This window comes from Flavobacterium chungangense LMG 26729 (assembly GCF_000735715.2).
Taxonomy (GTDB): Bacteria; Bacteroidota; Bacteroidia; order Flavobacteriales; family Flavobacteriaceae; genus Flavobacterium; species Flavobacterium chungangense.
In genome coordinates, this window is the sequence record NZ_JASY01000013.1 from 57672 (window position 1) to 112939 (window position 55268).

The window sequence follows — 55268 nt, forward strand, 5'->3', positions numbered from 1 at the left end:
AAGTTGTGCAGCAGAACAAGTTAGAAACGGAGCAAATTTTTTGTTTAATTTCAGTAATGACGGCTGGTTTAAAGATAATTACATATCAGATTTGCATTTTTATTACGCCAGACTTCAGGCGGTAGAAAATCGTAAAGACATTAGTGTTGCCAATAATTGTGGTATTAATGCTATTATTGACAGTAAAGGATTAATTATTTCAGAAAAAAAGGACACCATCGGAACATTGGTTTCAGGAAATATTCAGCCAAATAATAATTTATCATTGTTTACAAAATATCCATTGCTTTTTCCTGTATTGCTTATCACATTCATACTATTATATTTATTAACCTTAAAACTCAAAACTATAAGAAACAGACAATTGTCACACATTTAAATCAATCTTTAACTAATTTTTTAAAACAATTTATAATATGAAAAAAACATTACTTTTTACTTTAATGCTCGCCAATTACTTTCTTTCGAATGCAAATACGAGAATGTCAGCTTACCGATGGAGAAATGATGATGGGAGTGAAATTACTGCGACATGGAAAGCAGCACAAAACACTGCGATACAAATTAATAATTTAGATCCAATCAGAATAAGAGTAGTTCTTGAAGATTATTCTACCGGTTGGGGACCAGGATATTACGGAAGTTTTTATAAACAGATTCAGTTTTCAGATAATTCAGGTGGTACATGGAAGTATTTAACAGATTCAGGTTCTCCATTTAGCTTAATAAGCTCATCAGAGGTGTCTAATGCGACACCAACTACGCAACAGATAGCTACAGGTAATGCTGCTTCTTTTATAGCAGGAGAATTTGTAAGTACAGAATCTAATGGATATATAAATTATCCTGCAAGTACAGGTAAATTTACTGAAATGGAATTTAACATGAAAGCTAATAACTTAATTTCTAATTCCGTTACATATACTTTTAGAGTAATAAATACTTCAGGGGATCTTGTAACGCCCCAACTTACTTATTCCTGCGGAACTGCAAAACCTACAGCTACTTCTCCGCAAAATTTTAATGCAAATGCAAAAGTTTCAGATTTGGCAGCAACAGGAACCGATTTAAAATGGTATACATCTGCTACTGGTGGTACTGCATTGGATCCTGCAACAGTCCTGTCAACAGGTTTATATTACGTTTCCCAAACCATATCGTGCGAAAGTGAACGTTTTGAAGTGTCGGTAAATATAAAAGGTTCAACTTTGAATTTTGATGGTGGTTATGTAGAATTACCAATCAATATGCCTGCAACTTATACAAAAGAAGCCTGGATTAAAGTAAGGGATTTTTCAGCTGTAAATAATATTATTTCTGGTGGTAGTGATGGCGAGCATGCTATTTATATTCCTGGTGGTATATTGTCTGCAGGACATAATAGTGGCTGGAGTGCTGTAAAAGACAATGCACAATTAAGTTTAGACACTTGGTACCATGTTGCTGTAACTTATAATTCAGCAACAAATACAATGATATTATATAAAAATGGTATTGAGATTGATCAGAATACTAATGTGTTTCCTTTTATAGGAAGTGCCACAAGAATTGGGGCATTTGATGCAGGGCAAAACCTTTTTAATGGCGCAATTGAAGAGGCTCGTATTTGGAATAAAGTTTTGACTCAGGCAGAAATACAAAACAATATGAATTGTGAACTGGCAGGAGCTCAATCAGGATTAGTAGCGTATTATAAATTCAATCAGGGATTTGAAGGGGCAGATAATTCAGTAGTTAACACATTATCAGATTCAAGTGGAAATGGAAATAATGGGACCTTAATTGGCTTTGATTTATCAGCAGACTCTTCTAACTGGATTGGAGGTTCTATTATTCAAACCGGTAATACTTGTACAACACTGGCTGTTGGTAATCATGATTTGGATTTTAGTTCTAGTTTAAAAGTATATCCTAATCCGTCAAGTAGTGCATTTTTTATAGATAGTGATTCTAATGGTACAATAGTTATATTTGATTTATTAGGAAAAACAATCAAAACCCAAAAAATAATCTCAGGGACAAACTCCTTGGATTTAGCGAATGTTCCAAATGGAACTTATTTATTGAAGGTGACCAATGAAAAAAATCAATCTGAGACGGTTAAATTGATTAAAAATTAAGCTTAAAATTTTAAAACCCCTGTAGTTTAGGGGTTTTTATTGCTATGTGATATTGAAAAAAAGCATGTTTTTATGTATTTAATCCGATTTAATTCGTTTTGAACGACTATTTTTGAAGGACAGCAATCTTAATTATACTTTTGACTTAACATAACATAAAATAAAGAAAATTAATTTTTCCATATAAAAGTTAATTTAATTCTTAAAAAAAGCGCCAACTTTCAAAGTTGGCGCTTTTTAATTTTGTATAAAATGAAAAATGTCATTATTCAAATTCTGATGTGAAAAATAATTTTACATTTGGATATTTACTTTGAGTCATCTGAATCGTAAAATCAGAATCAGCTAAAAAGACTAATTGTCCATATTTATCATGAGCGAGGAATTTTTGTTTGATTCTTTTAAACTCTTTAAATTCTTCACTTTTAGGGTCGTTAGGTTTTACCCAGCACGCTTTGTGAACAGGAAAGTTTTCGTAAGTACATTTGGCTCCATATTCATGTTCCAGACGGTATTGGATTACTTCATATTGTAGTGCACCAACAGTACCGATGATCTTACGGTTATTCATTTCTAATGTAAATAACTGCGCTACACCTTCATCCATTAACTGATCAATTCCTTTATCCAATTGTTTTGCTTTCATTGGATCAGCATTATTAATGTATCTGAAGTGTTCAGGTGAAAAACTTGGAATTCCTTTGAAACTCATTAATTCACCTTCAGTTAATGTATCACCAATTTTAAAATTTCCGGTATCGTGAAGACCAACAATATCTCCCGGATATGAAATGTCGACAATCTCTTTTTTCTCAGCGAAAAATGCATTTGGACTCGAAAATTTTAAATTTTTCTTTTGACGAACATGATAATACGGCTTGTTTCTTTCAAAAGTTCCTGAAACAATTTTGATAAAGGCTAAACGGTCACGATGTTTTGGATCCATATTCGCATGGATTTTAAATACAAAACCAGACATTTTTTCTTCGGTAGGATCAACCAATCGGGTTTCAGAATCTTTTGGTCTTGGAGAAGGAGCGATGGCAACAAAACAATCTAATAATTCACGAACTCCAAAATTATTTAACGCTGAACCAAAAAATACAGGCTGAATTTTTCCGTCTAAATAATCCTGACGTTCAAATTTAGGATAAACCTCATCAATCAGTTCCAATTCTTCACGAAGTTTCTCAGCTGCTTTTTGACCAACAATTTTATCTAGTTCCGGATTATTTTGAACATCAGAAAAAGCAATAGTTTCTTCAATGTTTTTACGGCTGTCTCCGCTAAAAAGGTTGATATTTTCTTCCCAAAGATTATAAATTCCCTGAAAATCATAACCCATTCCTATAGGAAAACTTAACGGTGTAACTTTTAAACCTAATTTTTGTTCTACTTCGTCCATTAAGTCAAAAGCATCTTTTCCTTCACGGTCTAATTTGTTTATGAAGACAATCATTGGAATGTTACGCATTCTGCAAACGGCAACCAGTTTTTCAGTTTGTTCCTCAACCCCTTTTGCAACGTCAATAACAACTATAACGCTATCAACAGCTGTTAAAGTTCTAAAAGTGTCTTCAGCAAAATCCTTGTGTCCGGGTGTGTCAAGAATATTGATTTTTTTGTCATTATAATTAAAAGCAAGAACAGAGGTTGAAACCGAAATACCTCTTTGGCGTTCGATTTCCATGAAATCACTCGTTGCACCTTTTTTAATTTTATTGTTTTTTACGGCGCCTGCTTCCTGAATTGCACCTCCAAAAAGTAATAATTTTTCTGTCAATGTTGTTTTACCGGCATCGGGATGCGAGATAATTCCAAAAGTTCTTCTGCGTTGTATTTCTTTTAAAAAGCTCATATTTTTGTATAAATAGGTTGCAAAAGTACTATTAATTAATACGATTTGAAAATAAATGCGATTCTGTTTTGGTTTAGATGATTTGGTTTTTTTATTATTTAGACTAATAAAATCATTAATATGTTTTTTCTTGATTGCCAACTGTCTGCATTGTGTATAATTTTTTGTTAATAGTATAGCTGATAGTTGGATTATGTAATTGAATTGTTATTTTTGTCCGTTATAAGTTGTAAAAAACGAATGCAATTTTTTTGTATTTTCTAAGTTTTGAAAATATTGATTTAATTAATTTCAGTTTTAAAGAAAAGACTAAAACAAGGCCTTACATTCAAATTAAATTTAAAATAATGTTATTAAAAAAATTACAGCTAAAAACTATTGATTACAAATTAGTGTTAACAATGTGTTTTTTACTTTTTTTCAACTCAATTATTTCTGCTCAGGAGATTATTAAAGATGTTGTAGCTGAGAAACCTGTTGAAGCAACTTCAGTCAACAAACAAAAGATTGATGGAATTATTGCTACAGTTGGTGACTATATTGTTTTAGACTCAGATATTGACAAAGGATATCTTGAAATCACTGCCCAGGGAGGTTCTGTAAAAGATGTTACAAGATGTCAAATGTTAGGGAAACTTTTAGAAGATAAGTTATATGCACATCAGGCCATTCAGGATAGTATTATAGTAAGTGATGCTGAAGTGAAAAGTATGATGGATGAAAGGCTTAATTACATGATGAGACAAACAGGAGGGGATATAAATAAAATTGTAGAATTCTATAAGAAAAGCTCTGTTGAAGAATTCAAAACTTATTTTGCAGATATATTAAAAGAGCAAAAATTATCTTCGGAAATGCAGAAAAAGATTGTCGATGCTGTAGAAATAACACCAGAGGAAGTTCGTAATTTCTTTAAAAAAATACCAAAAGATGAATTACCAACTTTTGGAGCTGAAATGGAAGTTGCACAGATTGTTGTAGAGCCTAAAGTTTCAAAAGAAGATAAACAGAAAGTAATTGACAGATTAAACGCTATTAAAAAAGATGTTTTAGAGGGGTCAAGTTTTGCTACAAAAGCAGTCTTGTATTCTCAGGATCCTGGTTCTTCTCCTGCAGGAGGATATTATAAGATGACAAGAAAAACTCCTTTTGTAAAAGAGTTTAAGGATGTTGCTTTTAGTCTTGGAGAAGGTGAGATTTCAGATCCTTTTGAAACCACCTATGGCTATCATATTATAATGGTTGATAAAATTAAAGGACAAGAAGTAGAATTGCGTCATATATTAATATCACCAACAGTTTCTGAAACAGCTTTAAAAGAAGCTAAAGAAAGAATTACAAATATTAGAAATAAGATTGTAAATAAAGAAATTTCTTTTGCCGATGCTGCAAGAACTGAATCTGATCAAAAAGAAACAAGAGCAAACGGAGGTACTTTAGTTAATCCAAATACGCAGGATACCCGTTTTGAATTAACTAAAATGGATGCGACATTATACAGCCAGGTTTCAAATTTAAAAGATAATGAAATTTCTCAGCCACTTTTGGATACAGATGATAAAGGAAAAAAAACATACAAATTGATAACTGTAACTAATAGAATCGATAGCCACACAGCCGATTATGCAAAAGATTACACTAAAATTAAAGAATTAGCATTAAAAGAAAAACAAATCAATACAATTGCAAAATGGTTTGATACAAAAATTAAAGATACATACATTAAGATTATTGGAGAATACAGAGATTGTACTTTTACTAATAATTGGTTGAAAAAATAATTTTTATTAAATAAAGAAAAGAGTTAGTTTTATGAATTCATAGAGCTAACTCTTTTTAATTTAAAATATATTCATAAATGTCTGACGTAGCAGCAATTCATAATTTAGTTCAAAAAAGAAACGAATTAAAAACCGAGATAGCAAAAATCATTGTAGGGCAGGATGCCGTTGTAGATCAAATTTTACTTTGCATATTTTCAGGAGGCCATGCGCTTTTAATTGGTGTTCCAGGGTTAGCAAAAACCTTAATGATAAATACATTATCTCAGGCTTTAGGTTTAGATTTTAAAAGAATCCAGTTTACTCCGGATTTAATGCCATCAGATATTCTTGGGAGTGAAATTCTGGATGAAAACCGACAGTTTAAGTTTATCAAAGGGCCAATTTTTTCGAATATCATTTTGGCTGACGAGATTAACAGGACTCCTCCTAAAACTCAGGCAGCTTTGCTTGAAGCGATGCAGGAACGCTCCGTTACTATTGCTGGAGAAAATCATAAATTAGATTTGCCGTATTTTGTATTGGCAACACAAAACCCAATTGAACAGGAAGGAACTTATCCTTTGCCTGAAGCTCAGTTAGATCGTTTTATGTTTGCTGTAAAACTCGAATATCCAAGTTTTCAGGAAGAAGTACAGGTAGTAAAACAAACTACTTCTGATGTGAAAACCAAAATAAATCCTTTGTTTACGGCACAGGAAATCATAGATTTTCAACACTTGATCCGCAGAATTCCTGTAGCGGATAATGTTATTGAATATGCAGTGACTTTAGTGAGTAAGACACGTCCTGATAATCCTTTGTCAAATGATTTTGTTAAAAATTATCTGGATTGGGGAGCAGGACCAAGGGCTTCACAAAACTTAATTTTAGCAGCTAAAGCTCATGCAGCTTTCAATGGTAAGTTTTCTCCTGATATTGAAGATGTGAAAGCAGTTGCAACCGGAATCTTGCGTCACAGGATTATCAAAAACTACAAAGCAGATGCTGAGGGGATAACAGAGGAAATTATTATTCAGAAGTTGATGTAAAAAATATATAAACTATCAATTGCCTGAGAAATCTTAAAAATTTCTCAGGCTTTTTTATAAAGTCAATTTACTTGTTTCATTTATAAGTCGTACAGGTTTGTTGTAAAAAAGTTTTATTAGTAATACTTCTGTGATTGAAGTATATTTTTTCTGTTCACATTCATACCACCAATATGAAAGATATTGAATGTGATTTTTTTCTAATTTCACAAACCATATTTTAGACTTATTTTTTATTATTCTTTTTGATTCAGTAATTTTATAGCCATCTCCTGTCCAGCAAATTGTAGGGTTGTGCGCTATTGTTTTAATATAAATGAGTTTTTCAGGAGCTACGATTTTAAAAACTTCCTTATTTATCCATATCCCGTTCTTAATATGATATTCAGGATTTAGATTTTCCAATAGATTGTAATGTGTTTCTTTTTTAATTTCCAGACTAGTAATAAAAATAATCACTAAGCCTGTCAAAAAGGGTAGTAAAGCCGGTAAAGATTGTGTTTTATAAATAGTTTCTTTTTGTTCAGTTTTAAAAAAACGAATCAAAAATAGCATGGGGGCAATTTGATAAAATATAAAACAAAGCAATCCAATACTATGATGCAAAACATTCTCTTCGGTACAATCAAATAAAATCAACGATAGAATCCTGAAATAATTCGAAATAATATTCAAAGCAATTACAATGAAACAGAACACGAGAATTTGTCTTATACTGAAATATTTTTGTTGTTTCCGTTCTTCTAAAGTTAGTAATAAAGCTCCGAAGAGTAATCCTGTTTTAAACATAGATAATCCCATGCAGGCTGTATCAATGGTAATTTTCGCATTGTTAATATAAAAATTAACGCCTTCAATTTTGTCTATTAGGATGAAATTTTTCAGGGTTAAATAAACGGTATAACAAAGTGCCTGTTTTATTTCAGTTGTCAAATACTCGAAAAAAGTATTAAAAAGGGATGAAAACAATAGGATACAGATAAAAGCTATAAATGAAAATTTTCGGGTAAAGCAATAATACAGAAAGCAAATCAAAAATGACAATGCTAAAAAATGCAAAGATTTTGTGTGTAAACGAAAGCTTATGAATTCCAGTATAAAAATCATTCCTAAAAGAGGGTAGTTCATGTTGAGTGAAGTTTTTCTACCCCCGATAAGAAATAATAATATTGAAAAAACAATTCCGAAAAGGTTACTGTCAAGACCAGCAACAACAATGTTATAATTTATGATTAACAGAGTAAACAAAATCAAAATTAAAATTACCTTTTTGTTCTGTGATAAAAAGTCTTTCATTAGATAACCTGCTTTTTGTTTTTTCTGTAATAGAAGAAAAGTGTTGTAAAACCAATAATGATTAAAAGCCATTCATGAGGTTCCGGAACAGATCCGTCATTATTAATTGAAGCATTTCCTAAAGTATCAATATTTTTTTCTATTTCGTTATTTTTATAATCTTCATCGGTTTCCAGAACAATTAACGACGAAATGGGTGTAACAATATTAGCATCTTTAGCTAAATCAACATATTTGTTTTGTTTTAATGTGTCATTTTGAATTTCTACCTGATTATTTAAAACTTTTCCAAAGCAAAACATTCTGTATAGATGATCAGATCCTTTGCTGGTGGTTTTTTCAAGAACGGGATTCTCTTGAATTGCAATTCCGGCAGTTTCTATATTAATACTGTTTTCGAATGTTTTAAATTTTACAAAGTTGTTTGTGTTGATAAGGCTTGAGCAGTTTTTAATATCTGTTTGAAGATATTCAACATAACGCTGTTCTTTTACCGTCTGCCAAAAAGGATTTATTTCATCAGAAATATTAATGACTTTTAAATGTTTGTTTTTTGTGGATTTTTTAATCTTTTTTAAATAATCAGAAGATTCTAACTCCTCAAAATTAGAAGAAAATGTGCCGCATTTTGTTATGATCAAACTATTGTTCTCTAACTTAAATAGAGGCAAAAGAGAATAATTAAGCTCCTGAAACTGATCAAATATATATTCACAATTTGTGGTATTGATTTCTTGTTTGGTATTGTTGATGATGGCAAAGTATTTTTTGTTAGGAATTTGTAGGAGTGCTAAAACTTCCTCAATACTCCAATTGTTAGTCAGATCTAAGATTATTTCAGACGGAGAAAAACGAATTTTTTCTTTTTGGATTGGTTTTGCTTCATAACTCTTATTTTTCCAGACGAATACATTACTGACTGGTTCTTTACTTAAAGGAAGTTCTGCTTGCCATTCATCTAAGCCTTTAGAATTATTGATGTAATAATTATTTTCAAAATCAAAATCTTTTGATGCTTCAAATGCGGTATTTCCGCTTATCTGAATTCTTGAGATTGTAGCGGCATTGTTAATATTTGGACCTTTAATGTTCAGACTTTGATAAGTGATTTTGTTGCCTTTGGTTTTTAATGGAGTAGTAAAGCCGCATTTAAAAGTTCGTGGCATTTCGCTGGTAACAGGAAAAACTCTAACTGTAACTCTGTTTCCTTCTTTCCATTGCATCAAAGAAGGATCGCGTGCTTCGACGCCAACAATTTGTTTGTAGGCAGCTTTTGCTTTTTCTTTTGTGGTGAGAACCCCTTTTCTTTCTGTTCCATTGACCCATAATGATAATGATGTAGCTACAGAACCTTCGGGAAGCTGAAAAGAATAAATAGCTTCCTTTTGTCCCCAGCTTTTTTCATCGCAGACGATATCCATTGTAATTTCGGTGTATGCTAATCTTTCATTAGGGTAAATTTTTACATCTTCTTTAATGTTTTTTGTAATGAGGTCTCTGCCGCTCCAGAGCTGCTCTTCAGTTTCGAGTCTTTTGTTAAAATTAGATTTTAGGATATTTATTTGATCATCAGTACTTAGATTCAGATTTTCTGTAAAATGATAAGCAATATTTAAAAAAGGATTATGCGTTTTTCTTTCATTGTACTGTTGATTGCTTCCAATGCCATCAAGACCTCTTAAAATAAAGAATTCATCAGTTGCAGTGTACACGATGTTTTTCTTTAGTAATATTTCGTTGAAGAAATTTGGTTTTAGATTTTGAGAAATTCTAATATATGCCGGCAGATCATTATTTTCATCAAATGTTTTTGTAATGCTGTATCGGTTTATTTTTTGGCTTTCTATATTTAATAATAGGGTAAACAGAATGAAGCCAAATAAAACAGAACCCATTCCGGCACAAAAAGCATACATGTTTCTTTTATGATTCAAAATTACTTTTGAAAGTATAATGGTGTGAGTAATAATTACAATTCCAGGGACTAAACCATAAAATCCAATCCCTAATACAATAATTCCAATTAGGGAAATGAAGGACAAAGGAATAAGAAATAGGGCGTAATATAGAATTAACAAGCAGGAAAGCCCATTAATAAAATAGGAAAAAATGTTAATGTATTTGTCTTTAATGTCGCTGTAAATGACAAAGTTTGAAAAGCAAAACAAGAACGTTGTGCAATAAACCCAAATTGGAAGATTTTCGAAAATATTGATTAGAATATTTGCAGAGAAACATCCAATAAACCAATTCAAAAATAAAAAAGGAATTAAATGCTGGTACTTTTCCTTATTTCTTAAAACATTAAAACTAAGAATTACAGCATAAGGAAGTGCAATAATAAGATTGATAAGAGAAAGCATTTCAAAGCTTTCAAAATCATATTTACTGCCTATTAATAATAAAATTAAGAGTGCAGCACTAAAAGCTGTGACAAAAAGACTAATCGTAGCACCAATTCGATTCTTAAAAAGATAATTTATTTCGCTTGTTTTCATATAAAGTTATTTTTAAATAAAAGTACTTTGAATCGCAAAGTTATAAGAATATTTGAAATATGATGATTTAATTTTTATTTTTTTATGAATAAGTAGTTTTACGTATGAAAGGGCACTAAGAAGTAAAGCTACAACGATATAAATACTTATTTAGAAAGATTCTTCTTTAAAAATGGGGGTAAAATCTCACTTCCTTTATAACATTAAATTTCGACTTTGTTAAAGAAAAGATTTTAAATTATTGATAATTTATTATTTAAATGAAAAATTAAATTTTTGACAACAAAGAAGGTTGAAAATCATTATTTTGCAATAATAATTTTTGAAAAAGGGACATCTGTTATATTTTTTTTAATTCTCAGCTTTAATTCCTAAATTTGCGAACAAAAAATAAAAATACCTAGTTTATAAAGACTTCTATTATGAATATTTACAAGGATTACATTCAAGAGATTGAAGAAAGAAAAGCCCAGGGTCTTCATCCGAAGCCAATTGATGGTGCTGAATTACTAAGCGAAATCATTGCGCAAATTAAAGATTTAAATAATGAATACAGAGAGGACTCTCTTAAGTTTTTTATTTACAACACTTTGCCTGGAACCACTAGTGCTGCTGGTGAGAAAGCTAAGTTTTTAAAAGAAATCATTCTTGGTGAATCTGAAGTAAAAGAAATTACACCTGCTTTTGCCTTCGAATTATTATCACATATGAAAGGGGGACCTTCTATTGAAGTACTCCTTGATTTAGCTTTGGGTAATGAGGCTGCAATTGCGAAACAAGCGGCTGAAGTTTTAAAAACTCAAGTTTATTTATACGATGCTGATACAGCTCGTTTAGCAGAAGCTTACAGCGCTGGTAACACAGTTGCAAAAGAAATTTTAGAAAGCTACGCAAAAGCTGATTTTTTTACAAAATTACCAGAAGTTGCTGAAGAAATTAAAGTGGTTACTTACATCGCTGCAGAAGGTGATATCTCTACTGATTTATTATCTCCGGGTAACCAGGCACACTCTCGTTCTGACCGTGAATTACATGGAAAATGTATGATCACTCCTGAAGCTCAGGCAGAAATTAAAGCATTGCAAGCACAGCATCCAGATGCTTCTGTTATGTTAATCGCTGAAAAAGGAACAATGGGAGTTGGATCTTCTCGTATGTCAGGTGTAAACAACGTAGCTTTATGGACTGGTAAGCAAGCATCTCCATACATTCCTTTCGTGAACATTGCTCCAATTGTAGCAGGTACTAACGGAATCTCTCCTATCTTCTTAACTACTGTAGACGTCACGGGTGGTATCGGTATCGACTTACAAAACTGGGTAAAGAAAACAGATGCAGAAGGAAACGTAGTTCGTAACGAAGCTGGTGATCCTGTTTTAGAAGAAGTTTATTCTGTAGCTACAGGAACTGTATTAACAATCAATACAAAAACTAAAAAATTATACAACGGTGAGAAAGAATTAAAAGATATTTCTAAATCTTTCACTCCTCAAAAATTAGAGTTTATCAAAGCGGGTGGATCTTATGCTATCGTTTTTGGTAAAAAAATCCAAACATTTGCTGCACAAACTTTAGGAGTTACTGCTCCAACAGTATTTGCACCAGCTAAAGAAGTTTCTATAGAAGGTCAAGGATTAACTGCTGTTGAAAAAATCTTCAACAAAAATGCAGTTGGTGTAACTCCAGGTAAAACATTATATGCGGGATCAGATGTACGTGTGAAAGTTAACATCGTAGGTTCTCAAGATACTACAGGCTTGATGACTGCTCAAGAATTAGAGTCGATGGCTGCTACAGTTATTTCTCCAGTTGTTGATGGTGCTTACCAATCAGGATGTCACACAGCTTCAGTTTGGGACAAAAAAGCGCAAGCTAATATTCCTAAATTAATGAAGTTCATGAATGATTTCGGTGTTATTACAGCGAGAGATCCTAAAGGTGAATATCATTCAATGACGGATGTTATTCACAAAGTGTTAAATGATATTACAATTGATGAGTGGGCAATTATCATCGGTGGAGATTCACATACACGTATGTCTAAAGGGGTTGCTTTCGGTGCCGATTCAGGAACTGTAGCTTTAGCTTTAGCAACAGGTGAAGCTTCTATGCCAATTCCAGAATCTGTAAAAGTTACTTTTAAAGGTGAGATGAAACAACACATGGATTTCCGTGATGTAGTTCATGCGACGCAATCTCAAATGTTGAAGCAATTTGATGGTGAGAACGTTTTCCAAGGTCGTATTATTGAGGTTCATATCGGAACTTTATTAGCTGACCAGGCGTTTACATTTACAGACTGGACTGCAGAAATGAAAGCGAAAGCTTCTATCTGTATTTCTCAGGACGAAACATTAATTCAATCGTTAGAAATTGCTAAGTCTCGTATCCAAATCATGATTGATAAAGGTATGGACAACAAAAACCAAGTTTTACAAGGTTTAATTGATAAAGCAAACAAACGTATCGAGGAAATTAAAACAGGTGCTAAACCAGCTTTAACTCCAGATGATAATGCAAAATACTATGCTGAAGTTGTTATCGATTTAGGTTTAATAGAGGAACCAATGATTGCTGACCCGGACGTTAACAATGTTGATGTTTCTAAACGTTATACACACGATACTATTCGCGAATTATCTTTCTATGGAACAGATAAAAAAGTAGATTTAGGTTTCGTAGGTTCTTGCATGGTTCATAAAGACGATTTAAAAATTGTTTCTCAAATGTTACGTAATGTTGAAAAACAAAATGGGGAAGTTAAATTCAACGCACCTTTAGTAGTTGCAGCTCCTACGTATAACATCATCGACGAATTAAAAGCTGAAGGTGATTGGGAAATGTTACAAAAATATTCAGGTTTCGAATTCTCAGATGCCTTACCTAAATCAACAGCACGTACAGAATACGAAAACATTATGTATTTAGAGCGTCCTGGTTGTAACTTATGTATGGGTAACCAGGAAAAAGCTGAAAAAGGAGATACTGTATTAGCTACTTCAACTCGTTTGTTCCAAGGACGTGTAGTAGAGGATAGAGATGGTAAAAAAGGAGAATCTTTATTAGCATCAACGCCAGTAGTTGTACTTTCTGCAATTTTAGGAAGAATGCCATCTATCGAAGAGTATAAAGCTTCGGTTGAAGGTATCAACTTAACAAAATTCAAACCAATTTCTACTAAATTATAATAGTAAGAATTTCATAATTTCTAAGCGAGGCAATCTAGTAATAGGTTGCCTCTTTTTATTTATATTTTGAGCTGCTAAGCATTGTGCTATTCGAGTATAGTATTCATTCGTTCCTCGCTGCGGATTAAAGCTTCTATCTCTGCTGGATTACCGTTGCATGATTTGCTAAATCAAATTTCTAAGGTAGAAGGTGCAATTGCAATAGGTTATTATAAAGGCTAAATAATTATATTAGATTGATTTTCAATTTACTGCCTTTCAGGAAAAATAGAATAGTTTTAAATAATAGTATTAACAATTATTTTAGCATAAACCATAATAAAATCCTTAAATTTAAGCTGATTTACACTAACATAATTAATATATAAATATGGCTTTTGATATAGAAATGATTAAAAAAGTGTATGATAACATGCCCGGTCGTGTTGATGCAGCACGTCAGATTGTTGGTCGTCCACTTACTTTAACAGAGAAAATTTTGTACAACCACCTTTGGGATGGAAATCCAACCAAAGCGTTTGGAAGAGGAGTTGATTATGTTGACTTTGCCCCGGATCGTGTAGCCTGTCAGGACGCTACAGCACAAATGGCATTATTGCAATTTATGCACGCCGGAAAGAAAACAGTTGCTGTTCCAACAACAGTACACTGTGATCACCTGATTCAGGCAAAAGTAGATGCTGCAACCGATTTGGCAAGGGCAAAAACACAAAGTAATGAAGTTTTCGACTTCTTGTCGTCAGTTTCTAATAAATATGGCATCGGCTTTTGGAAACCCGGAGCCGGAATTATTCACCAGGTAGTACTGGAGAATTATGCATTTCCGGGCGGAATGATGATTGGTACGGATTCTCATACTGTAAATGCAGGAGGTTTAGGAATGGTAGCCATTGGTGTTGGTGGAGCTGATGCTGTAGATGTTATGTCTGGTATGGCGTGGGAATTGAAATTTCCTAAATTAATTGGAGTAAAATTAACCGGCAAATTATCAGGCTGGACAGCTCCTAAAGATGTTATTTTAAAAGTTGCCGGAATTTTAACTGTGAAAGGCGGTACCGGAGCGATTGTTGAATATTTTGGAGAAGGTGCAACGGCTATGTCCTGTACTGGTAAGGGTACTATTTGTAACATGGGAGCCGAAATTGGAGCTACAACTTCAACTTTCGGATATGACGATTCTATGAGCCGTTACCTGCGTTCTACAAACAGAGCTGATGTTGCAGATGCTGCAGATAAAATAGCTCCTTATCTAACTGGAGACCAGGAAGTTTATGCTGACCCTGAAAAATATTTTGATCAGGTTATCGAAATCAATTTATCTGAATTAGAACCGCATTTAAACGGACCTTTTACTCCGGACTTGGCTACTCCAATTTCTAAGATGAAAGAAGAGGCAATCAAAAACAACTGGCCATTACAAATTCAGGTTGGTTTAATTGGTTCTTGTACCAACTCATCTTACGAAGATATTTCTCGTGCAGCTTCTTTGGCAAAACAGGTTTCAGAGAAAAACTTAAAAACAAAAGCCGAATTTACAATCACTCCGGGATCTGAAGTCGTTCGTTCTACAATCGAAAGAGATGGATTTATCGATACTTTTAATAAAATTGGCGCAACAGTTTTTGCTAACGCCTGCGGACCTTGTATTGGTATGTGGGACAGGGAAGGAGCAGAGAAGGAAGAAAGAAACACAATCGTTCACTCTTTCAACCGTAATTTCTCAAAACGTGCAGATGGTAACCCGAATACTTTAGCTTTTGTAGGTTCTCCAGAGCTTGTAACAGCTTTAGCTATTGCCGGTGATTTAGGATTTAATCCGTTGACGGACAAATTAATTAACGAAGATGGCGAAGAAGTAATGCTTGATGAACCAACAGGAGATGAATTGCCTGAAAAAGGTTTTTATGCCGAAGATCCGGGATTTCAGGCTCCTGCCGAAGACGGTTCAGGAGTTCAGGTAGTTGTTAGCCCTACTTCAGAGCGTTTGCAGTTATTAGCTCCGTTTGATGCATGGGATGGTAAAAATATTACAGGTGCTAAATTACTAATCAAAGCATTCGGAAAATGTACAACCGACCATATTTCGATGGCAGGACCCTGGCTGCGTTTCCGTGGACACTTAGATAATATTTCGAACAACATGCTGATTGGTGCCGTAAATGCATTCAACCAAAAAACCAACTCGGTAAAAAATCAATTGACAGGACAATATGATGCTGTTCCTGCAGTAGCACGTGCCTACAAAGCGGCAGGAGTTCCGTCAATTGTTGTTGGAGATCATAATTATGGAGAAGGTTCTTCTCGTGAGCACGCTGCTATGGAACCACGTTTCTTGGGAGTCAAAGCAGTATTAGTAAAATCTTTCGCCCGTATCCACGAAACAAACCTTAAAAAGCAAGGTCTTTTAGGATTAACTTTTTCTAACGAAGCAGATTACGATAAAATTCAGGAAAATGACACAATCAACTTTACTGATTTAACTGAGTTTGCTCCGGGAAAACCGTTAACATTAGAATTTGTTCATGCAGATGGTTCAAAAGATATTATTTTGGCAAACCATACTTACAATGCAGGTCAGATTGGCTGGTTTGTTGCAGGTTCTGCATTAAACTTAATTGCTGCCGGTAAAGCTTAATCTTAAATTTTGATAATAGTAAAGAACGCTCTGTGAAAACAGGGCGTTTTTTATTAGAAGCTAATCCGGCTGTCCGCTATATCTTTTGTCCCGATAACTATCGGGACAAAAGGATGCCGCTTCCATCCGGGCTAAGACTCCGGTTTTCAACACAACTTTTATTTTAAATTTTATGATTTTCTAATAAATTTATAACTAACACAATAACTTTGAGTTAGGCATGGAAACCTTTTTGTGGAAGCAATTTGACATAAATTTGTTGTTAAAAAAAGTGTTTTTTTTACTTTAAAAAGTTAAATTCGCTTTTTTGGTAATAAAACTTTCTTTTTTGAGTTTAAAATTAAGAAAGGAATTAGTGTAGAAAATTAAAATTCCCCAAATAATGATTTTCAGATTTGTCTTTATATTTTTGCTTTTTAGTGTAAGTGCTTTTTCTCAGGATAATTATATCAAACATACTATTTCAAAAGGTGATAACCTTTACAATATTGCTAAGAAATATGGAGTTAAGCCAAAAGATATTGCAAATGCCAATCCTGATGTACCGAAAATTTTAAAATTAAATTCGGTTTTATTGATTCCCAATTCTAATCCATCTCAGGAAATAAAAACCAATCAATCCGTTACTCAGATAAATCCAACTTCACATGAAGTTTTGGCAAAAGAAACACTTTGGGGTATATCCAAAAAATATAAAGTTTCTGTTGAAGATCTGAAAAAAGCAAATCCTTCGCTGGAAACAGAAGGGCTAAAAATAGGGCAGCAAATTGTTGTTCCTTCCCAAGGAAATTCAGTTATACAGAAACCGGCTGAAAACACTCAATCAGAATTGGTTGAAGTTTCAAGGGAAGTGATGCCAAAAGAAACAAAATATGCTATCGCCAAAGAATTCGGAATTACGGTAGCTGAATTGGAAAAACAGAATCCCGAAATCAAAAGCAAATTACCTATTGGATACACTTTGAAGATTCTTACTTCAAAAGAAAAAGCCGATACCCTGAATGCTTCAAAACCGATTCAGGAAACAAAAGATATAACAAATTCACCTGTTCAGGTAGCAGATAATACCTCCATTAAAAAAGATTCTTCAACAGTAATAAGGGTTAGTAACCATTCGGAGTTAGTTGATCAACTGGTTATAAATGCTACTGAAAATATAGGTACCCGTTATCGTTCAGGAGGAACAACAAAAGCAGGTTTTGATTGCTCTGGATTAATGTATTCTACCTTTGGGAATTTTGATATTAAGCTGCCAAGAAGTTCAATAGAACAATCCCGGATTGGCACAAAAGTAGAGACAGAAGAAGCTCAAAAAGGAGATTTAATTTTCTTTAAAACTAATGGAAGGCACCAAATCAATCACGTTGGAATGGTGGTAGAGGTTGTGGATGGAGAAATTAAATTCGTTCATTCCTCAACACATGGAGGAGTTATCATTTCTTCAATTAAAGAGCCTTATTACGAAAGAGCTTTTTCGCAGGTAAATCGTGTTTTAGAATAGTGTCAAAAATCGGTTTTTGAATTCTTCAACCGGAAACGGTTTGCTGAATAAGTCGATTACATATTGATTTTCTTTTATAAAAGCAATTTCAGCTGAATCCAAAGTTGATGAGAGTACATAAATTTGAACCTCATCTTTTATTTCTTCACTAAGTTTGTGAAATTCTTCTAAAAATTCATAACCATTCATAATAGGCATTTGAATGTCAAGCAAAATAATAAAGGGGCGATTTGTTTTATTGTCCTGAAGCCATTCAATACCTTCTTTCCCGTTATTAGCAATAATAATTTCCTCAACATGAAATACTTTTTTGAGTAATTGCTGAGTGACAATCTGGTCGATTAAATTGTCTTCAATTAATAAAAATAAAGGTTTAAATTCCATAATTGTTCGGGATTGTTAGCGTAAATGTACTACCGATGTTACTTTCTGAAATCAAAGAAATATTTCCTCTGATATTTTCAACTGCTTCTTTTACAATATAAAGGCCTAAACCCGATCCTTTATTTTTGTTTGTTCCGAAATACATTTCGAAAATGTGTTCTTTAAATTCATTTTTGATTCCAATTCCGTTATCAGTGATTTCGATTTTGGTAAGGTCATCTTGATTGTAAGTGTTGATTGAGATAATCATCTCCTCTTTACTTGTATCGGCATATTTTATAGCATTGGAAAGCAAATTGCTGATAATAATTTTTAAACGTAAGCGGTCACTCTGAATTTGGTCTGCTAATATGTCCTGTTTGAAAATTATTCGGTTTGCATTTTCGATGTGCATTAGTTGTGAAATTTCTTCATCAAATATTTCTTTCAGGCTTACAGGTTCAATAATGATTTGTTTTCGTTTGTTTTTTGAGTAATCAATAATGTCGCTAATAAATTGATCCTGCCTGACAAGACTTTGATACATTAAACCTAAGTACTCTTTTATCTGAACGATATCATCTTCCAGCTGTGTAATTTCAATTAAGCCCTTTAATGACGTTATTGGAGATCGCAAATCATGCGAAGCACTATAAACAAAACGATCCAATTCGTGATTGACTAATATCAGATTTTCATTTTTGGCTTCGGCTTCTTTCTTTGAAGCTAATAATCTTTTTACCATTATTGAATAATAAAAGCTAACACTGCATACAATAATCAATGTGAAAATGATATTTGTAATAATGAGAGAGTTTTTAATTTTACGGGTTCCATCACTAATAATGTTTGAAAAATTACGCTCATTAATAGTTAATTTGTCGCTAATAGAACCAATTTCCTCAAGGAATTTTATCTGATCAGTCCGACTTAAAACCTTACTATTGATTTTGGTATTAATTTCTTTACCAATTTCAGACAACTTAACAATTAGTTCGTCGCCTTCTTCCCATTCATTAATGGCTTTTGATAAAAAAGAAACCTGCTTAAAGTTTTCAAATAACCAAATTATGTCATCCAGATCTTCCGGATGGTTTCTTCCCGTAACTAATGCCTTTCGGGCTATTTCACTGTCACCAAATTTCACTAATGTTTCTCTGGCAATGCGGGCACTTTGTGGTACTTTTAACTCTTCCTGAAACAATCTCCATTTATGATCATCTTGTGTAAAGACATAATGTATAAGATGTCGGGAAGCATCTTTTTGTCCTTTTGAATAATGAGATTCACCGTTGATATAAGCTCTGTTGGCAGATAATATTTTGATTGTAAAAAGGTTCACACAAATTAGTAAAGCACAAGAAATAAATACAATTGACAACAGAATGTAACCGTTAGTAAAGCGTAGATTTTTTAGAAAAACAACCTGAAACATAACTTTGGAATTTTTGGTTTATATTAAATTCTGTCTGCGTACTACGTAACCTGTTTACTGTTGTTTTTAGTTTTTTCGGGCTAATTAAAATGTATTGTCAATTAATAGCTACATAAATTTAATAAAAAAAGAAATCCGTTTAACGTATTTCTTTTTTTTCTTGTTAAATTTTATAAGGTAATGCTGCTCTTTGTAATTGATTTATTTGTAGTTGTTTTGAGTTTTTTATGGTTTTGCATAATTTAAATTATAATTCTGATGTTCTTGTAAAAACCGAATTTGCGTGAGGGGTAGAGGCGGCATCCTTTTACCGGCGAAGCAGTGTAAAAGATATAGCCGAAAACCCGACCCGGAGGGACACGCCCAAAAAAGTTTTCGATACTCTGAAATTTCTAAAAAAAGTATATCTTTAACCAACCAAAAACCAAAAATAATGCAGGAAAATAACCAGGAAAATTTTAAAAGAGAACTCGGATTATTAGATGGAACCATGCTTGTAGTAGGTTCTATGATTGGCTCCGGAATATTTATCGTGAGCGCCGATATCGCCAGACAAGTAGGTTCAGCAGGATGGCTGACACTGATTTGGCTGATTTCAGGACTAATTACTATTATTGCTGCTGTAAGTTATGGTGAGCTGAGTTCGATGTTCCCAAATGCCGGAGGACAATATGTATATCTGAAGGAAGCATACAATAAACTGATTGCCTTTTTATATGGCTGGAGCTTTTTTGCCGTGATTCAAACCGGTACAATTGCTGCCGTTGGTGTAGCTTTCTCAAAGTTTGCAGCTTATCTTTATGAACCTTTCAGCGATGAAAATATATTGTTTGAATTAGGGGATTTTAAACTGAATGCAGCTCAGATTGTATCCATCGTTACTATAGTTTTGCTAACTTTTATTAATAGCAGGGGTGTAAAAAATGGAAAAGTCCTTCAGACCGTTCTCACCATTATTAAAATATTGTCATTATTAGGTCTAATCGTTTTTGGATTAACGCTTGCAGCAAAAGCCTCTGTTTGGGATGCCAATTGGGCTGATGCCTGGACACCGCGCAGTTATGTTCCTGAAAATGGCTCGTGGCTTCCTATCAGCGGAAAGGCCCTGATTACCGGAATTTCAGCCGCCATGGTAGGATCATTATTTTCGAGCGATGCCTGGGTTGGGGTTACTTTTATTGCAGGAGAAATTAAAAATCCAAAACGTAACGTAGGTTTGAGTTTATTTTTAGGAACTTTTATTGTTACCATTATTTATGTTTTGACAAACCTGATGTATCTGGCTGTGATACCAATGGACGAAATAGCAACTGCAAAATCAGACAGGGTAGCAGTAGTAGCCTCTCAGTATATTTTTGGAGATATCGGAACTTTAGTTATTGCGATCATGATTATGATTTCGACTTTTGCCTGCAACAACGGATTGATTATGGCGGGTGCGAGGGTGTATTATACCATGGCAAAGGACGGTTTGTTCTTTAAAAAAGCAGCTGTTCTTAATGAATTTAGTGTTCCTTCATGGGCACTTTGGGCGCAATGTGTCTGGGCTTCGGCTTTGTGTCTTACCGGAAAATACGGTGCTTTACTGGACTTTGTAATTATTATCGTTCTGATTTTTTATATCCTGACCATTTACGGAATCTTCATATTACGTAAAAAAATGCCGGATGCAGAAAGACCTTATAAAGCATTTGGATATCCGTTTTTACCATTACTCTATATTGTTTTAGCATCGGCAATTAGTGTTTCATTGCTAATCACAAAATTTTCGACTTGTGGCTGGGGAATTTTAATTATGTTAATTGGTATTCCGGTTTATTATTTGACAAAGCCAAAAGAATAACATACCAGAATAAATTGAATATGAAATGCCTTGTTTTTAGCAGGGCATTTTTGTTTAAGCATATAATAAATTTGAAGTTTTAAGAAACTTTTACTTTTCTCTTTTCTTCACTCTGACGATTATCCCAAAACGATATAATCTCTATTCGATCATTATTGATTTCATAGAAGAGTAAATAGATTTTCATTGGAATAACACGAGTAGTTTTGTTAGAAGTAAGTCTTCCAATCAATTCATTATTAGATAGCGTTTTCTAATAAATCTTCAACTTCTTCAAGAATTTTTAAGCTATAATCCGAATTTTCATTTCTGAGAACATAAAATTCCAGAACATTAGAAAGCTCAAGTTTAGCAAGATCGGACCAAACTATTTCTTTTTTAGCCATTCTTTCATTTCTGAAATTACATCTTCATTTTTATGAAACTCTCCTTTTTGCATCTGATTTCGGCTTGTTTCGATAGAAGATTGTTGCTCAGCAGTTAATTCATACAATGACTGTTCTGAAGAATCAAAAATAGTTTGAAGAGCTTTTAAAAAATTCATGTCTTTAGAATCTCTAATTCTTGAGATCAAATTTTCTTTTATTTGAGCTGCCATGTCCATATTAAATTCTTTTGACACTCAAAATTAAAGATTTATTTTCAAAATCATGTTAAATAATTCACACTTTCAACGTAAACCAAAATGTACTCCCCAATCCTAAATTGCTTTCTACACCAACGCTCCCGTTTTGAGCTTCGATAAATTCTTTACTAATTGCTAAACCCAATCCTGTTCCCGATTTCTGACTTCCGGGAATCTGGAAATATTTATCAAAAACCTTGTCTTTGTATCTTGGTTCAATTCCTTTTCCGGTATCAATAACCTGAAAAACGATCTGATTGTTTTCTTCTTTTAATTTAATGAGAATAGTGCTTTTTTCAGCTGAATATCGAATCGCATTCGACAGATAATTAATCAAAACCCAGCCCGTTTTTTCGGCATCGGCTTTTACGTCTTTTAAATTTTCATCTGCATTAATAATTAATTGAATTTGTTTTTGATCGGCTTGGACTTTTACAGCTTCTGCAGCATAATTCACAATTGCATACGGATTGCTTTTTTCAATATTTAGCTGAATATTCCCGGTTTCCAATTGCGATAAATTGAGTAATTCACCAGTAATTTTCAATAATCGCTGACTATCATCTTTAATACTTTCAATCAGTTGTTTTTGATCTTCGTTCATATCGCCCGTTTTGGAATTCTCGAGCAATTGTAAACTCAATTTTATAGAAGCAATCGGCGTTTTTAATTCGTGCGAAACTGTTGCGATGAAATTCGTTTTGGCAAAATCCAGTTCTTTAAAAAGTGTGATATTTCTAAGTATAATAACCTCGCCAATGTTGATCTCTTTTTCTTCGCCCGTTGGCGTTATTGTAATGTTAATAGTTTCTTTTTCGAAATAACTTTCTTTAGCATTAGCGAAAATTTTCAAAGGTTGTTTCTTTGAATTTCCATTAGTTTCTTTTAAAATTAAGGAACGAATCAGATCATTTGTATTCGCTAATTCAGATGCAGTTTTTCCAATTATATCTTCCGATTTTAAACCGATAATTTTCAGCGCTTCGTCATTTGCAAACAAAACAATTTCTTCATTGTCCAAACCAATAATCGGATCGTTCATATTATTGATAAGCGTTTCCAGTCGTTTTTTCTCAAAAAGAAGTTTATACACATTGCTGTCGTGATATTCTTCGAGCTTTTGTGCCATTGTATTAAATGATTTGGCAAGATCTCCAAATTCGCTATGACTTGTAAAATGAACACGTTCAGAATAATTTTTATTCGCAATTTCCTTAATACTCAGCGTTAATTCCCTAATCGGATTTGCAATGTTATTTGGCAGATTGACCAATAAATTAAAAGCAATTAAAAAACATAAAGTCCCCACAATAGCAATGGAAAAATTGGACGTTTCTGCAGTTTTTTTTGCAATGTCACTTTTTTGTTTGATGGCATCCAGATTCAGCTTCATAATCGCAAAAATATCCTGACGGATTTGTCCTTTTACAGTTTCGTCAGAATTGTTTTTAGCGAGAAGAGCAAAACTTTCTTTTAGTTTTTCAGTTGCTTGTTTTTCGCCTGGTTCTGTAATATTATGGGTTTGTTTCTCTAGATTTTCCTCAAAATTCTGAATCGTTTCTTTCGAACCCAATTTAATTATATCCAAAGCAGAAATCATATTTCGGGAATATTCGAGCGTATTATAATTCGATTTCAGAATATTCTCCGTGTCCTGCTTAATCAAAAATACAGCATAAGCACTCACTAACGAGAGAATGATGATCATTAAAAATAATAATCCAACACCCAGATTCAATTTGGTTTTAATTCTCATATTTTTTGTGTAAAATGTTATTTGTAAAATGTGAAACGAACATCTGGCCTCTCACTTTTTACATTTTACGATTAAGACAGTATCACAAGATCAACGTTTGATAAAGACAATTTATTTAGCAAACGCCTGAAAATTGTTGTAGACAAAATTACTTTAAATAAATTCAAATGCGGTTTTCCTATACAGACAGTTGTAATTTGTTTTTCTTCTACAGCTGTCAAAATCGCATTGGATATATTCGAATTTTCTACTTTAATAACTTCTGCGCCAAGCTGAACAGCAAGTTTAAAGTTATTAATTAAATGTCTTTGTTTATCGAGTGCAATTCTTGTAGTGCTTTCTTGTGGTGTTTCAACATACAAAACATACCAGCTTCCGTTATAATAACTGGCCAGGCGAGCTGCTTTCCGAATCACAATTTTAGCTGTTTTATCATTACTGCTAATACAAGCTAACAGTTTTTCATGGCGTAAAGCATGCAGCTGAGGCACTTCATTTTCAACTTTCCGAACCACTTGGCTAGCGACTTCCTTCAAAGCCAATTCACGCAATTGCAGAATTTGTTCCGATTTAAAGAAATTTGCCAAAGCAGTCTGGATCTTATCTGCCGTGTAAATTTTTCCTTCTTTTAAACGCGCAATCAAATCTTCCGAGGTCAAATCGATATTCACCACTTCATCGGCCAGGCGCAAAACATTATCCGGAATCCTTTCCTGAACGTCAATTCCTGTAATGCGTTTTACGTCTTCATTTAAACTCTCAATATGCTGAATATTTACAGCCGAAATCACATTAATTCCTGCTTCAAGAATTTCCAGAACATCCTGCCAGCGTTTTTCATTTTTGCTTCCTTCTATGTTGGTATGCGCCAATTCATCAACTATAACTACTTCTGGTCTAAGGTTGATGATCGCCTGAACGTCAAGTTCTTCGAGTTCCTTCCCTTTGTAAAAAATAGTTCGCCTCGGAATAATCGGCAGACCAGTTAATAATTCATGCGTTTCCTTTCGACGATGTGTTTCGATATAACCGATTTTTACATCGATTCCGTTCTTCAATAACGAATGCGCTTCCTGAAGCATACGGAAAGTCTTGCCCACACCGGCGCTCATCCCAATGTAGATTTTAAACTTTCCCTTTCGTGATTTCTGAATTAAATCGAGAAAGTGCTGTGCGTTATTATTTTCGTTTTCCATATTTATTTGGGTAAGATGTTATCTGTAAAATGTAAAATGTCTTGTGGAATGTTTAGTACATCTTACATTTTACAAAAAACATTTCACGATACTAAAAAGAAATCGCCAGCGAAGTCGTTACAAACGTGTTCGTATCCGTTGAAAAATTGTCTTTATTGGTAAAGATTTCGTCTTTGCTTGAAAGATTTCTAGCTTCAATTCTAAACATAACATTATCAGTAACTAAGTAATCAAAGTTAGCCGAAAATCCGTAAGTTTTAAAACCGTTTGGTGTTTCAGTCGCGATAATTACACCTTTTTCATCGCTATAATATTCACCGCGTACTGCAAGCTGAATTTTGTCAACTGGTTTGTATTGCAGAATCAAAACTGGCGAAAACCAAGTATCATATTTATCACTTCCTTTAGCCGATTGCTGAGATCCAATATCAAAACCAGCTGTAATATTTGTCTTTTTCGTTACTTTAAACTGCCCGTAAAAGTTGTTGAAATAACGCCACTTTTTATCAATATCCGATTGTTCATTTCCAACATAAGTACTCCAGTTCAAAGCAACCCGATCAGATGGTTTGTACGTAATTTGAGTTCCAAAAGCAGGCGTTTGATTGCCTTCTACTTTTTCAATTCTCTGCCATCCATTCAAGTAAATACCAGCCAAATACCATTTTCCAGATTCAGAAGTATAACCAATTTTAACTCCCGTTTCATAATAAGGAGAATTCTCAGCCAAAATACTTCTTGTTAAAGTCTGACAATCTTTTCCAATCGCACTTTCAAAACCAATATGCGAAGGCATAATTCCTGCATCAATCCATAAATTATGACTTTTCGAAATTTTTACACCAACATTCGCTTCGTAAACATTTTTCAATAAACCTTGTTCGGCAGCCATATTATATTCGGCATAAGTTCCCGCCATCAAGGCAAAATTCCCCCGAATATTTTCTTTCGAATAATTCACTTTCGCCATTCCCAAATTCAGGTTTACCTCGTTGCTTTTATTATAACTGTAAAAAAAGTTTGGCCGAGTATGATTTTCCGGTTTCCCGAAATCATAACTATAATAAGCGTCTACATATCCTGAAAATGTCAGCGGACTTTTTGATTCTTCTTGTGCATGTAAATTGCTAAAACCAAAAGCGATTAAAGCAGTAAGTATTATTTTTTTCATTTTTGTGGTATTCTATTATTTATTAGTAGATTTTTAGGAGCTATTTCCCGCTATCCACTACAATCTTTTGTTTGAAACCCCCAAACAAAAGGATTTTCGTTTCTATCGGGGCTAGGGCATTTGGGGTAAAAAAGGCGTTTTTGTATTATAATAAGTTTTATATCCTAACAGGTTTTAAAAACCTGTTAGGTATCAATTGTAGAATTCAGTTTTTCGATTCCAATTTTCGCCACAGTTTGTCATTTCGACGAAGGAGAAATCTTCGTTGCTAGATCACCACAGATTTGACATTCTTTGCGGAGCTTCTTGCGAAGATTTCTCCTTCGTCGAAATGACAAGAATGCGCATAGAAAACCTTAGAACCTTAGCAACTCAGAACCTCAGTACCTTTTCTAGCGAAGCGCATCCAGCGCCACATTCAATTCCAAAACATTCACTGTTTCTGGGCCAACAATGGCATTATTAATTTTAGATTCAACCAAAGATTTTACTTTAGCTTCATCCAGTTTTCTTTCTTTAGCAATTCGTTTTACCTGAATCAAAGCCCCTTGCGGAGAAATATTCGGATCTAAACCACTTCCGGAAGCTGTAACCATATCAGCTGGTATTTCAGATTTTTTCAAATAAGGATGAACCAATAAAAGTGTATCAATTCTCTTTTGAACCAACGCCAAATATTCAGCATTGCTCGGCCCTTTGTTACTTCCGGCACTTCCTGCCGCGTTATAATCAACCGCAGAAGGTCTTCCCCAGAAATAATTTGATTTATCGAACTTCTGTCCGATTTTTTGATAACCAACTACTTTTCCATTAACCGAAATCGTTTCTCCTTTTCCTTGATTCGGAGCCAATTGTGCGATTCCGTAAATCGCAAGAGGATAAATAACTGCGAACAAAATTAAAGTAGCCACAGTAAGTTTTATTATAGAAAATAGATTTTTCATTTTTTTGAAGATTCTAAGGGACTAAGTTGCTAAGGTTCTAAGTTTTTTTTCAGAAGCTTAGCAAATCGAAGTCATGTTTTTAATTTGAGTTTTTAAAGATTCCTTGATTTTACGATTCTAAGAGAAAAACCTTAGCCCCTTAGAATCTTAGCATCTCAGAACCTTACATAAATAATGCTACCAGTAAATCAATTACTTTAATTCCGATAAAAGGCACAATCAATCCGCCAAGGCCATAAATCAAAAGGTTTCTTTTAAGGATTGCACTTGCTCCAATTGGTCGGTAATCAACACCTTTCAGCGCAAGCGGAATCAATATCGGAATGATAATCGCATTGAAAATTACAGCCGATAAAATGGCACTTTCAGGACTATGCAAGTGCATAATATTTAAACCTTGCAGCGCAGGAATCGCAGTAATAAAAAGAGCAGGAACAATAGCAAAATATTTCGCAACGTCATTTGCAATAGAAAAAGTAGTTAAAGTACCTCGAGTCATTAAAAGTTGTTTTCCAATTTCAACAATCTCAATTAGTTTCGTTGGGTCATTGTCAAGATCGACCATGTTTCCGGCTTCTTTTGCAGCTTGAGTTCCGCTGTTCATGGCAACTCCAACATTCGCTTGGGCAAGGGCAGGAGCATCATTTGTTCCGTCACCCATCATGGCAACTAATCTTCCTTCAGCCTGTTCTTTTCGGATGTAATTCATTTTATCCTCAGGCTTAGCCTCGGCAATAAAATCATCAACTCCGGCAGCTTCGGCAATAAATTTAGCCGTAAGCGGATTATCTCCTGTAACCATAACCGTTTTGATTCCCATTCTTCGCAAACGCTCAAAACGTTCTTTCATTCCGGTTTTGATAATATCCTGAAGTTCGATAACACCTTGAACTACATTGTCTTTTATAACAACTAGCGGAGTTCCTCCGTTAGACGAAATGGTAATAACTTGTTGGGCAGTATCTTCTGGAAAAGAATTTCCGGCTTGCTGCGCAATGTTTTTTGCAGCATCTTGTGCTCCTTTTCTAATATTGGTTCCGTCTTTTAATACGACTCCAGAAGTTCTGGTTTCGGCAGTAAATTTTATACTGTGTGAGATGTTTTCTGTAAGAAGTGAAATGTCTGACTGCATTTTACTATTTACATCTAACATTTTACCAAGTTCTAAAATACTTTTCCCTTCAGGGGTATCATCTGCAAGCGAACTCAAAACAGCCGATTTCACGAAATCATCAAAAGAGATTCCTTTTGTTGGATAAAAATTAGTTGCTTTTCTGTTTCCAATGGTAATGGTTCCTGTTTTATCCAAAAGTAAAACATCAATATCTCCGGCAGTTTCAACCGCTTTACCCGATTTTGTAATTACGTTAGCACGCAACGCTCTGTCCATTCCCGCAATACCTATTGCAGAAAGTAAACCTCCAATTGTAGTTGGAATTAAACAAACGAACAAAGCAATGAAAGCCGCAATCGTGATGGGTGCGTTGGCATAGTCGGCAAACGGTTTTAGCGTAACGCACACAATCACGAAGATTAAAGTAAATGCGGCTAATAAAATGGTTAAGGCAATTTCGTTTGGTGTTTTCTGACGGCTCGCACCTTCAACCAAAGCAATCATTTTATCTAAAAAGCTTTCGCCTGGTTCAGAAGTCACTCTTACTTTAATTTTATCAGATAATACTTTTGTTCCTCCGGTAACCGAAGATTTATCTCCGCCAGATTCCCTGATTACAGGAGCACTTTCTCCGGTAATGGCACTTTCGTCAATGGTAGCCAGACCTTCGATAATCTCACCATCGGCAGCAATTAAATCACCGGCTTCGCAAACGAATATATCGTCTTTTTTTAATGCCGAAGAACTAATGTTTTTAATTTCTCCGTTAGGTAAAATTTGTTTTGCAGGAGTTTCTTCTCGTGTTTTTCTTAAACTGTCGGCTTGTGCTTTTCCTCTTGCTTCGGCAATAGCTTCGGCGAAATTGGCAAATAAAAGCGTTGCCAGTAAAATTAAAAATACAATTAGGTTATAAGTAAAACTTCCCTGATCATTTGCACCCATTAATATTGAAATGCAGACAGCAAACATAATAGCTGTTCCAATTTCTACGGTAAACATTACCGGATTTTTGATCATCATTTTTGGATTAAGCTTCACAAAAGACTGCGCTAAGGCTTCTTTTACCTGTTTACTTTCAAACAATGATGTGGATTTATTAGTTGTCATTTTTTGTTGTGTAAAATGTTAAATGTAAAATGTGAAATTTCCTGCTTTTGTAAATAATTATTTAAATATGAAACCACACAAGAAATTGAATTCATGGATTAAAAGTTTTGAATTCGTTAAAGAAATTTATTTTGCTACAAGGCAATTTCCTTCTGAGGAAAAGTTTGGAATTACTTCTCAAATCCGTAGAGCTTCTGTTTCTGTACCTGTTAATATTGCAGAAGGAGCAGCAAGAAAAGGAACAAAAGAATTTATCCATTTTTTACATATTTCGCTAGGTTCTTTATCAGAACTCGATACTTTGATTCTACTAAGCAAGGAATTAGATTTTTTCAACGAAAAAGAATGTGAACAATTGATTGAAAAATTAGATATCATAGGAAAACTTATTTAAGGATTAATTAAGAATCTTGAAACACGTTTATGATTTTTTGTGAGATGTTAAAAGTGAGATGTAAGCTGTTATTATGAGAGTTAATTTGATTTCTTTTTTTCACATCTCACTTTTCACAAATCACATTTTACATACCAAAATATTCTGCTAAAGGTCCAAGCGCCAACGCTGGAAAGAATGATAAAGCAGCGATAATTGCGATTACAGCAAAAGTCATGATTCCGAAAATTGAGGTATCGGTTTTTAAAGTTCCTGCACTCTCTGGAATGTATTTTTTACCTGCCAGTAAACCTGCAATTGCCAATGGGCCAATGATTGGAATAAAACGGCTTAACAGTAACACAATTCCTGTAGTGATATTCCAGAACGGATTATTATCTCCCAGACCTTCAAAGCCAGAACCATTATTGGCAGCGCTTGAAGTGTATTCGTATAACATTTCTGAGAATCCGTGATTACCTGGATTATTTAACCAGCCTGTTGCGTTGCCGCTAAACCAATAGCCCATTGCGGTATCATGTGCAGCAAAATAAGAAGCTAAAGCAGTTCCGGCTAATATTAATAAAGGATGAAGAATAGCGATAAAAGCAGCAATTTTTACTTCCCGAGCTTCGATTTTCTTTCCTAAAAATTCAGGAGTTCGACCAACCATTAATCCGGAGATAAATACAGCCAGAATAATGAAAATATAATAGTTTAAAATACCCACACCACATCCGCCATAAAAGGCATTCACCATCATAGATAATAATTGCATAGCTCCAGAAACAGGCATCGAGCTATCGTGCATACTGTTTACAGAACCTGTAGAAATTACCGTTGTAGCAATACTCCAGAAACCTGACATTGCGGGACCAAACCGAACTTCTTTTCCTTCCATCGCTCCGGTTGTTTGTGCGATGCCTATTTTTTCGATAGCAGGATTTCCGTTGATTTCGCTCATAACGGTTGGAACAACCAGAAGTAAAAATCCAACCGTCATTACACCAAATATGATGTTTGATAATTTTCTTTTGTTTAGGAAAAATCCAAGAGCAAAAATCATGGCAAACGGAATAATCATTTGCGCCAAAAGCTCCACTCCGTTAGTAAAATAAGTTGGGTTTTCTAATGGATGCGCTGAGTTGGCTCCAAAAAATCCACCACCATTTGTACCAATATGTTTAATAGCAATAAAAGCTGCAGCTGGTCCGCGAGAAACTTCTACATGATCGCCTTGAAGTGTTGTAATAGCATCTTTGCCTTCAAAAGTCATTGGAGTTCCGCTAAAAACTAATGCAATAGCCACAATTGCTGAAAGCGGTAATAAAATACGAGTACAGCTTTTGATGAAATAATTGTAAAAATTACCCAATTGTTCTGTCGTTCTTTCTTTCATTGCTGTAAAAATCATAGCGGCAGCAGCCATTCCGATACCAGCAGAAACAAATTGAAGAAACATCAAGACGATTTGCGAAAGGTAAGAAACCCCGCTTTCGCCTGAATAATGCTGTAAGTTACAATTGACTAAAAATGAAATAGCAGTATTAAATGCCAGATCAGGCGTCATAGAGGGGTTGTTATCAGGATTAAGAGGTAAAGATCCCTGAAATAATAAGACAAAAAAGCAAAGAAAGAACCAAACCATATTGATACTTAAAAGTGCTTTTAAGTGTTGTTTCCAGTTCATTTCTTCAGTGGAATTGATGCCGCTGATTTTAAAAATAAATTTTTCAATTGGATTGAAAATCGGGTCAAAAAGTGTTTTATCTCCCAAATAAACTTTAGCAATATATTTTCCTAAAGGAATCGCTAAAACAATGGTTAAGATGAAAATACCAATGACGCCTAATAATTCTGTGTTCATAATATGTGAGTTTTTGTAAAATGTGGACTGTAAAAAGTAAAATGTGATTTGTGAGAAGTGAGCTTTACAACATCTAACATCTCACTTATACTTTTTACATTATTAAAATTTTTCGGGTTTGATTAATACATAAACCAAATACACGAAAACGGCGATTGAGATGATAAATAATGCGGTCATGATTTAGATTTTTTCAAAAAATTCAACAGAGAGAAAACAAATGGCAAACAGCACAACGGCCAGTCCGAGTAAAAGAAAAGTGATCATATGATTTATTTTAGATTTGTGAAATGTGAGAAGTAAAATGTTATTTGTGAAAAGTGATCAGTACATCTTACATCTCACAAACAACATTTCACACTAAACTCCCGAAGCATTAACCTGTTTGATATATTCTGCTTTAAGCGTTTGAGGAAATAGATGTGAAATATTGCAGTGGCGCATTTCCATAAAAGAAGAAACCGAAAAAACGTACACATTAGAAATGACATTTTTAGTTTCGATGCTTCCACTAATAAATAGGCGTTCGGCAAGAGCAAGGCATTTTTTGGCACGAACGATGTTTCCAGAAATAATAGATTTTTTGGTTATCTCGGCAAAGCGTTCAGCTTGTTTGTAGATTGAGGTGACTTGATTTTTCATTTGGAATGAATTTTTAATGTTCTCTCTCCTTATGCCAAAATATGTTCCGAAAAAGTGATGTTACAGCTAAAGTGCTGTCAATAAAAGGAATGTAGTTTTATGCCAAAAATCAGGCATAAAAAAAGCCTATCAAAATGATAAGCTTTTATTGAAATGATAAGCTTTATTTAATTATGAATTGTGAATTGTGAATTGGAAAATGTACTCTCCTTTGAGTTTGATATTGCAATTGAATTTTGCAATTGTTATTGAATTTGGTATTCTTCTAACTTTCTATACAAAGTCGCAATCCCAATTTCTAATAATCTAGCCGTTTCGGCTTTATTTCCTTTTGTATAATTTAAAACCTTTTGAATATGCAGTTTTTCAACACTCTGCATAGAGAAAGCCGACATTGATTTTGTATTTTTCTCCGCTTGATGCTGCATTTCGTAAGGCAGAACATCTGATGTTAAAGTATCATCATTACTCAAAATAACGGATCTCTCGATGATATTTTTAAGTTCACGGATATTCCCCGGCCAGGAATAATTTTCTAATTTCTGCAGAAAATCATCTGATATATTTAATGTTTTTTTATTCGTTTTTTCAGAAAATTGTTTCACAAAATGATGCGTAAAAACGCCAATATCTTTAATTCTTTCTCGTAAAGATGGCAGTTTTATTTCGAAGATATTTAAGCGGAAATACAAATCAGAACGGAAACGATGTTCATCACTTTCTGTTTTTAAATCTCTATTTGTAGCGGCAATTAATCTGAAATTTGACTTTTTTGGAGTCGTATCGCCAACCGGAATATATTCGGAAGTTTCTAAAACACGCAATAATTTGGCTTGAAGATCAATTGGCATTTCTCCAATTTCATCCAGAAATAAAGTACCGCCGTTCGCTTCTTCAATAAAACCCTTTTTATCTTTTACAGCTCCCGTAAAAGCGCCTTGTTTATGACCAAAAAGTTCGCTTTCTAAAATTTCTTTTGTAAAAGTACTGCAGTTTAATGCCACAAAAGATTTCCCAACACGATTACTATTTTCGTGAATGGCCTGTGCAAAAACTTCTTTTCCAGTTCCGGTTTCGCCGGTAAGTAAAACAGTCGAATCTGTTTTGGCTACTTTTTGAGCAAGATCAATAACTTGTTCAATTCCTTTCGATTTTCCAATAATGGTATTGAAAGAATATTTATCGTTAATACGTTTTTCTAATTGCTGTACTTTTTTCTGTAAATGTACTTTTTCGACAGCTTTATAAAGAAGCGGAATAATTTTATCATTATCGTCGCCTTTTACAATATAATCGAAAGCGCCATTTTTCATTGCTTGAACGCCGTCTGGAATATTTCCGAAAGCAGTTAACAGAATAACTTCTGTTAAAGGAAAACTTCCTTTTATGTTTTGAAGAAAATCAACACCATTTCCGTCAGGCAGTTTTACGTCACACAAAACAACGTCAATATCCGTTTGCTCCAGTTTTTTAAAACCAGACTTTAAATCTTTTGCTTCAAAAACTTCAAATCCTTCCGATTTTATAATGCGCGCCAATAGACTTCTCAGTTTTTCTTCGTCGTCTATAATTAAAATTTTGTGTGTCATTTGCAGATAAGCTAAAACCGAATTGGTATTTTGATGTACAAATTTAAGTTTTAAATCATTTGAGTAACTTCTTTTTTGTCTGAATTAAAATATTATAATTCAATTAACATTACAGAATTTATGCTTTCATTCTAAATGAATTAATTTTGTAAAAAGATATTTATTTACATGAAAAATCCAATTTCACTCTCCATATTAGAACTCGCTATTATCAACAATGACAGCAATGCAGCTGAAACATTAAATAAAACAAAAGAAATTGCCCTATTAACAGATACTTTAGGATATAAAAGGTTTTGGCTTGCCGAACACCACAATATGGCACATGTAGCCAGTACCGCAACTGTAGTTTTAATTGGATATGTTGCCAGTCAGACCGAGAACATCCGTGTAGGTTCCGGTGGAATTATGCTGCCCAATCATTCGCCTTTAATTGTTGCTGAACAATTTGGAACTTTAGAAACATTGTATCCTGGCAGAATTGATTTAGGTCTGGGAAGAGCTCCCGGAACGGATCAGCCAACTGCTGAAGCAATTCGAAAAGATTTCTTCGAACAGGCACAGCGCTTTCCGCAGAACGTATCAAAACTTCAGGATTATTTCTCTGAAGAAAATGCGACTGCAAAAGTGCGTGCTTTTCCTGCCGAAGGAACAAAAGTGCCTATCTGGATTTTGGGATCCAGTATGGAAAGTGCTTCTTTAGCGGCTTCGTACGGCTTTCCATATGCTTTTGCCGGACATTTTGCACCACGCCAAATGCTGCAGGCATTCGAATTTTATCGTAACAATTTCCAGTCTTCAAAAGTTTTGGATAAACCGAAAACAATGGCCTGCGTAAATATTATTGCTGCCGATACAGATGAAGAAGCCGAAAAGCTTTCAACAAGTTTATATCAAATGTTTTTGAATTTAATTCGAAATGACCGCAAAGGACTTCAGCCGCCTGTAGATTCCCTTGATGACATTATGAGCGAAGAAGAACGTTTTCATGTCAATCAGATGACCGGAGGTTCTTTTGTGGGAAGTAAAAAGCAAATAGCAATAGATTTGAAAAAATTTATTGATTATGCTAAAATTGATGAATTAATGATTACAAGCCCAATTTTTGATCATCAGGCTAAATTAAAAAGCCTGCAATTGACTAAAGAAGTAATTGACGAATTGAATGCAAATAATTTATAATAAAAAAAAGAGAGACGTTGAGTCTCTCTTTTTTTATAGTTTTAGTTTTCCCTCGACACCAATATCTGTTGTATTTCCAAATAATGCTGATCCTGCCATTTTAATCAGTGAAATTATTTTACCGTCTTTTGTATCCCAATAATAAGCATCTGATGGGGTGACTTTTATAACCGTAACATTCGGATCTTTTTTGCCTTCTTCAAACCAGGCTTTGGCAACCGGAGTCCATAATTCATCTATCTTTTGCTGATCTGTATATATGGTTGCATTTCCGTAGATGGAAATATACTGTGAACTTGAATTATTGGCAAAAAACAACTGAACCTGATCGTCTTTTAGAATTTCAAAATTCTTATTGCTTGTTGCGGAACTGATAAACCACAAATTTCCCTGATCATCAATTTCCTGAACGCTCATGGGTCTGGCCTGAAGAGGAGTTTTTGTTAATTCAGTTACAAAAATGGCTGTATTAATTTCTTTGACTAACGAAATTAATTTATCGACTGCTTCTTTATTATTTAAATCCTCTTTCATAATTTTTATATTTTAATCCAAATCTATTTTTTCTGATGTCCAGTCTATGGCGAGCATATAATCTTCTTTTTTGAATCCTTTGAATTCTCCCGGCATTATTGTATTGAAAACTTTAGTAAAATTGATCATTCTCTGACAGTCTGTTACAATAGCAGCTCTCGTCCATTTTGTTATGTTTTTTATGCTTAACAAGGATTCGTGAAGCCATGCACCTAATGCAAAATCAGTTGGAGAATTATCAAAAAATAATAAATAATTAAGTTTTGATGTTTCATCAATTAAAAGACGAACTTCTGATTTAACAAAATCAACATCGCCTTTAACTACGTGACCAGCTGTTTTAAAACCAATCATGTTTTCTGGTAACTCCTTAATTTTTTCAATCATAACATTTAAATTTTGCAGGTTAAATTCATTTTTTACAAAAATATGTGACAAGTACGTTTTAGTGCTTATGTAAAAAGCTGATTATCTTACATAATTCCAATGTTGACTAAATTATTACATCAAAATCGTTTTTAGAATCGTAAGGAATTCTACTTAAAAAAGTATTAAATTAGCTATCATTATAAATATTAAATCCAGATTATGCTTAAGAGAATTATAGTTGGTGCCGGAATTGTACTTGCCATTATTTTGGCTTTCAAATATTGTGAATTCAAAAAAAATGATGATGCCGGAATTGAGTATAACACCAATCTGATTCAGCAGCAAATTTTGAATGTTGGAAAACTGGTGGTTACCGAAGGGCATTTTTCTGAAGTCATCACGTATAAAAATCAGCAGAAGTATTTGATGGATATGCTTTCTTTTGAAAAGAAAGCACTTATTGTGGTAAACGCAAATGTTACAGTTGCCTACGATTTGCACAAAATGAAATATGATATTGACGAAAAAAACAAAACAATTACAATCCTCAATATCCCGAAAGAAGAAATTACAATCAATCCTGATATTCAGTTTTATGATGTGGAGCAAAGTAAACTGAATCCTTTTACGGGCGATGATTACAATAAAATCAATAAATCCGTAAAAGCTAATCTGGCTAAGAAAATTGATAAATCTACACTTAAGACGAATGCCCAAAACAGATTAATAAGCGAATTGTCTAAGATTTTAATTCTAACAAATTCAATGGGCTGGAAATTGGAATATAATGGAAAAACCATTGAGTCGGAGAGTGAGCTTAATCAGGATTTGAAGTTGTAATTTAATGTTCAAAAGTTGAGGGGGTTTCGACAATCTTGTCATTTCGAGGAACGAGAAATCTTCGCAAGAAGCTCTACAAAGATTGGATTTTCGTTACGGAGATTTCTCGTCCCTCGAAATGACAAAAATGGATTAAAAACTTTGCTACTCTTTGCCTTTGAGAGATTAGTTTATAAAACTTTTTCAAAAATCAAGTCCAGTCCACCCAAAATTAAATGTGCTACTTCAGGACGTTTTTCTTTTAATTGCTCCAAATAATCCAGAACTTCCTGTAAAAGCTGTTTTTCGTCAGAATCTTTCAAAAGTTCTATGATTTCAACTGCAAGCAGCCAGTCTTTAGGGTGATTGTTTTTTAATTTTTCAAAAACCGATTGGAGTTCAGATTTAGAATCTCCATTATTACGAATATTTCTTACTGTTGAATATAAAACTTCCAATTCATCTCGTTCTTCTGTATGTTTTGCTTTTATGGTTTTAGTTGTAGGAACAATATTGATCAGGTCAAAACTATTTACATCGGCTGGACCGGAAAAAGCAGAAACTACTTTTTTACCAATCGCCATATCGTAATTGCCCCATTCCGGCTGAAACAGAATCGTTTCGCCATGTGTTACGGTACAATTTCTAAAACTAATCAGGATAATTTCGCCATGAAGATTTCTTGAACCGGTAATAATTTCTCCTTCAACTATGATATTGCCTTCAAATTCCAGTTTAACAGTTTCGTTTTCTACGATGCTGTATGCCTGCAAATCCTTCGGGCTCATGTCTTCAATGGCTAAATTGAAACCTTTGAGTTTTCCAATCGGGCTTCCAAATCCGTGTGAGTGGGTTAAAGTTCCATGACCTACCAATTCTTTTTCACGGTATGATAAAGCTGTTTTTCCTGTTGTCTGAATGTAAACCGGTTTTCCTTCTTCTTCAATAACATTAGTAAAAATACCTGAAATTTGTAAACCGGTACTCAGTTCAATTGTTCCCAAAGCATTCGATTGAATCAGTTTTTGAATTCCGGACAAACCTCCGGTACGCAAAGCCATTTTGTTGGCAAATTCTTCTAAAATCAGACTCAGATGCGAGAAAGTAGGTGTTACATACAACTGAGGCTGTAATTGTGTAATATCAAAATTTTGATTGGCAGCAGAAATATCATAAGGGATTTTCTTCACATTATCAGTCATACAGTGAGCACTTTCGCCAATTGAGGAAAGTAGTCCGGCGCCGTAAATTTTAGGGTTTTCAATAGTTCCGATTAAGCCATATTCAACCGTCCACCAGTGTAGATTTCGAATTTGGGCCATTTCAGATAATTCGCCCATATTGTTTTGTAAATCGGCAACTGCTTTTTCGGCTTCCTCGATTTTTTCCTGAGGCGTGTCTTCGGCTTCTTTTAAAATTGACAACAGTCGAATAGCCTCATACATCTGATAATCTTTATGAGATGAAATGGCTTTACAGCCAATTTCTCCAAATCGACGTAAATATTCAGCATATTCTGGATTCGCGATAATAGGAGCGTGGCCGGCACCTTCGTGAATAATGTCAGGAGCGGGAGTATATTCAATATGTTCTAATTGCCTGATATCCGAGGCGATAACCAAAACATTATAGGCCTGAAATTCCATAAAAGCGTTTGGTGGAATAAATCCGTCTACGGCAACTGCTGCCCAGCCAATTTCGGTCAGAATTCGGTTCATTCCATACATGCTTGGAATGGAGTCAATCTCAATTCCGGTTTTTTTCAAACCATCCAAATACGAATGATGGGCTACTTTCGACAAATAATCTACATTTTTACGCATCACATAACGCCAAACCGCCTGATTAATGGAGGTATAATCGCTATAATCCTGAGGTTTGATGAATTGCTTTAAATGTTTGGGCAATCTTTCTAATAACGGATTTGTTTCAATGTTCGGATTCATTTGGAAAAACTGTAGGTTGAAATGTAAAATTACAAATTTGAGCTATTGAAAATGATTTTTTTGATGTTTAATTTTAATAATAAGAGTGTTTTCTTAGTGAATTATCAGTTTTTAGTTGTTTGGAGTTTTAGGGAGTAACTTGTTGAATACAGATTGTCTGCTGAAGATAAATTAGACATGAAAAAATAACAATAAAATACTTAGTTTTACAGAAAGTATATTTAGGATTTACAAATATGAAAGTTTTTTTGATCATTTTAACAATAGGAGTGCTGGCCTTTTTAGGAATAAGATATTTTTTATTCCGGATAGGAGATCCGGTAAACAGTAAAGTCTCCGATTCGTACTTTTATCATTACAGAAAAAATTTGATTGTACATTCGCCAATGGGCAATTGGTTTGAATTGGGATATTATGAATCTGATGCTGATGTTAAATCATTTCAGCCCATAAACAGGGATTTTGGGAAAGACAAAAAGGATGTTTTCTGGAAAGGAATAAAGCAAGCTGTTGATTATGAAACGTTTCAGGTGGATGCTTCCGGAATTATTAAGGATAAAAACCATGTTTATACTACGAACGGAAAAGAATATAATTTTTTAGGAGTTATAGAAGGAGCAGATCCTAAAACCTATCAATTGCTTGATCCGTCACTTTCTGATTACAAGCGTATTAGCTGGTTTAGGGATGCGAACGCAGTCTTCTACAGGAGTAAAAAAACAGAAGGAGATCCGGTAACTTTTAAGCCTTTGAACGATGCAATTGCTGTGGATGATCATTTTATTTATTCGATTATTCATCAAAGAGGCGATGGCATTTACGCTTTTGAAGTCGATGAAGTAATCCGAAAACATAAAAAAATTGAAGGTGAAATTAAGGTTGTTAACGATACATACGTTCAAATAGGAAATGCTGTTGTTTCTGCTTTTACGAAAGAGGAGTTTACACTTCATACTTTCGAAACCATTAAAAGTACCAGAGCAGTTGATTATTTTACAATAGTGGTTAATGACACGTTAATTTACAAAGGAATAGCATGTCCTGAAATTGATATTGAATCTTTTGAGTCATTAAGTTATGGCTATTCAAAAGACAAGAAAAATATCTATTATGATGGCAAAAAAATAACCGGTGCTTCTATTTCAGATTTTGAAATAATCTCTCCGGATTATGCTAAAGATAACAAAAACGTGTTTTATAAAAATAGTATTGTTGAAAAAGCAAATCCAAAAACATTTAAAAGGGCTTCAGAAAATGATGTTTGGGAGGACGGAACAAATAAATTTAGAAACGGAAAAATTGTTAATTAAAATATGGAACAGAAATTACCATTGCCGCCTTTTACTTTAGAAACGGCAATTCAAAAAATACAAATGGCCGAAGATGCCTGGAACAGTCAGGATCCGGAAAGAGTTTCAAAAGCGTATACTGTTGACAGCGAATGGCGAAATCGTGATCAGTTTATAAATGGCAGGGAAGAAATTGTCTCTTTTCTAACTCAGAAATGGAAAAAAGAGCTGCAGTATAAATTAAAGAAAGAATATTGGGCACATACTGAAAACCGTATTGCGGTACGTTTTGAATATGAATATCAAACGGCTGAAGGAGATTGGTTCAGGGCGTACGGCAATGAAAATTGGGAATTTGATGCCAACGGACTGATGCAAAAAAGATTTGCCAGTATCAATGACATTCCGATTAACGAATCTGAGAGGAAATTGAAATAAATTTTACAGCTATGAAAATAACGATTGATTTTAACAATCGTTATTTTCATAATTTACTTTTTCCATTTTATCCTCGTAACTTTCGGTTTCTTTTTTGGTCATACGGACTTCCTTCAGCGTTACTTTTAATTGTTTTTTACTGTCGGGGCTTATCCATATTCCGTTAAAATTAAGACCCTCTTTCTTCAAAATCATAACACCCGAAAATTCATGTTCGACTAATACAAATTGATTTTTGTTTTTTTTATTCTGAGTAATGTCTAATTGAATCCATTTTTCGGATTTATCATATCGATACATAGATGTGTGCATCAAACCGCCTATACAAGGATTTTCTTCTTCTTTGATATAAAATGTTATTGCTGTTTTTCCGTCAATTGTGCCTTTGTAAAGCATGCTTTTGGCAGATTGGGCGCTTGTGGTGATAGTAAAGAACATACAAAGCACGCTACAAAGAAAAAGTAGTTTTTTCATATTTTAAGTAAATAGTTATTTTTTAAATTATTGCAATTTTATTGATTTGCCTGATTTCTGAAATATTCAATTTTATAATTGAACATATACGCCATATTTGCTGCGCGGACTTTAGCTTCATCTGCTAATTTGCCAACAAACAAATTGTCAACAGTTTCAGTGAAAATTTCCATCCAGCGATCAAAATGAGATTGGTTTACAGGCAATTGTTTGTGTGGCGGAAAAGGACTCCCGGAATAGGTATGTTCTTCTAAAAGTAAAGTCTGCCAGAAACGATACATTTTTTCCAGATGTTCCGGCCATCTTCCTGTCATTTTTTCATTAAAAATAGGTCCGATTAAATCGTCGTTTTGTACTTTTTCATAAAATGTATTCACTAAAAGTTTTATGTCTTCTATATTTGAAATGTCCCGAGATGCCATGTTTTTTAATTAAGTCATAATTTGCAAAAATACGATATAACAGCTTTTTTATTTGCTGATATTTATCATTGCAATACATTTTTATCCAATTAACTGCGTATATAAATCGGGATTATCATTCAGATATTGAAATTCAAAACCGTTTTTAGTCATATTCAATTTAATATTCAGAATGTCTTTTTTGTTTTTCAATTCTAATCCAACCACAACAGAACCCATTTCACGGCTCGTTTTTTTAACAAACTGAAAATAAGTTATATCATCATCTGGTCCCAAAATGTTGTTGACAAATTCTTTTAAAGCACCCGGGCGCTGTGGAAACTGAATCATAAAATAATGCATCAGTCCTTCATAAAGCAAAGAGCGCTCTTTTATTTCGGCTGTTCTTTCAATATCATTATTACTTCCGCTGACTACACAAACTACTTTTTTGCCTTTAATCTTGTCTTTGTAAAAATCTAAAGCAGCTATTGTCAAAGCACCTGCAGGTTCAACCACCATGGCCTCTTCATTGTACAAACGTAAAATGGTGGTACAGACTTTTCCTTCGGGAACCAGGATAATATCTTCCAGATTATAACGGCAGATTTCAAAAGTTTTGTCGCCAACTTGTTTTACAGCTGCACCATCCACAAATTTATCAATCGTTTTTAGTACCGTGTTTTTATTTTCTTCAATAGAAGTTTTCATCGAAGGAGCGCCTTTTGGCTCAACACCGATTATTTTGGTATTCGGACTTAAATGTTTAAAAACCTCGGATAAACCGGAAGCCAGCCCGCCGCCGCCAATCGGAACAAAAACATAATCTATTGGTTCTTTGTAACTTTCCAGAATCTCTAAACCTACAGTTCCCTGGCCGGCAATTACTTTTTCATCATCAAACGGATGAATGAATATTTTATGATTTTTGATGGCGTCTGCAGTTGCCGAGGCATAAGCATCATCAAAAGTATCTCCTGTCAAAACAATTTCTACGAATGATTTTCCAAACAATTGTACTTGTTTTACTTTTTGTTTGGGAGTGGTTTTAGGCATATAAATTTTGCCTTTTATCTGCAGTAAATTACAGGAATAGGCAACGCCCTGAGCATGATTTCCGGCACTTGCACATACCACACCAATTTGTTTTTCGGCATCGGTTAACGAAGAAATCTTGTTGTAAGCACCTCTGATTTTATAAGAACGGACAATTTGTAAATCTTCTCTTTTTAATAAAATAGTCGATTTAAATTCGTCTGAAAGATTTAAGTTCTGTGTCAAAGGCGTTGCAGCAACAACATTTCCGAGTTGTTTTTTTGCATTTAGTACTTCGTTAAATAAATTCATGATTAGTATTGTTAAAATAAAAAACCTCCCATTTGGGAGGTTCTTATAAATTATATTTTTACATACTTATATAACACCCCGCCATTAATGCTGAATTGCAATAATGTTAATAATAGCGATACTAATGTTAGTATAGTTTGTCATTTTCTGTTGTTTCAAAAAACAAATGTATCAATTATTTTTTTACCTGAGGCGGATACTGAGCCAAAATTTTCTTTACAAAATCAGCAATTTTTTCATCTTTTTTGTCAATGTTTCGGGTTAGCGTTCCCTGGCCTTCTCCCTGCCAGATCATTTCTTTCTTTTTGGCATCAATCAAATCGATGTATAAAGTACCTTCAGTAGAAGTCGAAACACTTGTTTGGTTTCCTCCGTACATCATCCACGGATTCCATCCCCATCCCCAACCGTAGCCCCAACCGGCATTAAATTGGTTAACATTCACCTGTTCTCTTGATTTGGTAAAAATGTTTACTAACAAATCAGGATTTTCACTTTTAGTAAATCCCTTTGCCTGCATTTCGGCATCAATTGCGTGTAGAATGCGTCTTTTATCCAAATCAGAAATTTCGACTTTATCAATTCCGGGTTTGAAGAAGGCGTAGGTTTTGTAAGGCGTAAAATCGACATTTTTGTCGTAATCAGAATAAACAGTAACACTGCTGCATGAAGTAAGGATCAATAACAGTAAAATCGGAACTAATTTGAATGTTTTCATAATTTTTTGAATTAAATGTTTTGTTTTATAGTAAGCTTTCATCAACAATATTGGGTAAAGTTACTTTCAATAGTGGCTGAATCTCCATTGCTCTTTTTATAGCAAAAACAGCACCTTCGTTTCGGGCCCAGCTTCGTCTTGAAATTCCGTTGTTTACATCCCAAAAAAGCATTGATGCTAAGCGTTTTGAAGCCTCTGTAGAACCATCAAGAACCATACCAAATCCACCGTTTATAACCTCTCCCCAGCCAACGCCGCCACCGTTATGAATGGATACCCAGGTTGCTCCTCTAAAGCTGTCACCAATTACATTCTGAATCGCCATATCTGCTGTAAAGCGGGATCCGTCATATATATTAGAGGTTTCTCTATAAGGTGAATCGGTTCCGGAAACGTCATGATGATCGCGGCCTAAAACAACCGCTCCGATTTCACCTTTTGCAATCGCCTGATTAAAAGCTTCTGCAATTTTGATTCTTCCTTCAGCATCAGCATAAAGAATACGGGCTTGTGAGCCTACAACCAGTTTATTTTCCTGAGCACCTTTAATCCATTTAATGTTATCCTGCATTTGCTGCTGAATTTCATTTGGTGCAGTTTCTGCCATTTTTTCTAAAACTTTGCACGCAATCTCATCTGTTTTTAATAAATCTTCCGGCTTTCCGGAAGTACAAACCCAACGGAAAGGACCAAATCCGTAATCGAAACACATTGGTCCCATAATATCCTGAACATAACTAGGATATTTAAAGTCTATATTGTTTTCTGCCATTACATCTGCACCGGCGCGGGAAGCTTCTAATAAAAAGGCATTGCCGTAATCAAAGAAGTATGTTCCTTTTGCGGTATGTTTATTTATGGCATTGGCATGACGGCGTAACGTTTCCTGAACTTTTTCTTTGAACAATTCCGGATTATTGGCCATTATTTCATTAGCTTCAGCAAAAGAAATTCCAACCGGATAATAACCTCCAGCCCACGGATTATGAAGCGAAGTCTGATCGGATCCCAAATCAATTTTGATGTTTTCCTGATCGAAACGTTCCCATACATCCACTACATTTCCTAAATATGCGATTGAGACGGTTTCTTTTGTGGCTTTCGCCAAAGCTACTCTGGCAACCAGTTCATCTGTTGAGGTTACGACTTCATTTATCCAACCCTGTTCGTGACGGATTTTGGTAATTTTCGGATTTACTTCGGCGCAGACCGTAATACAACCTGCAATATTTCCCGCTTTTGGCTGCGCGCCCGACATACCGCCGAGACCCGAAGTTACAAATAAACTGCCTTCAGGATTTTGTTTTATTTTTCTGAAACCATTCAAAACCGTGATTGTAGTTCCGTGTACAATTCCCTGTGGGCCAATGTACATATAACTTCCCGCCGTCATTTGCCCGTATTGCGAAACGCCCAGAGCGTTCATTTTTTCCCAATCGTCAGGTTTTGAATAATTCGGGATTACCATTCCGTTGGTAACCACAACTCTCGGCGCTTCTTTATGTGAAGGGAATAATCCCATCGGATGCCCTGAAAACATGGTCAAAGTTTGCTCATCTGTCATTTCAGATAAATACTGCATCGTCAGTAAATATTGTGCCCAATTCTGAAAAACAGCTCCGTTTCCGCCATACGTAATCAATTCATGTGGATGCTGAGCCACAGCATAATCCAAATTGTTCTGAATCATGTGCATAATCGCTTTTGCCTGCAAAGATTTTCCCGGATATTCGTCAATTGGTCTCGCATACATTCTGTAATCAGGACGAAGACGATACATGTAAATACGTCCGTAGGTTTCTAATTCTTCTGAAAATTCCGGAATTAATTCGGCGTGATGTTTTGGATCGAAATAGCGTAATGCATTTTTCAGAGCCAGTTTTTTTTCTTCTGTCGAAAGAATTTCTTTTCGTTTCGGAGCATGATTAATCGCTGGGTCGTATGTTTGCTTTGGCGGCAATATTGAAGGAATCCCTTGTTGTATTTGTTCTTTGAAAGTCATTTTTTCTTTTAGATTTTTAGATGTTAGATTATTAGACTTCTTAGATTTTCTGAAGTTAAGTATCAAACAGCTGCTTTTAATTAGGTTAGTGCAATTTTAAATTGCCTTAAAGAATTATCTAATTCTCAAATTGACACATTATCTAAATTAAAATGACTAAGGATAACGGATATCCGACCTGTGATAGGATTTGTGTATTGTAATCCTAAATTTTCTTGAGCGAATATCCATTTTAGATTTTTAGATTATTAGACTTCTTAGATTGTTAGATTTCGAAAAATGGAACAATCTCTTTTTATTTGACTCAAGGATTGCTGGTTTTTAGACAATAAAAAGATCTAAGATCTAAGAAGTCTAAAAATCTAACAATCTATTTCCTTATTTCTCCTGTTCGTTTGTCAAAACCATACGGACAATGACGACAGCCGCTTTTGCAGCAGTAACCACGTTTTAAATGATGTTTTTCAGTAAAGCACTTATAACCTTCGGGTGTATAGTAAAAATCTTCGCCTTCGATTAATTTATTTTCATTACTTTGCTCTTTCATAAACTATTTTGTGTCAATTGTCGTTTCATTAAAATCGAAAAACAATTAGTCGATTATGATTTTATTCAAATCGAACAATTTTATAACTACAAATTTATAAATTTTACAGCCAATGTTTCTGATTGTTGCTAAATATTTAATTCCGAAGGGCTATCGCGGAATGGCTGTTTATCCATTCATTTTAATAAAATATTATAAAGATCAGGTAAATGTTGTTTTTTTAAATCATGAAAAAATACATTTAAGACAGCAAATAGAAATGTTGATTCTTCCGTTTTTTATCTGGTACATTTTAGAGTTTTTTATTCGTTTTATTCAATACAAAAATAGAGATTTAGCCTATAGGAATATTAGTTTTGAAAGAGAAGCTTACATCAAAGAAACCGATTTAAATTATCTGAGAAACAGATCTTTTTTCCAGTTTCTGCATTACATGAAAAGCAATCAATAAGCTTTAAAAATATTAAGAAGTGAGTTGTCACTTTTGACTTTTCGACTTTTGACTTTCCAACTTAAAAAATAATGAATCCAGTTTTTAATCAGCCCATAAATATTCAGTTTTCAAACGACATTTCTTTGATGATAAAGCGTGAAGATCTGATTCATCATTTTGTATCGGGAAATAAATTCAGGAAACTGAAATACAATTTGCTTCAGGCGAAAGCCGAAAACAAAGATACTTTACTGACTTTTGGCGGCGCATTTTCGAACCATATTGCAGCGGTGGCTTATGCAGGAAAAGAGCAGGGATTTAAGACAATCGGAATCATTCGCGGTGATGAACTTTTGGATAAAACAGAAGAAAATCCAACTCTTAAATTCGCACAGGAAAACGGAATGCAATTTGAATTTGTTTCCAGAGAAAATTATCGTTTAAAAAACGAAGAATCATACATTAAAAATTTAAAAAAGAAATTCGGAGATTTTTATTTAGTTCCCGAAGGCGGTACAAACGAACTGGCGGTAAAAGGCTGCGAAGAAATTTTGATCGATGAAGATTCAGTTTTTAATTACGTTTGCTGTGCAGTTGGAACTGGGGGAACCATTTCAGGATTAATAAATAGTGCGTTGCCAAATCAGAAAATTTTAGGGTTTCCGGCGTTAAAAGGTGACTTTTTAAACGATGAAATTCGTATTTTTGCCCAAAAAGATAACTGGAATTTAATTTCTGACTATCATTTTGGAGGTTATGGCAAGATAAATTTAGAATTAATCGAATTTATCAATGCTTTTTTTGAAGAAAATAAAGTGCCTTTAGATCCAATTTATACAGGAAAGATGGTTTTTGGCGTTATAGATTTAATCCATAAAAACTATTTTCCTGCACATTCAAAAATTTTACTCATTCACACCGGCGGATTACAGGGCGTTGAAGGAATGAATATCAAATTGAAGCAGAAAAAATTACCAATACTCAAAATTGATGTTTAAAAAAATAATTACACTCTTCGTAGTCGCAGTATTGGCAAGCTGTTCTTCCAGTAAACCCACTATCGCAACTACTAAAAAACAGGCAGCGGTTCAAAGACCCAGAACAGCTTCGACTAAAAAAGGGACTTACTCCAAACCAATTGCTAAATATCCTTCTACAAATAACACAACCGAGGTTATTCAATCGACTTCAAAAACAGTTGTTACCAGCAGTTTAATCACCGATTATGTTTTGCAATACAAAGATATTGCCATGGGAAACATGCAAAAATACGGTATTCCGGCAAGTATTATTCTGGCACAGGGAATTCTGGAATCAGGAGCGGGAAGAGGAGATTTGGCGTTGTCAGCAAATAATCATTTCGGAATAAAATGCCACAATGACTGGCTTGGGGAAAGTGTTCGTCATGATGATGATTCGTCTCAGGAATGTTTTAGGAAATACAGAGAAGCGTCAGAATCGTATCGGGATCATGCTTTATTTTTGGCCGGTAAAAACAGATATGCAGTTTTGTTTACTTATGAAAAAGACGATTACAAAGCATGGTCAAAAGGATTAAGGGCTTGCGGCTATGCGACGGATCCTAATTATCCGGATAAATTAATCAGTTATATTGAGCGTTATAATCTGCATCAGTATGATTGTCAGGTTACAGGAAAAAACTATACAGCAATTAATAAGTCAGAACCGGCAAGGAGTTCTTCTTCTTCAGTTTCAAATTCAAACGATCCGAATTTATACGAAGTCCAAAAAGGAGATACTTTGTATTCGATATCCAAAAAATTCAACATACTGGTTGATGATTTAAAACAAAAAAATAATCTTTCAGATAATACGCTTTCCGTTGGACAAAGATTGAAAGTGAAATAATTAATTATAAATTGTCAATTGGAAAAAAATCTAAGAAGTCTAAAGATCTAATAATCTCAAAAAAAATGATTTATAAAAGAAGTAGTCAGCTTTTTGCTGAAGCAGAAAAAGTAATTCCGGGTGGCGTAAATTCACCGGTTAGAGCATTTAAAGCCGTGGGTGGAACTCCGATATTCGTAAAAAGTGCCAAAGGGGCTTATTTATTTGATGAAGACGGAAATAAATTAATCGATTATATCAACTCCTGGGGACCAATGGTTTTGGGTCATGCGTATCAGCCGGTTGTGGATGCTGTAATCGAAAAAGCAAAACTGGGAACTTCTTTTGGAATGCCAACAGAACTGGAAACAGAAATAGCAGCTTTAGCCGTTTCTATGGTTCCGAATATTGATAAAATCCGTTTTGTAAACTCAGGTACAGAGGCTTGTATGAGTGCGATTCGTCTCGCACGCGGCTTTACAAAAAGAGATAAAATCATCAAATTTGCAGGCTGTTACCACGGACATTCAGATTCCTTTTTGATTCAGGCCGGAAGTGGAGCCGTAACTTTTGGCTCACCAAACAGTCCCGGAGTTACAGAAGGAACTGCAAAAGATACGTTATTGGCGAAATACAATGATTTAGAGAATGTAAAAACTTTAGTTGAAGCTAATAAAGGCGAAATCGCAGCCATTATTATCGAAGCCGTTGCAGGAAATATGGGGTGTATTCCACCTCAAAAAGGTTTCCTGGAAGGTTTAAGAGAATTGTGTACAGCAAACGGAATCTTATTGATTTTTGATGAGGTAATGACCGGTTTTCGTTTAGCTCGCGGTGGAGTTCAGGAATTGTATAACATTAATGCTGATATTGTCACTTTCGGAAAAGTAATTGGAGGAGGACTTCCGGTTGGAGCTTTTGCAGCCCGTGCAGAAATTATGAATCATTTAGCACCCCTTGGTCCGGTTTATCAGGCTGGAACATTATCAGGGAATCCGCTGGCAATGGCTGCCGGATTAGCGATGCTGCAATCTTTAAATAATGATCCTGAAATTTTTACCCGATTAGAAGAAAAAACAGCTTATCTGGAAGCAGGAATTGACAGGGTTTTAAAAGCGAATAATATTGTCTTTACAATCAACAGAGTTGGTTCAATGATTTCTGTACATTTTGATGCAAATCCGGTTACCGATTTTCAAACCGCTGCAAAAGGCGATAACGAAACGTTTAAGAAATTCTTCCACGGTTTGTTGCAGGAAGGCGTTTATATTGCGCCATCAGCATATGAAACCTGGTTTATTACAGATGCTTTAACGTATGAAGATTTAGATTTTACGATTAATGCGATTGATAAGGTTTCTAAAACTTTTTAATAATAAAGAAAGAGGCCCGAAGGCCTCTTTCTTGTTTTAATGTTATAGGTTATTATTTTTGCGTTCCCTCATTTTATCTCTTACCTTGTCTTTATTTTCCTCCTGATTTTTTTTCCATTTTGTGTATTGATCAGCAGTTAAGATTTCTTTCATTTTAGTGTCATTTGCATCCATTTCTGCTGTCATTTCTTTTTTGAAGGCTTCTCTCTGTTCAGCAGTTAGTTTTGTGCCTTTTTCTCTTTGCTCTTTTCGGGCTTCTCTTAATTTTTCAGTCTTAGCACTTCTTTCAGCAATCAATTGCTTTACTTTCTCCTGTTGTTTTGCATCTAAAGTTAACTCAGAAGTTAGTTTTTTTAGTTGTTTTTCATTACGCTGTTCCGGAGTTAATCGCTCTCTTTGTTCGCGCATTGGTTTTTGATCCATCTCGGCATCGCCATCCTGGGCAAAACTTGCTACTCCAACGAATAATAAAGCTGCCATAAATAATTTTTTCATGATTTGTTTTTTTAAGGTTATATCATTTAGACTTTATCAAGTTAAATAGGTTTAATCTGATCCTCAGAATTATAGATTCTTTAACAAATTGAATATTTTTTTTAAAAGGTTTTCGTGATGGTGATGAAATGACGGAATTATTTGCTTAATTTTAATAATGTATCACGCTTATAACACATTTAAAAATTCGTTAGTATGAGTTCAGAAACAAACAAAATTGCTATTTTTTCTACACAGCCCTATGATAAAATCTTTTTTAATAAATACAATGATTCTGGTTATCAGTTAGATTTTTATGAAACACAGCTAAATCCACAGACGGTTATTCTAATCGAAAATGCAGCAATTGTCTGTGTTTTCGTAAACGATATAGTCAACGAAGCCGTAATCAAACAATTGGCTGAAAGAGACGTGAGAATTATTGCATTACGTTGTGCAGGTTTTAATAATGTCGATTTAAAAGCAGCAAAAAAATACAATTTAAAAGTGTGCCGTGTTCCGGCGTATTCACCACAAGCTGTTGCAGAACATGCAATGGCCATGATTTTAACTTTAAACAGAAAAACACACAAAGCCTACAACAGAGTCCGTGAACAAAACTTTTCGTTAAACGGATTGTTAGGTTTCGATTTATTCGGAAAAACAATCGGAATTATCGGAACTGGAAATATCGGAAAAGCTTTTGCGAAAATTGCCTTGGGTTTTGGCTGTAAAGTTTTAGCGTATGATATTGTGACAAACTCTGAAATGGAGAAGGATGGAGTTGAATTTGTGTCTTTAGAAACCATTTTTAAATCAAGTGATATTATTTCACTTCACTGCCCGTTAAATGAGCAAACCAAGCATATTATCAATGAAAAATCAATCGCTTTGATGAAAGATCACGTAATGATTATCAATACAAGCAGAGGAGGATTAATTGAAACTGCCTGTATAATTCAGGGTTTAAAAGAAGGGAAAATTGGTTACTTGGGGATTGATGTTTACGAACAGGAAGAGAAACTGTTCTTTAGGGATTTATCAGCCGATATAATTCAGGACGATGCAATTCAAAGATTAATGAGTTTTCCAAATGTATTAGTAACGGCACATCAGGCATTTTTTACCAATGAAGCTTTAACGCAGATTGCTTTGGTGACTTTTAATAATATAAAATCTTTGTTGAGTCAGAATACTACTGAAAACAAAGCGGCTTTGCTGGTTTAAATAGGTTTGCAGACTGAACAGGTTTTAAAAGCTGTAGGGGTTTGAAATTATTCAAAAGAAATATAATTGCTTTCAATAAGATTTAGTTTGTAAGCATCTTTAAATTCTTTCCTTTTTGTGGATTTGCTAGCACTTACAATTCTTCTTTTACTTGGAAAACAAACTACGGCATTAAGGCTGTAAGGATCAAAATCTATCAATTTTGAATAATACTTAAATGTGTTTTCTAACTGAGAATAAGCATCTTTCCTGTGATTCGCCTGATTTCCTTTGGCAACTTTAACTTCTGTAAAAAACACATCCTGATTATTACAAATAACATAATCACATTGGCCGCCTTTCACCTTTTTCATAACGCAATCATCATTTTGAATGAAATAGAATTCTGCATTTGACTTATTTTCAATATGTAAATGCCAGGATTCTTTTGATGAGACAAATAAGACGGTTTCAGCTTCAAAAACAAATGTATGTTTGTCCGTGATTGTTTTTAAACAATTGGCTTCAATATTAGGGAATGCTTCTCTAAGACTTTGAATCATAAATCAAGCAATTTGTCAAATTCATTAGCAAAAGCATCTGAAACACCATCAATCATATTTTCAGAAATCTGTCCTAATTTATCATTCATGATTTTTTTTGCCTTGCCGTTTTTCAATTCATAAGCAATAAAGTTTTTAGGATTTAGCCAGGACTCTTTTTTTATAATTTTATTTACTTCTTTTGGATTTTTTTGTCCCTTATCATAAGCTAATAATAAATTGTTTATAGATGCTAAAACAAAAGGACTATGCGTTGTGAGGATTAGATTCTTTCTGTCAAACAAACAGTTTTTAACTAAATACTTGATTAATTCATGTTGTGCTTTTGGATATAAATTTAATTCGGGTTCTTCAACTACAAAATTGAAATTGTATTTTTCTTTAAGTGATTTGGAATATTCTACTAATAATAAAATTGGAACTACAGATTGCAAACCAGAAGCAGATTCTAATAAGTCAACTTTATCTTTTTCATTATGATATATATAAGATGTTTTACCTTCTCTTTTGTATTTGATTTTTTTGTCAATAATACTTAAAGGTAATTCTTTGATGGTCTGCAATGCTTTTTCATATTCTTGACCTGAACTTAATAAATGTTTGGGAATTTGAACATTATTGTTTATTAATCCAAGTGTGTTTTCAGCTATTAAATGAAGAAAATTCCGTTCGGAAGGTATATAAATCGAATCATAAATAACAGAAATTCCAGAATTTTCAAATAAAAATTCTTCATATACATTGAAAAATACTTCAAAATCTTCAGCAGTTATAGGCTCTTTAATTGAATCCTTGAAGACATTAAATAATTCTACGGATCTAAAATCTTTGTTTGCTAAAACCGAATCAATTGTAAATATTAATTCAAATTTTTCAATTAACTTAGGATCTTCAACTTTTTTTTCTTTTAAAAAAGTTTCAATGATATCTTTTTTTGTCTTATCTCTAAGATTGAATTTTAAAGATTTATTTTTATTTGTGTGTAAAAATTTGAATACAAAACCTGAGGCTTTTTTTACAATGATGCCAGCGCTGTACTCTATAAACGTGTTTTCATTTAAATAAGAATAAATATTGTATTTTTTTAATTCGTCCTCAAAAGAAATAGTATTATCTCTTCTAAAGCCTTCATCCTCAAAAATTGATAATAACTTTGCCAAAGTACTTTTACCAGAAGCCTGCGCCCCAATAAAAGTAACCATTTCTCTAACTTCGATATCAATATCTTTTAGAGGGCCGAAATTTTTAACAATAAGTTTTGCTCTTTCCATGTTTTCAAAATTAAGGAAAATATTTATATATGAAAAAGGAGCTTCAATAAAAGCTCCTTTTTAAATTTTTATATGATTTTAGAGGAATTTACCCCACCAATTCCACAAACTTAAACTCACCCTCCACGGCAACCTTAGTCAAACCGTGTTTAGATAAATTTTTCATAGACGCATCCCATTTTTTACCACTTAAATTTGCCGTAATTTTTAATTGCTGAAGGTCCATTTTATTATCATTACCTTTCAATAAATCAACGATAAATTTCTCTTCGTCTGATAATTCGATAGTCTGTTTTTTCTCCGGACGCATTTGCGGGAACAATAAAACTTCCTGAATAGAAGCATTGTTTGTCAAATACATAATCAAACGATCCATTCCAATTCCCATTCCGGATGTTGGAGGCATACCGTATTCAAGTGCTCTTAAGAAATCTTCGTCGATAATTCCGTTTGCCTCATCATCACCTTTTTCAGAAAGGCGCATTTGGTCTTCAAAACGCTCACGTTGGTCAATTGGGTCATTTAATTCAGAATAAGCATTGGCGATTTCCTTTCCGCAAACCATTAATTCAAAACGCTCAGTTAAGTCCGGATTATCGCGGTGTTCTTTACAAAGCGGCGACATTTCTTTAGGATAATCTGTAATGAAAGTTGGCTGAATATAATTTCCTTCGCATTTTGCTCCAAAAATCTCATCAATCAGTTTCCCTTTACCCATAGTGCTGTCAACCTCGATTCCCATTCCTCTTGCTGCTTCAAACAATTCCTGTTCTGTTTTTCCGGAAATATCAAATCCGGTAAAATGTTTGATAGAATCTGTCATCGTCACACGTGCATAAGGCGCTTTAAAGTTGATTGTATGCTCGCCAAAAGTAACTTCACTGGTTCCGTTAACGGCAATTGCACAATGTTCAAGCAAACCTTCAGCAAATTCCATCATCCAGTTGTAGTCTTTGTAAGCTACATATATTTCCATAGCGGTAAATTCAGGATTATGCGTTCTGTCCATTCCTTCATTTCTAAAGTTTTTAGAGAATTCATAAACACCTTCAAATCCACCAACAATTAATCTTTTCAAATACAATTCGTTCGCAATACGCATATAAAGCGGAATATCAAGCGAATTATGGTGCGTAATAAAAGGTCTTGCCGAAGCACCGCCTGCAATGGGCTGTAAAACCGGAGTTTCTACTTCAAGATAACCTGCATCATTAAAATAACCGCGCATAGCAGTAAATAATCTGGTACGTTTTAGAAAAGTTTCTTTAACGTGCTGATTTACTGTTAAATCTACATAACGCATTCTGTATCGCAATTCAGCATCGTTGAACGCATCATGTACATTTCCTTCCTCGTCCACTTTTGGTAGAGGTAACGGGCGTAATGTTTTACTCAAAAAAGTAAAATCGGTTGCACGAATACATTTTGCACCAACCTGCGTAGTAAACAACTCACCTTCAATACCAATAAAATCACCTAAATCGGTTAATTTTTTGAAAACCTGATTGTACAACGTTTTATCGTCACCTTCGCACAAAACATCACGATTCACGTACAATTGAATACGCCCCTCGCTATCCTGTAACTCAGCAAAACAAGCTTTGCCCTGATCACGAACACTCATCAAACGACCCGCAACGATCACCTTCTTGCCTTCTTCAAACGTTTCCTTTATCTGCTTCGAAGTATGATTTACAGGAAAAAGATTAGCCGGGTAAGGATTGATTCCTAAGTTGCGTAAGTTTTGAAGTTTTTCTCTTCTGATGATTTCTTGTTCTGATAATGCCATTTTGTGCTCTTTTTTTAAGTGTGCAAAGATAGTTTTTAAGTCGCAAAGTTGCAAAGTCATAAAGTCTAAAGTTTTAGAAAAGAGCAATGTTTTTTATTAGAAGCAGAAAAAACGTTTCTTAATTATCTTTTGTCCCGCTATTCGTTACAATCTTTTATGCCGAACACCGGCATAAAAGGATTTTCACTTCTATCCTTTAGATTTGTTAGGAAGATTTAAAGTAATTTTAATCAACAACCAAACTGACAAAGTGAACCTTCTCTTCTATCAAAGTTTGCTACTTATGCCCTGATTAGGACTTTGTCAGTTTTA

At 34.1% G+C, this 55268-nt stretch carries 47 protein-coding genes (1 of these 47 only partly in view); 18 read left to right on the forward strand and 29 right to left on the reverse strand.

The genetic code is table 11. The annotated features are described in order from the left end of the window. Both lnt and JE46_RS18495 read left to right on the forward strand, forming a co-directional pair. A protein-coding gene (lnt, locus tag JE46_RS18490) for an apolipoprotein N-acyltransferase (RefSeq protein ID WP_167343450.1) crosses the window boundary here: on the forward strand, positions 1-379 show its 3' portion. Its footprint begins 1157 nt before the window's first position; the window shows 379 of its 1536 coding nt (coding positions 1158-1536); its start codon lies beyond the left edge, outside the window; the stop codon is at positions 377-379. Between the two features lie 37 nt (positions 380-416). Beyond that, positions 417-2120 carry a LamG-like jellyroll fold domain-containing protein gene (locus JE46_RS18495; protein ID WP_031456767.1) on the forward strand — a complete coding sequence of 568 codons (1704 nt, stop codon included), beginning with the start codon at positions 417-419 and terminating at the stop codon, positions 2118-2120. Positions 2121-2385: 265 nt separating this feature from the next. Here the strand turns inward: JE46_RS18495 and JE46_RS18500 are convergent, their stop codons facing one another. Then, positions 2386-3978: a peptide chain release factor 3 gene (locus tag JE46_RS18500; RefSeq protein ID WP_031456768.1), complete on the reverse strand. Its 1593-nt coding sequence runs from the start codon at positions 3976-3978 to the stop codon at positions 2386-2388. Between the two features lie 347 nt (positions 3979-4325). On the opposite strand from JE46_RS18500, the gene JE46_RS18505 reads away from it, so the two are divergent. Together JE46_RS18505 and JE46_RS18510 are read left to right on the forward strand one after the other, a co-directional pair. Further along, positions 4326-5759 (forward strand): peptidylprolyl isomerase, encoded by a 1434-nt coding sequence (locus JE46_RS18505; protein ID WP_031456769.1) that lies wholly within the window; start codon positions 4326-4328, stop codon positions 5757-5759. 77 nt (positions 5760-5836) lie between these two features. Then, positions 5837-6790, forward strand: a complete 954-nt coding sequence (locus tag JE46_RS18510; protein WP_031456770.1) for an AAA family ATPase — start codon at positions 5837-5839, stop codon at positions 6788-6790. A 54-nt stretch (positions 6791-6844) separates the two neighbouring features. Here the strand turns inward: JE46_RS18510 and xrtN are convergent, their stop codons facing one another. Both xrtN and JE46_RS18520 read right to left on the reverse strand, forming a co-directional pair. After that, on the reverse strand, positions 6845-8158 hold the full coding sequence (xrtN, locus tag JE46_RS18515) for an exosortase N (protein WP_031456771.1): 1314 nt from the start codon (positions 8156-8158) through the stop codon (positions 6845-6847). Then, a complete protein-coding gene (locus tag JE46_RS18520) occupies positions 8086-10584 on the reverse strand; it encodes an XrtN system VIT domain-containing protein (RefSeq protein WP_031456772.1) in 2499 nt (832 codons plus the stop codon). Before JE46_RS18520 ends, xrtN begins: the two co-directional genes overlap by 73 nt. A gap of 422 nt (positions 10585-11006) precedes the next feature. On the opposite strand from JE46_RS18520, the gene JE46_RS18525 reads away from it, so the two are divergent. The 3 genes from JE46_RS18525 to JE46_RS18535 all read left to right on the forward strand — a co-directional run bounded on the left by JE46_RS18525 (position 11007) and on the right by JE46_RS18535 (position 17908). Continuing rightward, positions 11007-13772: a bifunctional aconitate hydratase 2/2-methylisocitrate dehydratase gene (locus JE46_RS18525; RefSeq protein ID WP_031456773.1), complete on the forward strand. Its 2766-nt coding sequence runs from the start codon at positions 11007-11009 to the stop codon at positions 13770-13772. A gap of 370 nt (positions 13773-14142) precedes the next feature. After that, positions 14143-16407 (forward strand): aconitate hydratase, encoded by a 2265-nt coding sequence (locus JE46_RS18530; RefSeq protein WP_031456774.1) that lies wholly within the window; start codon positions 14143-14145, stop codon positions 16405-16407. 382 nt (positions 16408-16789) lie between these two features. Then, positions 16790-17908, forward strand: coding sequence for a C40 family peptidase (locus JE46_RS18535; RefSeq protein ID WP_031456775.1), 1119 nt, complete (start codon positions 16790-16792; stop codon positions 17906-17908). On the opposite strand, the gene JE46_RS18540 is transcribed toward JE46_RS18535, so the two are convergent. Together JE46_RS18540 and JE46_RS18545 are read right to left on the reverse strand one after the other, a co-directional pair. Beyond that, a complete protein-coding gene (locus tag JE46_RS18540; RefSeq protein ID WP_031456776.1) occupies positions 17900-18292 on the reverse strand; it encodes a response regulator in 393 nt (130 codons plus the stop codon). The genes JE46_RS18535 and JE46_RS18540 overlap by 9 nt on opposite strands. Further along, complete coding sequence (locus tag JE46_RS18545; RefSeq protein ID WP_031456777.1) at positions 18282-19706, reverse strand: sensor histidine kinase; 1425 nt, start codon at positions 19704-19706, stop codon at positions 18282-18284. The genes JE46_RS18540 and JE46_RS18545 overlap by 11 nt, the downstream gene beginning before the upstream one ends. Positions 19707-20139: 433 nt before the next feature. On the opposite strand from JE46_RS18545, the gene JE46_RS18550 reads away from it, so the two are divergent. Further along, complete coding sequence (locus JE46_RS18550; protein ID WP_031456778.1) at positions 20140-21549, forward strand: APC family permease; 1410 nt, start codon at positions 20140-20142, stop codon at positions 21547-21549. 239 nt (positions 21550-21788) lie between these two features. Here the strand turns inward: JE46_RS18550 and JE46_RS24405 are convergent, their stop codons facing one another. The 7 genes from JE46_RS24405 to kdpB form a co-directional block, all read right to left on the reverse strand. Beyond that, positions 21789-21935 carry a hypothetical protein gene (locus tag JE46_RS24405; protein WP_209445162.1) on the reverse strand — a complete coding sequence of 49 codons (147 nt, stop codon included), beginning with the start codon at positions 21933-21935 and terminating at the stop codon, positions 21789-21791. Further along, on the reverse strand, positions 21917-22171 hold the full coding sequence (locus JE46_RS18560; RefSeq protein ID WP_244881900.1) for a hypothetical protein: 255 nt from the start codon (positions 22169-22171) through the stop codon (positions 21917-21919). Before JE46_RS18560 ends, JE46_RS24405 begins: the two co-directional genes overlap by 19 nt. Before the next feature lie 40 nt (positions 22172-22211). Beyond that, a complete protein-coding gene (locus JE46_RS18565) occupies positions 22212-23930 on the reverse strand; it encodes a HAMP domain-containing sensor histidine kinase (RefSeq protein WP_031456780.1) in 1719 nt (572 codons plus the stop codon). Between the two features lie 71 nt (positions 23931-24001). Next, positions 24002-25126 (reverse strand): sensor protein KdpD, encoded by a 1125-nt coding sequence (locus tag JE46_RS18570; protein ID WP_031456781.1) that lies wholly within the window; start codon positions 25124-25126, stop codon positions 24002-24004. 91 nt (positions 25127-25217) lie between these two features. Beyond that, positions 25218-26297 carry a porin gene (locus tag JE46_RS18575; protein WP_031456782.1) on the reverse strand — a complete coding sequence of 360 codons (1080 nt, stop codon included), beginning with the start codon at positions 26295-26297 and terminating at the stop codon, positions 25218-25220. Positions 26298-26689: 392 nt separating this feature from the next. Next, a complete protein-coding gene (locus JE46_RS18580) occupies positions 26690-27241 on the reverse strand; it encodes a K(+)-transporting ATPase subunit C (protein ID WP_031456783.1) in 552 nt (183 codons plus the stop codon). Positions 27242-27404: 163 nt separating this feature from the next. After that, complete coding sequence (kdpB, locus tag JE46_RS18585; RefSeq protein WP_031456784.1) at positions 27405-29462, reverse strand: potassium-transporting ATPase subunit KdpB; 2058 nt, start codon at positions 29460-29462, stop codon at positions 27405-27407. 67 nt (positions 29463-29529) lie between these two features. On the opposite strand from kdpB, the gene JE46_RS18590 reads away from it, so the two are divergent. After that, complete coding sequence (locus JE46_RS18590) at positions 29530-29856, forward strand: four helix bundle protein (protein ID WP_031456785.1); 327 nt, start codon at positions 29530-29532, stop codon at positions 29854-29856. Positions 29857-29983: 127 nt separating this feature from the next. Here JE46_RS18590 and kdpA read toward each other — a convergent pair whose 3' ends face one another. The 4 genes from kdpA to JE46_RS18605 form a co-directional block, all read right to left on the reverse strand. Next, entirely contained in the window at positions 29984-31702 is a 1719-nt protein-coding gene (kdpA, locus tag JE46_RS18595; protein ID WP_031456786.1) for a potassium-transporting ATPase subunit KdpA, read from the reverse strand. Positions 31703-31804: 102 nt separating this feature from the next. Then, positions 31805-31882 (reverse strand): K(+)-transporting ATPase subunit F, encoded by a 78-nt coding sequence (gene kdpF, locus JE46_RS23880; protein WP_081909388.1) that lies wholly within the window; start codon positions 31880-31882, stop codon positions 31805-31807. A 180-nt stretch (positions 31883-32062) separates the two neighbouring features. Continuing rightward, on the reverse strand, positions 32063-32344 hold the full coding sequence (locus tag JE46_RS18600; RefSeq protein ID WP_031456787.1) for a DUF7674 family protein: 282 nt from the start codon (positions 32342-32344) through the stop codon (positions 32063-32065). Positions 32345-32589: 245 nt separating this feature from the next. Continuing rightward, complete coding sequence (locus JE46_RS18605) at positions 32590-33933, reverse strand: sigma-54-dependent transcriptional regulator (protein ID WP_031456788.1); 1344 nt, start codon at positions 33931-33933, stop codon at positions 32590-32592. Positions 33934-34101: 168 nt separating this feature from the next. Between JE46_RS18605 and JE46_RS18610 the strand changes: the two genes are divergently transcribed. Next, positions 34102-35115, forward strand: a complete 1014-nt coding sequence (locus tag JE46_RS18610) for an LLM class flavin-dependent oxidoreductase (RefSeq protein WP_031456789.1) — start codon at positions 34102-34104, stop codon at positions 35113-35115. Between the two features lie 33 nt (positions 35116-35148). On the opposite strand, the gene JE46_RS18615 is transcribed toward JE46_RS18610, so the two are convergent. Further along, positions 35149-35649 (reverse strand): pyridoxamine 5'-phosphate oxidase family protein, encoded by a 501-nt coding sequence (locus tag JE46_RS18615; protein WP_031456790.1) that lies wholly within the window; start codon positions 35647-35649, stop codon positions 35149-35151. A gap of 12 nt (positions 35650-35661) precedes the next feature. Then, a complete protein-coding gene (locus tag JE46_RS18620) occupies positions 35662-36036 on the reverse strand; it encodes a SpoIIAA family protein (protein ID WP_031456791.1) in 375 nt (124 codons plus the stop codon). Positions 36037-36237: 201 nt separating this feature from the next. On the opposite strand from JE46_RS18620, the gene JE46_RS18625 reads away from it, so the two are divergent. After that, positions 36238-36858, forward strand: a complete 621-nt coding sequence (locus JE46_RS18625) for a DUF4230 domain-containing protein (protein WP_031456792.1) — start codon at positions 36238-36240, stop codon at positions 36856-36858. A gap of 170 nt (positions 36859-37028) precedes the next feature. On the opposite strand, the gene JE46_RS18630 is transcribed toward JE46_RS18625, so the two are convergent. Next, positions 37029-38783, reverse strand: coding sequence for an aromatic amino acid hydroxylase (locus tag JE46_RS18630; protein ID WP_031456793.1), 1755 nt, complete (start codon positions 38781-38783; stop codon positions 37029-37031). A 236-nt stretch (positions 38784-39019) separates the two neighbouring features. Between JE46_RS18630 and JE46_RS18635 the strand changes: the two genes are divergently transcribed. Together JE46_RS18635 and JE46_RS18640 are read left to right on the forward strand one after the other, a co-directional pair. Further along, positions 39020-40093: a DKNYY domain-containing protein gene (locus JE46_RS18635; protein WP_031456794.1), complete on the forward strand. Its 1074-nt coding sequence runs from the start codon at positions 39020-39022 to the stop codon at positions 40091-40093. Positions 40094-40096: 3 nt separating this feature from the next. Further along, positions 40097-40510, forward strand: a complete 414-nt coding sequence (locus tag JE46_RS18640) for a nuclear transport factor 2 family protein (RefSeq protein ID WP_031456795.1) — start codon at positions 40097-40099, stop codon at positions 40508-40510. 30 nt (positions 40511-40540) lie between these two features. On the opposite strand, the gene JE46_RS18645 is transcribed toward JE46_RS18640, so the two are convergent. From JE46_RS18645 to JE46_RS24285, 6 genes are all read right to left on the reverse strand, one after another. Further along, the gene (locus JE46_RS18645) at positions 40541-40984 is read right to left on the reverse strand and encodes a hypothetical protein (protein WP_031456796.1); all 444 of its coding nucleotides are present in this window, start codon (positions 40982-40984) and stop codon (positions 40541-40543) included. A gap of 38 nt (positions 40985-41022) precedes the next feature. Continuing rightward, positions 41023-41406: a group III truncated hemoglobin gene (locus JE46_RS18650; protein WP_031456797.1), complete on the reverse strand. Its 384-nt coding sequence runs from the start codon at positions 41404-41406 to the stop codon at positions 41023-41025. A gap of 81 nt (positions 41407-41487) precedes the next feature. After that, positions 41488-42732 carry a threonine ammonia-lyase IlvA gene (gene ilvA / locus JE46_RS18655; protein WP_031456798.1) on the reverse strand — a complete coding sequence of 415 codons (1245 nt, stop codon included), beginning with the start codon at positions 42730-42732 and terminating at the stop codon, positions 41488-41490. A 175-nt stretch (positions 42733-42907) separates the two neighbouring features. Next, the gene (locus tag JE46_RS18660; RefSeq protein ID WP_031456799.1) at positions 42908-43450 is read right to left on the reverse strand and encodes a DUF4136 domain-containing protein; all 543 of its coding nucleotides are present in this window, start codon (positions 43448-43450) and stop codon (positions 42908-42910) included. 25 nt (positions 43451-43475) lie between these two features. Beyond that, positions 43476-45452, reverse strand: coding sequence for a urocanate hydratase (locus tag JE46_RS18665; protein WP_031456800.1), 1977 nt, complete (start codon positions 45450-45452; stop codon positions 43476-43478). 370 nt (positions 45453-45822) lie between these two features. Then, complete coding sequence (locus tag JE46_RS24285; RefSeq protein WP_165830187.1) at positions 45823-45999, reverse strand: DUF5522 domain-containing protein; 177 nt, start codon at positions 45997-45999, stop codon at positions 45823-45825. A gap of 112 nt (positions 46000-46111) precedes the next feature. On the opposite strand from JE46_RS24285, the gene JE46_RS18670 reads away from it, so the two are divergent. From JE46_RS18670 to hemL, 4 genes are all read left to right on the forward strand, one after another. Then, a complete protein-coding gene (locus tag JE46_RS18670) occupies positions 46112-46450 on the forward strand; it encodes a hypothetical protein (RefSeq protein WP_031456801.1) in 339 nt (112 codons plus the stop codon). Between the two features lie 71 nt (positions 46451-46521). Then, positions 46522-47430: a 1-aminocyclopropane-1-carboxylate deaminase/D-cysteine desulfhydrase gene (locus JE46_RS18675; RefSeq protein ID WP_031456802.1), complete on the forward strand. Its 909-nt coding sequence runs from the start codon at positions 46522-46524 to the stop codon at positions 47428-47430. Continuing rightward, positions 47423-48301, forward strand: coding sequence for a glucosaminidase domain-containing protein (locus JE46_RS18680; protein WP_031456803.1), 879 nt, complete (start codon positions 47423-47425; stop codon positions 48299-48301). The genes JE46_RS18675 and JE46_RS18680 overlap by 8 nt, the downstream gene beginning before the upstream one ends. Before the next feature lie 65 nt (positions 48302-48366). Then, a complete protein-coding gene (hemL, locus tag JE46_RS18685; RefSeq protein ID WP_031456804.1) occupies positions 48367-49653 on the forward strand; it encodes a glutamate-1-semialdehyde 2,1-aminomutase in 1287 nt (428 codons plus the stop codon). Positions 49654-49695: 42 nt separating this feature from the next. On the opposite strand, the gene JE46_RS18690 is transcribed toward hemL, so the two are convergent. Further along, positions 49696-50148, reverse strand: a complete 453-nt coding sequence (locus JE46_RS18690; protein ID WP_031456805.1) for a hypothetical protein — start codon at positions 50146-50148, stop codon at positions 49696-49698. Between the two features lie 195 nt (positions 50149-50343). Between JE46_RS18690 and JE46_RS18695 the strand changes: the two genes are divergently transcribed. Then, entirely contained in the window at positions 50344-51354 is a 1011-nt protein-coding gene (locus JE46_RS18695; protein WP_031456806.1) for a 2-hydroxyacid dehydrogenase, read from the forward strand. A 47-nt stretch (positions 51355-51401) separates the two neighbouring features. Here the strand turns inward: JE46_RS18695 and JE46_RS18700 are convergent, their stop codons facing one another. From JE46_RS18700 to lysS, 3 genes are all read right to left on the reverse strand, one after another. Beyond that, a complete protein-coding gene (locus JE46_RS18700) occupies positions 51402-51896 on the reverse strand; it encodes a hypothetical protein (RefSeq protein WP_031456807.1) in 495 nt (164 codons plus the stop codon). Then, positions 51893-53167 carry an AAA family ATPase gene (locus JE46_RS18705; protein WP_031456808.1) on the reverse strand — a complete coding sequence of 425 codons (1275 nt, stop codon included), beginning with the start codon at positions 53165-53167 and terminating at the stop codon, positions 51893-51895. Before JE46_RS18705 ends, JE46_RS18700 begins: the two co-directional genes overlap by 4 nt. A gap of 88 nt (positions 53168-53255) precedes the next feature. Then, positions 53256-54956, reverse strand: coding sequence for a lysine--tRNA ligase (gene lysS / locus JE46_RS18710; RefSeq protein WP_031456809.1), 1701 nt, complete (start codon positions 54954-54956; stop codon positions 53256-53258). Between the last annotated feature and the right edge of the window lie 312 nt (positions 54957-55268).

Coding starts and splice junctions, on each gene's coding strand:
- JE46_RS18495 (WP_031456767.1), top strand. CDS start 417: ATGAAAAAAACATTACTTTTTACTTTAATGCTCGCCAATTACTTTCTT.
- JE46_RS18500 (WP_031456768.1), bottom strand. CDS start 3,978: ATGAGCTTTTTAAAAGAAATACAACGCAGAAGAACTTTTGGAATTATC.
- JE46_RS18505 (WP_031456769.1), top strand. CDS start 4,326: ATGTTATTAAAAAAATTACAGCTAAAAACTATTGATTACAAATTAGTG.
- JE46_RS18510 (WP_031456770.1), top strand. CDS start 5,837: ATGTCTGACGTAGCAGCAATTCATAATTTAGTTCAAAAAAGAAACGAA.
- xrtN (WP_031456771.1), bottom strand. CDS start 8,158: ATGGCTTTTAATCATTATTGGTTTTACAACACTTTTCTTCTATTACAG.
- JE46_RS18520 (WP_031456772.1), bottom strand. CDS start 10,584: ATGAAAACAAGCGAAATAAATTATCTTTTTAAGAATCGAATTGGTGCT.
- JE46_RS18525 (WP_031456773.1), top strand. CDS start 11,007: ATGAATATTTACAAGGATTACATTCAAGAGATTGAAGAAAGAAAAGCC.
- JE46_RS18530 (WP_031456774.1), top strand. CDS start 14,143: ATGGCTTTTGATATAGAAATGATTAAAAAAGTGTATGATAACATGCCC.
- JE46_RS18535 (WP_031456775.1), top strand. CDS start 16,790: ATGATTTTCAGATTTGTCTTTATATTTTTGCTTTTTAGTGTAAGTGCT.
- JE46_RS18540 (WP_031456776.1), bottom strand. CDS start 18,292: ATGGAATTTAAACCTTTATTTTTATTAATTGAAGACAATTTAATCGAC.
- JE46_RS18545 (WP_031456777.1), bottom strand. CDS start 19,706: ATGTTTCAGGTTGTTTTTCTAAAAAATCTACGCTTTACTAACGGTTAC.
- JE46_RS18550 (WP_031456778.1), top strand. CDS start 20,140: ATGCAGGAAAATAACCAGGAAAATTTTAAAAGAGAACTCGGATTATTA.
- JE46_RS24405 (WP_209445162.1), bottom strand. CDS start 21,935: ATGGCTAAAAAAGAAATAGTTTGGTCCGATCTTGCTAAACTTGAGCTT.
- JE46_RS18565 (WP_031456780.1), bottom strand. CDS start 23,930: ATGAGAATTAAAACCAAATTGAATCTGGGTGTTGGATTATTATTTTTA.
- JE46_RS18570 (WP_031456781.1), bottom strand. CDS start 25,126: ATGGAAAACGAAAATAATAACGCACAGCACTTTCTCGATTTAATTCAG.
- JE46_RS18575 (WP_031456782.1), bottom strand. CDS start 26,297: ATGAAAAAAATAATACTTACTGCTTTAATCGCTTTTGGTTTTAGCAAT.
- JE46_RS18580 (WP_031456783.1), bottom strand. CDS start 27,241: ATGAAAAATCTATTTTCTATAATAAAACTTACTGTGGCTACTTTAATT.
- kdpB (WP_031456784.1), bottom strand. CDS start 29,462: ATGACAACTAATAAATCCACATCATTGTTTGAAAGTAAACAGGTAAAA.
- JE46_RS18590 (WP_031456785.1), top strand. CDS start 29,530: ATGAAACCACACAAGAAATTGAATTCATGGATTAAAAGTTTTGAATTC.
- kdpA (WP_031456786.1), bottom strand. CDS start 31,702: ATGAACACAGAATTATTAGGCGTCATTGGTATTTTCATCTTAACCATT.
- kdpF (WP_081909388.1), bottom strand. CDS start 31,882: ATGACCGCATTATTTATCATCTCAATCGCCGTTTTCGTGTATTTGGTT.
- JE46_RS18600 (WP_031456787.1), bottom strand. CDS start 32,344: ATGAAAAATCAAGTCACCTCAATCTACAAACAAGCTGAACGCTTTGCC.
- JE46_RS18605 (WP_031456788.1), bottom strand. CDS start 33,933: ATGACACACAAAATTTTAATTATAGACGACGAAGAAAAACTGAGAAGT.
- JE46_RS18610 (WP_031456789.1), top strand. CDS start 34,102: ATGAAAAATCCAATTTCACTCTCCATATTAGAACTCGCTATTATCAAC.
- JE46_RS18615 (WP_031456790.1), bottom strand. CDS start 35,649: ATGAAAGAGGATTTAAATAATAAAGAAGCAGTCGATAAATTAATTTCG.
- JE46_RS18620 (WP_031456791.1), bottom strand. CDS start 36,036: ATGATTGAAAAAATTAAGGAGTTACCAGAAAACATGATTGGTTTTAAA.
- JE46_RS18625 (WP_031456792.1), top strand. CDS start 36,238: ATGCTTAAGAGAATTATAGTTGGTGCCGGAATTGTACTTGCCATTATT.
- JE46_RS18630 (WP_031456793.1), bottom strand. CDS start 38,783: ATGAATCCGAACATTGAAACAAATCCGTTATTAGAAAGATTGCCCAAA.
- JE46_RS18635 (WP_031456794.1), top strand. CDS start 39,020: ATGAAAGTTTTTTTGATCATTTTAACAATAGGAGTGCTGGCCTTTTTA.
- JE46_RS18640 (WP_031456795.1), top strand. CDS start 40,097: ATGGAACAGAAATTACCATTGCCGCCTTTTACTTTAGAAACGGCAATT.
- JE46_RS18645 (WP_031456796.1), bottom strand. CDS start 40,984: ATGAAAAAACTACTTTTTCTTTGTAGCGTGCTTTGTATGTTCTTTACT.
- JE46_RS18650 (WP_031456797.1), bottom strand. CDS start 41,406: ATGGCATCTCGGGACATTTCAAATATAGAAGACATAAAACTTTTAGTG.
- ilvA (WP_031456798.1), bottom strand. CDS start 42,732: ATGAATTTATTTAACGAAGTACTAAATGCAAAAAAACAACTCGGAAAT.
- JE46_RS18660 (WP_031456799.1), bottom strand. CDS start 43,450: ATGAAAACATTCAAATTAGTTCCGATTTTACTGTTATTGATCCTTACT.
- JE46_RS18665 (WP_031456800.1), bottom strand. CDS start 45,452: ATGACTTTCAAAGAACAAATACAACAAGGGATTCCTTCAATATTGCCG.
- JE46_RS24285 (WP_165830187.1), bottom strand. CDS start 45,999: ATGAAAGAGCAAAGTAATGAAAATAAATTAATCGAAGGCGAAGATTTT.
- JE46_RS18670 (WP_031456801.1), top strand. CDS start 46,112: ATGTTTCTGATTGTTGCTAAATATTTAATTCCGAAGGGCTATCGCGGA.
- JE46_RS18675 (WP_031456802.1), top strand. CDS start 46,522: ATGAATCCAGTTTTTAATCAGCCCATAAATATTCAGTTTTCAAACGAC.
- JE46_RS18680 (WP_031456803.1), top strand. CDS start 47,423: ATGTTTAAAAAAATAATTACACTCTTCGTAGTCGCAGTATTGGCAAGC.
- hemL (WP_031456804.1), top strand. CDS start 48,367: ATGATTTATAAAAGAAGTAGTCAGCTTTTTGCTGAAGCAGAAAAAGTA.
- JE46_RS18690 (WP_031456805.1), bottom strand. CDS start 50,148: ATGAAAAAATTATTTATGGCAGCTTTATTATTCGTTGGAGTAGCAAGT.
- JE46_RS18695 (WP_031456806.1), top strand. CDS start 50,344: ATGAGTTCAGAAACAAACAAAATTGCTATTTTTTCTACACAGCCCTAT.
- JE46_RS18700 (WP_031456807.1), bottom strand. CDS start 51,896: ATGATTCAAAGTCTTAGAGAAGCATTCCCTAATATTGAAGCCAATTGT.
- JE46_RS18705 (WP_031456808.1), bottom strand. CDS start 53,167: ATGGAAAGAGCAAAACTTATTGTTAAAAATTTCGGCCCTCTAAAAGAT.
- lysS (WP_031456809.1), bottom strand. CDS start 54,956: ATGGCATTATCAGAACAAGAAATCATCAGAAGAGAAAAACTTCAAAAC.